General features: G+C 63.1%; 56 protein-coding genes and 1 pseudogene (2 of these 57 cut by a window edge). 27 read left to right on the forward strand and 30 right to left on the reverse strand.

Translation table 11 applies throughout. From position 1 onward, the window contains the following. Positions 1-450: the 3' portion of a hypothetical protein gene (locus GGQ90_RS11355; protein ID WP_188082269.1), read on the forward strand. It extends 138 nt beyond the left edge of the window; the window shows 450 of its 588 coding nt (coding positions 139-588); its start codon lies off the left edge, out of view; its stop codon occupies positions 448-450. Then, positions 447-638, forward strand: coding sequence for a helix-turn-helix transcriptional regulator (locus tag GGQ90_RS11360; RefSeq protein ID WP_188082270.1), 192 nt, complete (start codon positions 447-449; stop codon positions 636-638). Before GGQ90_RS11355 ends, GGQ90_RS11360 begins: the two co-directional genes overlap by 4 nt. A 1-nt stretch (position 639) precedes the next feature. Here the strand turns inward: GGQ90_RS11360 and GGQ90_RS11365 are convergent, their stop codons facing one another. Genes GGQ90_RS11365 through GGQ90_RS11395 form a run of 7 tightly spaced genes read right to left on the reverse strand, consistent with a single transcriptional unit; the run spans position 640 to position 6,170 of the window. After that, a complete protein-coding gene (locus tag GGQ90_RS11365; protein ID WP_188082271.1) occupies positions 640-1,005 on the reverse strand; it encodes a DsrE family protein in 366 nt (121 codons plus the stop codon). Continuing rightward, positions 993-1,760 (reverse strand): molybdopterin-synthase adenylyltransferase MoeB, encoded by a 768-nt coding sequence (locus GGQ90_RS11370; RefSeq protein WP_188082272.1) that lies wholly within the window; start codon positions 1,758-1,760, stop codon positions 993-995. The genes GGQ90_RS11365 and GGQ90_RS11370 overlap by 13 nt, the downstream gene beginning before the upstream one ends. Further along, positions 1,757-2,161, reverse strand: coding sequence for a hypothetical protein (locus GGQ90_RS11375; RefSeq protein ID WP_188082273.1), 405 nt, complete (start codon positions 2,159-2,161; stop codon positions 1,757-1,759). Before GGQ90_RS11375 ends, GGQ90_RS11370 begins: the two co-directional genes overlap by 4 nt. Positions 2,162-2,165: 4 nt before the next feature. Beyond that, positions 2,166-2,621 (reverse strand): dUTP diphosphatase, encoded by a 456-nt coding sequence (dut, locus tag GGQ90_RS11380; protein ID WP_188082274.1) that lies wholly within the window; start codon positions 2,619-2,621, stop codon positions 2,166-2,168. Continuing rightward, positions 2,596-3,840 (reverse strand): bifunctional phosphopantothenoylcysteine decarboxylase/phosphopantothenate--cysteine ligase CoaBC, encoded by a 1,245-nt coding sequence (coaBC, locus tag GGQ90_RS11385; RefSeq protein WP_188082275.1) that lies wholly within the window; start codon positions 3,838-3,840, stop codon positions 2,596-2,598. Before coaBC ends, dut begins: the two co-directional genes overlap by 26 nt. A gap of 49 nt (positions 3,841-3,889) precedes the next feature. After that, positions 3,890-5,431 (reverse strand): 2-polyprenylphenol 6-hydroxylase, encoded by a 1,542-nt coding sequence (ubiB, locus tag GGQ90_RS11390; protein WP_188082276.1) that lies wholly within the window; start codon positions 5,429-5,431, stop codon positions 3,890-3,892. A gap of 7 nt (positions 5,432-5,438) precedes the next feature. Next, positions 5,439-6,170, reverse strand: coding sequence for a class I SAM-dependent methyltransferase (locus tag GGQ90_RS11395; protein WP_125997215.1), 732 nt, complete (start codon positions 6,168-6,170; stop codon positions 5,439-5,441). Positions 6,171-6,350: 180 nt separating this feature from the next. Here GGQ90_RS11395 and mutM point away from each other — a divergent pair, with 180 nt between their 5' ends. From mutM to GGQ90_RS11415, 4 genes are all read left to right on the forward strand, one after another. After that, entirely contained in the window at positions 6,351-7,163 is an 813-nt protein-coding gene (mutM, locus tag GGQ90_RS11400) for a bifunctional DNA-formamidopyrimidine glycosylase/DNA-(apurinic or apyrimidinic site) lyase (RefSeq protein WP_188082277.1), read from the forward strand. 117 nt (positions 7,164-7,280) lie between these two features. Continuing rightward, entirely contained in the window at positions 7,281-7,544 is a 264-nt protein-coding gene (rpsT, locus tag GGQ90_RS11405; protein ID WP_010335635.1) for a 30S ribosomal protein S20, read from the forward strand. A gap of 430 nt (positions 7,545-7,974) precedes the next feature. After that, positions 7,975-9,393 (forward strand): chromosomal replication initiator protein DnaA, encoded by a 1,419-nt coding sequence (dnaA, locus tag GGQ90_RS11410; protein WP_188082278.1) that lies wholly within the window; start codon positions 7,975-7,977, stop codon positions 9,391-9,393. Positions 9,394-9,460: 67 nt separating this feature from the next. After that, positions 9,461-10,066: a peptidylprolyl isomerase gene (locus GGQ90_RS11415; protein WP_188082279.1), complete on the forward strand. Its 606-nt coding sequence runs from the start codon at positions 9,461-9,463 to the stop codon at positions 10,064-10,066. A gap of 10 nt (positions 10,067-10,076) precedes the next feature. On the opposite strand, the gene GGQ90_RS11420 is transcribed toward GGQ90_RS11415, so the two are convergent. From GGQ90_RS11420 to GGQ90_RS11435, 4 genes are all read right to left on the reverse strand, one after another. Next, positions 10,077-11,771: a putative bifunctional diguanylate cyclase/phosphodiesterase gene (locus GGQ90_RS11420; RefSeq protein ID WP_188082280.1), complete on the reverse strand. Its 1,695-nt coding sequence runs from the start codon at positions 11,769-11,771 to the stop codon at positions 10,077-10,079. Positions 11,772-11,874: 103 nt separating this feature from the next. Then, positions 11,875-12,408 (reverse strand): Smr/MutS family protein, encoded by a 534-nt coding sequence (locus GGQ90_RS11425; RefSeq protein ID WP_188082281.1) that lies wholly within the window; start codon positions 12,406-12,408, stop codon positions 11,875-11,877. Positions 12,409-12,417: 9 nt separating this feature from the next. Next, positions 12,418-13,683 carry an MltA domain-containing protein gene (mltA, locus tag GGQ90_RS11430; RefSeq protein WP_188082282.1) on the reverse strand — a complete coding sequence of 422 codons (1,266 nt, stop codon included), beginning with the start codon at positions 13,681-13,683 and terminating at the stop codon, positions 12,418-12,420. Continuing rightward, a complete protein-coding gene (locus tag GGQ90_RS11435; protein ID WP_188082283.1) occupies positions 13,680-14,336 on the reverse strand; it encodes a Tim44/TimA family putative adaptor protein in 657 nt (218 codons plus the stop codon). The genes mltA and GGQ90_RS11435 overlap by 4 nt, the downstream gene beginning before the upstream one ends. Before the next feature lie 220 nt (positions 14,337-14,556). On the opposite strand from GGQ90_RS11435, the gene secB reads away from it, so the two are divergent. The 5 genes from secB to GGQ90_RS11460 all read left to right on the forward strand — a co-directional run bounded on the left by secB (position 14,557) and on the right by GGQ90_RS11460 (position 20,014). Next, positions 14,557-15,060, forward strand: a complete 504-nt coding sequence (gene secB, locus GGQ90_RS11440) for a protein-export chaperone SecB (RefSeq protein ID WP_188082284.1) — start codon at positions 14,557-14,559, stop codon at positions 15,058-15,060. A gap of 70 nt (positions 15,061-15,130) precedes the next feature. Then, positions 15,131-16,723, forward strand: coding sequence for a murein biosynthesis integral membrane protein MurJ (gene murJ, locus GGQ90_RS11445; RefSeq protein ID WP_188082285.1), 1,593 nt, complete (start codon positions 15,131-15,133; stop codon positions 16,721-16,723). Between the two features lie 6 nt (positions 16,724-16,729). Then, on the forward strand, positions 16,730-17,776 hold the full coding sequence (trpS, locus tag GGQ90_RS11450) for a tryptophan--tRNA ligase (protein ID WP_188082286.1): 1,047 nt from the start codon (positions 16,730-16,732) through the stop codon (positions 17,774-17,776). Between the two features lie 210 nt (positions 17,777-17,986). Beyond that, positions 17,987-18,634: a DUF4136 domain-containing protein gene (locus GGQ90_RS11455; RefSeq protein WP_188082287.1), complete on the forward strand. Its 648-nt coding sequence runs from the start codon at positions 17,987-17,989 to the stop codon at positions 18,632-18,634. 138 nt (positions 18,635-18,772) lie between these two features. After that, positions 18,773-20,014: a dicarboxylate/amino acid:cation symporter gene (locus tag GGQ90_RS11460; protein ID WP_188082288.1), complete on the forward strand. Its 1,242-nt coding sequence runs from the start codon at positions 18,773-18,775 to the stop codon at positions 20,012-20,014. A gap of 343 nt (positions 20,015-20,357) precedes the next feature. Here the strand turns inward: GGQ90_RS11460 and dapE are convergent, their stop codons facing one another. After that, complete coding sequence (gene dapE / locus GGQ90_RS11465) at positions 20,358-21,500, reverse strand: succinyl-diaminopimelate desuccinylase (RefSeq protein WP_188082289.1); 1,143 nt, start codon at positions 21,498-21,500, stop codon at positions 20,358-20,360. Between the two features lie 53 nt (positions 21,501-21,553). On the opposite strand from dapE, the gene GGQ90_RS11470 reads away from it, so the two are divergent. Both GGQ90_RS11470 and GGQ90_RS11475 read left to right on the forward strand, forming a co-directional pair. Further along, positions 21,554-22,000, forward strand: a complete 447-nt coding sequence (locus tag GGQ90_RS11470) for a cupin domain-containing protein (protein WP_188082290.1) — start codon at positions 21,554-21,556, stop codon at positions 21,998-22,000. Beyond that, entirely contained in the window at positions 21,997-23,040 is a 1,044-nt protein-coding gene (locus tag GGQ90_RS11475; RefSeq protein ID WP_188082291.1) for a S66 peptidase family protein, read from the forward strand. Before GGQ90_RS11470 ends, GGQ90_RS11475 begins: the two co-directional genes overlap by 4 nt. A 58-nt stretch (positions 23,041-23,098) precedes the next feature. Here GGQ90_RS11475 and GGQ90_RS11480 read toward each other — a convergent pair whose 3' ends face one another. From GGQ90_RS11480 to GGQ90_RS11495, 4 genes are all read right to left on the reverse strand, one after another. After that, a complete protein-coding gene (locus GGQ90_RS11480; RefSeq protein ID WP_188082338.1) occupies positions 23,099-24,400 on the reverse strand; it encodes a dipeptidase in 1,302 nt (433 codons plus the stop codon). Positions 24,401-24,589: 189 nt separating this feature from the next. Then, positions 24,590-25,975, reverse strand: coding sequence for an HAD-IIIC family phosphatase (locus GGQ90_RS11485; RefSeq protein WP_188082292.1), 1,386 nt, complete (start codon positions 25,973-25,975; stop codon positions 24,590-24,592). After that, the gene (locus GGQ90_RS11490) at positions 25,911-26,546 is read right to left on the reverse strand and encodes a hypothetical protein (protein ID WP_188082293.1); all 636 of its coding nucleotides are present in this window, start codon (positions 26,544-26,546) and stop codon (positions 25,911-25,913) included. Before GGQ90_RS11490 ends, GGQ90_RS11485 begins: the two co-directional genes overlap by 65 nt. Before the next feature lie 221 nt (positions 26,547-26,767). Next, on the reverse strand, positions 26,768-28,039 hold the full coding sequence (locus GGQ90_RS11495; protein ID WP_188082294.1) for a radical SAM protein: 1,272 nt from the start codon (positions 28,037-28,039) through the stop codon (positions 26,768-26,770). A gap of 344 nt (positions 28,040-28,383) precedes the next feature. Here GGQ90_RS11495 and aat point away from each other — a divergent pair, with 344 nt between their 5' ends. Beyond that, positions 28,384-29,133: a leucyl/phenylalanyl-tRNA--protein transferase gene (gene aat, locus GGQ90_RS11500; RefSeq protein ID WP_188082295.1), complete on the forward strand. Its 750-nt coding sequence runs from the start codon at positions 28,384-28,386 to the stop codon at positions 29,131-29,133. 35 nt (positions 29,134-29,168) lie between these two features. On the opposite strand, the pseudogene GGQ90_RS29825 reads toward aat, so the two are convergent. From GGQ90_RS29825 to GGQ90_RS11520, 4 genes and pseudogenes are all read right to left on the reverse strand, one after another. Then, a pseudogene (locus GGQ90_RS29825) lies at positions 29,169-29,603 on the reverse strand (DUF2155 domain-containing protein); the annotation flags it as partial. Next, positions 29,582-29,980 carry an NADH:ubiquinone oxidoreductase subunit NDUFA12 gene (locus GGQ90_RS11510; RefSeq protein WP_004210347.1) on the reverse strand — a complete coding sequence of 133 codons (399 nt, stop codon included), beginning with the start codon at positions 29,978-29,980 and terminating at the stop codon, positions 29,582-29,584. The pseudogene GGQ90_RS29825 and the gene GGQ90_RS11510, both read right to left, overlap by 22 nt. Positions 29,981-30,030: 50 nt before the next feature. Then, positions 30,031-30,576, reverse strand: coding sequence for a DUF192 domain-containing protein (locus GGQ90_RS11515; RefSeq protein ID WP_188082296.1), 546 nt, complete (start codon positions 30,574-30,576; stop codon positions 30,031-30,033). A 48-nt stretch (positions 30,577-30,624) separates the two neighbouring features. Beyond that, positions 30,625-31,149, reverse strand: coding sequence for a regulatory protein RecX (locus GGQ90_RS11520; RefSeq protein ID WP_188082297.1), 525 nt, complete (start codon positions 31,147-31,149; stop codon positions 30,625-30,627). Between the two features lie 163 nt (positions 31,150-31,312). On the opposite strand from GGQ90_RS11520, the gene GGQ90_RS11525 reads away from it, so the two are divergent. Continuing rightward, positions 31,313-33,073, forward strand: a complete 1,761-nt coding sequence (locus GGQ90_RS11525; protein WP_188082298.1) for a fatty acyl-AMP ligase — start codon at positions 31,313-31,315, stop codon at positions 33,071-33,073. Positions 33,074-33,181: 108 nt separating this feature from the next. Then, positions 33,182-35,485 carry an EAL domain-containing protein gene (locus GGQ90_RS11530; RefSeq protein WP_188082299.1) on the forward strand — a complete coding sequence of 768 codons (2,304 nt, stop codon included), beginning with the start codon at positions 33,182-33,184 and terminating at the stop codon, positions 35,483-35,485. Between the two features lie 4 nt (positions 35,486-35,489). Here GGQ90_RS11530 and GGQ90_RS11535 read toward each other — a convergent pair whose 3' ends face one another. The 5 genes from GGQ90_RS11535 to aroQ form a co-directional block, all read right to left on the reverse strand. Continuing rightward, positions 35,490-36,236 carry a ParA family protein gene (locus tag GGQ90_RS11535; RefSeq protein WP_188082300.1) on the reverse strand — a complete coding sequence of 249 codons (747 nt, stop codon included), beginning with the start codon at positions 36,234-36,236 and terminating at the stop codon, positions 35,490-35,492. 84 nt (positions 36,237-36,320) lie between these two features. After that, positions 36,321-36,665: an arsenate reductase (glutaredoxin) gene (arsC, locus tag GGQ90_RS11540; RefSeq protein ID WP_188082301.1), complete on the reverse strand. Its 345-nt coding sequence runs from the start codon at positions 36,663-36,665 to the stop codon at positions 36,321-36,323. Continuing rightward, the gene (gene accC, locus GGQ90_RS11545) at positions 36,662-38,014 is read right to left on the reverse strand and encodes an acetyl-CoA carboxylase biotin carboxylase subunit (RefSeq protein WP_188082302.1); all 1,353 of its coding nucleotides are present in this window, start codon (positions 38,012-38,014) and stop codon (positions 36,662-36,664) included. Before accC ends, arsC begins: the two co-directional genes overlap by 4 nt. Positions 38,015-38,026: 12 nt before the next feature. After that, complete coding sequence (gene accB, locus GGQ90_RS11550; protein WP_188082303.1) at positions 38,027-38,509, reverse strand: acetyl-CoA carboxylase biotin carboxyl carrier protein; 483 nt, start codon at positions 38,507-38,509, stop codon at positions 38,027-38,029. A gap of 83 nt (positions 38,510-38,592) precedes the next feature. Further along, positions 38,593-39,033 (reverse strand): type II 3-dehydroquinate dehydratase, encoded by a 441-nt coding sequence (aroQ, locus tag GGQ90_RS11555; RefSeq protein WP_004210356.1) that lies wholly within the window; start codon positions 39,031-39,033, stop codon positions 38,593-38,595. A gap of 131 nt (positions 39,034-39,164) precedes the next feature. Between aroQ and thiS the strand changes: the two genes are divergently transcribed. Beyond that, positions 39,165-40,193: a sulfur carrier protein ThiS gene (gene thiS, locus GGQ90_RS11560; protein ID WP_188082304.1), complete on the forward strand. Its 1,029-nt coding sequence runs from the start codon at positions 39,165-39,167 to the stop codon at positions 40,191-40,193. A gap of 465 nt (positions 40,194-40,658) precedes the next feature. Here the strand turns inward: thiS and GGQ90_RS11565 are convergent, their stop codons facing one another. After that, positions 40,659-41,543 carry a LysR family transcriptional regulator gene (locus GGQ90_RS11565; RefSeq protein ID WP_188082305.1) on the reverse strand — a complete coding sequence of 295 codons (885 nt, stop codon included), beginning with the start codon at positions 41,541-41,543 and terminating at the stop codon, positions 40,659-40,661. A gap of 89 nt (positions 41,544-41,632) precedes the next feature. Between GGQ90_RS11565 and GGQ90_RS11570 the strand changes: the two genes are divergently transcribed. From GGQ90_RS11570 to GGQ90_RS11605, 8 genes are all read left to right on the forward strand, one after another. Continuing rightward, on the forward strand, positions 41,633-42,343 hold the full coding sequence (locus GGQ90_RS11570; RefSeq protein ID WP_048936425.1) for a CoA transferase subunit A: 711 nt from the start codon (positions 41,633-41,635) through the stop codon (positions 42,341-42,343). Then, the gene (locus GGQ90_RS11575) at positions 42,343-43,239 is read left to right on the forward strand and encodes an HAD family acid phosphatase (protein WP_188082306.1); all 897 of its coding nucleotides are present in this window, start codon (positions 42,343-42,345) and stop codon (positions 43,237-43,239) included. The genes GGQ90_RS11570 and GGQ90_RS11575 overlap by 1 nt, the downstream gene beginning before the upstream one ends. 2 nt (positions 43,240-43,241) lie before the next feature. After that, on the forward strand, positions 43,242-43,877 hold the full coding sequence (locus tag GGQ90_RS11580) for a CoA transferase subunit B (RefSeq protein WP_188082307.1): 636 nt from the start codon (positions 43,242-43,244) through the stop codon (positions 43,875-43,877). A 9-nt stretch (positions 43,878-43,886) separates the two neighbouring features. Next, on the forward strand, positions 43,887-44,327 hold the full coding sequence (locus GGQ90_RS11585; protein WP_188082308.1) for an HIT family protein: 441 nt from the start codon (positions 43,887-43,889) through the stop codon (positions 44,325-44,327). Between the two features lies 1 nt (position 44,328). Beyond that, positions 44,329-45,624 (forward strand): glycosyltransferase, encoded by a 1,296-nt coding sequence (locus tag GGQ90_RS11590; RefSeq protein ID WP_188082309.1) that lies wholly within the window; start codon positions 44,329-44,331, stop codon positions 45,622-45,624. A 93-nt stretch (positions 45,625-45,717) separates the two neighbouring features. After that, a complete protein-coding gene (locus GGQ90_RS11595) occupies positions 45,718-47,403 on the forward strand; it encodes a capsular polysaccharide export protein, LipB/KpsS family (RefSeq protein ID WP_188082310.1) in 1,686 nt (561 codons plus the stop codon). Beyond that, positions 47,396-48,676, forward strand: a complete 1,281-nt coding sequence (locus tag GGQ90_RS11600; protein WP_246428219.1) for a capsule biosynthesis protein — start codon at positions 47,396-47,398, stop codon at positions 48,674-48,676. Before GGQ90_RS11595 ends, GGQ90_RS11600 begins: the two co-directional genes overlap by 8 nt. Positions 48,677-48,764: 88 nt before the next feature. Then, the gene (locus GGQ90_RS11605) at positions 48,765-49,847 is read left to right on the forward strand and encodes a mannose-1-phosphate guanylyltransferase/mannose-6-phosphate isomerase (protein WP_188082311.1); all 1,083 of its coding nucleotides are present in this window, start codon (positions 48,765-48,767) and stop codon (positions 49,845-49,847) included. A gap of 126 nt (positions 49,848-49,973) precedes the next feature. On the opposite strand, the gene GGQ90_RS11610 is transcribed toward GGQ90_RS11605, so the two are convergent. Genes GGQ90_RS11610 through GGQ90_RS11625 form a run of 4 tightly spaced genes read right to left on the reverse strand, consistent with a single transcriptional unit; the run spans position 49,974 to position 54,575 of the window. Next, positions 49,974-51,290, reverse strand: coding sequence for a polysaccharide biosynthesis/export family protein (locus tag GGQ90_RS11610; protein WP_246428220.1), 1,317 nt, complete (start codon positions 51,288-51,290; stop codon positions 49,974-49,976). Continuing rightward, on the reverse strand, positions 51,283-52,188 hold the full coding sequence (locus tag GGQ90_RS11615; RefSeq protein WP_188082312.1) for an NAD-dependent epimerase/dehydratase family protein: 906 nt from the start codon (positions 52,186-52,188) through the stop codon (positions 51,283-51,285). The genes GGQ90_RS11610 and GGQ90_RS11615 overlap by 8 nt, the downstream gene beginning before the upstream one ends. Before the next feature lie 9 nt (positions 52,189-52,197). Continuing rightward, positions 52,198-53,232, reverse strand: a complete 1,035-nt coding sequence (gmd, locus tag GGQ90_RS11620; protein ID WP_188082313.1) for a GDP-mannose 4,6-dehydratase — start codon at positions 53,230-53,232, stop codon at positions 52,198-52,200. 32 nt (positions 53,233-53,264) lie between these two features. Beyond that, positions 53,265-54,575: a UDP-glucose dehydrogenase family protein gene (locus GGQ90_RS11625; protein ID WP_188082314.1), complete on the reverse strand. Its 1,311-nt coding sequence runs from the start codon at positions 54,573-54,575 to the stop codon at positions 53,265-53,267. Between the two features lie 183 nt (positions 54,576-54,758). Between GGQ90_RS11625 and GGQ90_RS11630 the strand changes: the two genes are divergently transcribed. Both GGQ90_RS11630 and GGQ90_RS11635 read left to right on the forward strand, forming a co-directional pair. Continuing rightward, complete coding sequence (locus GGQ90_RS11630; RefSeq protein WP_188082315.1) at positions 54,759-55,862, forward strand: KpsE/RkpR family capsule polysaccharide export protein; 1,104 nt, start codon at positions 54,759-54,761, stop codon at positions 55,860-55,862. Beyond that, a protein-coding gene (locus GGQ90_RS11635; protein ID WP_188082316.1) for an ABC transporter permease crosses the window boundary here: on the forward strand, positions 55,862-56,024 show its 5' portion. 641 nt of this gene lie beyond the right edge of the window; only the first 163 of its 804 coding nucleotides appear in the window; the start codon lies at positions 55,862-55,864; its stop codon lies off the right edge, out of view. Before GGQ90_RS11630 ends, GGQ90_RS11635 begins: the two co-directional genes overlap by 1 nt.

Genomic DNA, 56,024 nt, shown 5'->3' on the forward strand with positions numbered 1-56,024 from the left:
GTACCGGGCCTGCTGGCGCTGGGCTGGCTGATCTGGGAAGCGATGCGGCTGGCGCGTGCCGTGCCGGGATCGGCGATCGCCCGCTATATCGGTCGGGTCGTGCCGCTGATGATCGCCAATGTCGTCACCGTGGTCGCGGCCATCACTATCCAGCGCGAATGGCATCCGGCAGGAGTGTGGGCCGTGCTCGTCGCCTTGCTGCCGGCGCCGCCGCTGATCGGCTTCATCTGGGCGATGGGCCGGCTGCTGGTGGAGGAGAGCGACGAATATCTGCGCATGGTCCATGCCCGGCGCGCGCTGATCGCGGCCGGTTTCATGCTGGTGATCACAACCGTCTGGGGCCTGCTCGAAGGTTCCGGCCTTGCCCCCCATGCGCCCGCCTATGCCGCCTTCATCCTGTGGAATCTGGGCCTGTTGCTGGCGCCGATCCTGCCCGGTGGCCGCGCATGAAGAACCGGCTCAAGGTCTTGCGGGCGGAGCGCGACTGGAACCAGAGCGATCTCGCCGCCCAGCTCGGCATTTCGCGCCAGAGCGTCAACGCGATCGAGACCGGCAAATATGACCCCTCGCTCCCGCTCGCCTTCCGCATCGCCGACCTGTTCGGCCTCCGTATCGAGGATATCTTCCGGCGCGACTGACTCAGGCGATCAGCAGCCGGGCGGCGTCGTCGGTCTGTTGCAGGAAGGAGAGTGGGCCGCCGATCTCGACCCCTGCGGGCAGGGCGTCGGCGGACAGGCCCGACAGGGCAAGGCCGCTCTGGCAGGCGATCAGGGCCACCCCCATGTCCAGCGCCTCGGCCAGCAATTCGGCGAGCGTCGGCAGGCCCGCCGCCTGATGCGTCTCGTCTTCCGGCGCGGCGAGCGGCGACGTCAGCAGCGCCACGGCATTCAGTTGCAGGAATAGGCTGGCGTCGCCGCCCAGGGCTGCGTGCGCCGTCGCCATGACCAATGCGCCGCGCAGCCGCTCCGCATCGGCCGTCAGGACGATGATTCTCAGCCCGCGCATAGTTCCGCCGCGCAGCCGGGGCAGGCCGGATCCTTGGGCACGCCCAGCGTGCGGAACCGCATCGCCAGCAGGTCCGCGATCAGCAACTGCCCCGCCATGTCGGTGCCGAAGGGCACCAGCGCGCGGATCACCTCCAGTGCGGCCAGGCTGCCAATCACCCCGGTCAGCGCGCCGATCACACCGGTTTCCGAACAATTGCGCTCGGGCGCATCGACCGGGCTGCCGACCAGGCAGCGATAGCAGGGCTTGTCCTTCTCCCAGCCGCGATAGGTGGCGAGCTGCCCCTCGAAGGGACCGACCGCCGCCGACACCAGCGGCATGCGCAGCGCTTGCGCGGCGTCGGCCACCACCAGCCGGGTGGCGAAACTGTCGCACCCGTCCAGCACGACATCGGCCTCGCGCAGCAGCATGGCGGCATTGTCCGCATCGATCCGGGCGTTGATCGGGATCAGCTTGATGTCGGGATTGATCCGGGCAATCGCCGCCATTGCCGCTTCGGCCTTGGGCGTGCCGATCTCGGCGGTGCCGAACAATATCTGTCGTTGCAGATTGGACAGGGCGACGGCGTCATCGTCGATCACCCGGATCGTGCCGACGCCGGCGGCCGCCAGATAGAGGATGGCGGGACTGCCGATGCCGCCCGCGCCGATCACCGCCACATCGGCCGACAGCAGCCGCACCTGACCCGCGCCGCCAATTTCCTTGAGCACGATATGGCGGGCATAGCGCTCCAGTTGATCGTCGGTCAGCGTCACGATGCGTCCGACCAGAGGAAGCGCACCTGCGAGCGCATCCACACCGGTTCGTCGGTGCCGGACTTGGGGAAGCTGCCCTTGAGCGTGCCGAGGATTCGCTTGCTCACAAATGTTTCGACTTCGGGGCAGCGAACATTGACCGGCGCGATCTTCAGCGGTCGGCCCTGACCATCGAGCAGGAACAGCACATCCAGTTCCAGCAGTTGCGAACCTTCATAATTGACCGCGCCGCTGCACGATGCCTTGCGGTAGAGGGTGTGAACATTCTCCGACCATTTTGGTGACACCTTGCGACCCTGCCAGCCTTCGATCACCGGCACTTCGCTCAGATTCTGGGGCATGGTGGGAAGCGCCTGTGGGGCGGCGGCGGCAAGCGTCAGCGAAAGCAGCGGGGTCATCATGATGTCACACTCCCGTAGAACCGAAGCCGCCCTGTCCCCGGGCAGTATCGTCGAGCATATCCACCTCGACGAAGCTGGCAAGCTGAACCGGCGCGACCACCAGTTGCGCGATGCGATCGCCCCGCTTGATCGGGAAGGGATCGGCGCCATGGTTGATCAGCAGTATCTTCAGTTCGCCGCGATAATCGGCATCGATCGTGCCGGGGGCGTTGGGCAGGGTGATGCCATGCTTGAGCGCCAGGCCGGAACGCGGCCGCACCTGAATTTCGTAGCCCTCGGGGATCGCCAGTGCGAAGCCGGTAGCGACCGGATGACGATCGCCGGGATTGAGGATGATCTCCTCGGCCGACACCACATCCATGCCAGCGGCATGCGCCGTGGCATAGGCGGGAACGGGCAGCCCGTCACCATTGGGCAGGCGCATGAGTTGGATATTAATCGGCGACAGCGGAGATGGCATTGGCAACCTTTTCAATGAGTTTTGTGGCGACATCGCTCTTGGCCATGGCGGCCCAGCTTTCGATGCCGGCGGATGTGACGATCTGGACGCTGTTGCTGTCGCCGCCCATGACGTCACCGGACACGTCATTGGCGACGATCCAGTCGGCGCCCTTGCGCACCAGCTTGGCCTGCGCATGTTCGGCGATATTTTGCGTTTCGGCCGCAAAGCCGATCAGCAGGCTGGGGCGGCGGGCATGATGGCCCAGTGTCGCCAATATGTCGGGATTTTCGACCAGGCTAAGCGGCGCGGGCTGGCCGGAGCCGTCCTTCTTCAGCTTCTGCTCGGCCGCGTCGGCGGTGCGCCAGTCGGCGACGGCGGCGACCATGATCGCGGCATCGGCGGGCAGCGCGCCCTCCACCGCCGCCAGCATCTCGCGCGCGGTCTCGACATCGATGCGGTCGACCCCCGCGGGCGTTGGAAGATGCACGGGGCCGGCCACCAGAGTCACCTTTGCCCCGGCGCGCGCAGCGGCGGCGGCGATGGCGAAGCCCTGCTTGCCCGAGGAGCGATTGGCGATGTAGCGCACCGGATCGATCGGCTCATGGGTCGGCCCGGCCGTCACCAATATATGCCGTCCGGCCAGCTGCTCATCCGCGCCCGCGAAATCCGGCTGACCCGCCAGCGGATCGGGCAGGACAGGGGCGGCCAGCAGGCGCCCAATCTCCGCCGCGATCGCTTCCGGCTCGGGCAGGCGGCCCTTGCCATATTCGCCGCAGGCCATCTCGCCATCGTCGGGCGTCATGATGTGGACGCCATCGGCATGGAGCTGCGCCAGGTTCCGCTGCGTCGCCTTGTGGTGCCACATGCGCACATTCATCGCCGGCACCGCCAGCACCGGCTTGTCGGTGGCGAGCAGGATGGTGGTGGCGAGGTCATCGGCGATGCCCGCCGCCATCTTGGCCAGGATGTTGGCGGTGGCGGGCGCGACGACGATCAGGTCCGCCTGGCGCGACAGCTGGATATGGCCGATCTCGCGCTCTTCCTTGAGGTCGAACATGTCGCCATAGACATGATCCTCGGTCAGCACGCCCAGGCTCAGCGGCGTGACGAACTGCTGGGCGCTTTCGGTGAGAACCGCGCGCACGGCGATGCCGCGCTTGCGCAACTGGCGCACCAGTTCCAGCGACTTATAGGCCGCAATGCCGCCGGAGACGATGAGAAGGACACGCTGGGTCATGGCCAACATTTGGTCGTGCGACCGGAACTTGTCCAGCCCGGTCGCCGACTTAGAAGAAGGTCGTGGCCGCGGCCATCGCCCCGGCGCCGATCGCCGCCGCCAGCAGCGCGACCAGCCCATAGCGCCAGCCACCGCCCACCTGGATCAGCTTCACGTCGCCCAGCGGTAGCGGTGGCGGGGCGCCGCCCTTTTCCGGGAAGGCATCCTCGATGCGGCGGACCAGTGCCGGCAGCCGCTGAATCAGGCGCCAATTCTCGATCAGCGCGTCGGCCGCCTTGGCCTCCGGCCCCAATTCGGTGCGCAGCCATTCCTTCACATAGGGGCCGCTCGTTTCCCACATGTTGATTTCGGGATCGAGCTGATGGGCGACGCCCTCGACCATCACCATCGTCTTCTGCAGCAGCAGCAGATGCGGCTGGGTCTGCATGTCGAAATCGCGGGTGATGGCGAACAGACCGTCCAGCATCCCGCCAACCGACAACTCGCTCGCCGGCTTGCCGCGCATCGGCTCGCCCACGGCGCGCAGCGCGGTGGCGAATTCCTCGACATTATGATGGCCGGGCACATATTGCGCCTCGAAATGAATCTCGGCGACGCGCTTGTAGTTGCCGGTGATCAGGCCATAGAGAATCTCGGCCAGCCACATGCGCGCGCGCCGATCGATCCGGCCCATGATGCCGAAATCGATCGCGACGATGTCGCCATTGCCCTTCACGAACAAATTGCCCTGATGCATGTCCGCGTGGAAGAAACCCTCGGCGATCGCCTGGCGCAGGAAAGCGTTGACGAGGCGGGCGGCGATGTCTTTGAGGTCATGGCCGGCGGCGATCAGCGCATCGCGATCGGAGATCTTGATGCCGTCGATCCATTCCATCGTCATGACCTTGCCGGTCGTGCGATCCCAGTCGATGGCGGGAATGCGATAGCCCGGCATCGCCTCCATCGCCTCGGCCAGTTCCGAAGCCGACGCCGCCTCGCGCCGCAGATCCAGCTCGCGCGCGGTCCAGCGCTTCATATTGGCGATCACCAGGCGCGGACGCAGGCGGGCCACTTCGCCACCCAGCATCTCGATATGGGCGGCGGCCCATTCATAGGTCTGGATGTCGCGGTTGAACTGGTCGATCACGCCGGGGCGGATCACCTTCACCGCGACCTCGCGTCCATCATTGGTAACGGCGCGATGCACCTGTGCGATCGATGCGGCGCCGACGGGCTGCTCGTCGAAACGGACATAGACCTGTTCCAGCGGCCGGCCGAAACTCTGCTCGATCTGCGCGCGGATCGTCTCGAACGGGACCGGGGGCAGGGCGTCCTGCAGGCGCAACAGATCGTTTGCCGCTTCCTCGCCCACCAGGTCGGGGCGGGTCGCCAGCGTCTGGCCCAGCTTGATCGCGGCGGGGCCGATCGACTGGAACGCATCGGCATAGCGTGGCTGCTTGGGAACGCGCGCGCCGAAGCGAGCCAGGCGTACCAGCCGGCGCACCGGCGTCGGCGTCAGCGGATCGCGTTCAATGCCAGTGAGGGCGCCATGGCGTGCGAGTGTCCGGCTCCATTTCAGGAGCCGCCAGATATGAGTCGCGTGGGTGGTCATGCGGGCGTCAGATCTTCCAGCCCGAATGGATCGCCACCAGTCCGCCCAGGATCGGCTCGACCTTGGTATTCACGAAGCCGGCATCGCGGATCATGCCCTCGAACTTGGGCATGGGCGGGAAGCGGCGGATCGATTCGATCAGATAGCGATAGCTGTCGGCATCATTGGCGAACAGCTTGCCCAGCTGTGGCACCAGCTTGTGCGAATAGCTGTCATAGACGTCGGAAAAGCCCGGCCAGGTGGTGGTCGAAAATTCCAGGCAGAAGAAGCGCCCGCCGAACTTCAGAACGCGGTGCGCTTCGCGCAGCGCCATGTCGATATGGGTGACGTTGCGGATGCCAAAGGCGATCGTATAGGCGTCGAACTCGCGATCGCCGAACGTCAGCGTCTCGGCATTCTGTTCCGACCAGATCAGGCCGTCATAGCCTTTCTTCTGCGCGCGCTCTACGCCCACCGCCAGCATCTCGGGATTGATGTCGGACACGGTGATGTGCGCGCCCAGCTTGTGCATGCGAAAGGCGATGTCGCCGGTGCCGCCGGCCATGTCCAATATCTGCTCGCCCGGCTGCGGCTTCACTCGCTTGACGAACTGATCCTTCCACAACCGATGCGCGCCGCCCGACATGGCGTCGTTCATCAGATCATATTTGGCGGCGACATTGGAGAATACGGCGCGGACCATGCCGGCCTTCTCGGCGGCATCGACGTCGCGATAGCCAAAGGATGCTGTTTCGCTCATGCGGTTCGCTCTAGAGCCTGATCGTGCCAGATGGAAGCGCTATGCGCGCTCACGCGATGCGGTGAATCGCGCCCTTGTGTGATTGTGCAGTGCCCGCGCCATTTCGACGCGAAGGCATGGGTTGGGAGTTGGGCGTAAACGCCCCTGTCGCTGCGCTCTCCGGCATCCTACATAGGAGCCATGCCAGAGCTTCCCGAAGTCGAAACCACCGTTTCCGGCCTGCGATCCGTCCTGCAGGGGGCGACCCTCACACGGGTCGAGCCACGCCGTGCCGATCTGCGCTTCCCGATTCCAGTAGACCTGCGTCAGCGTATGACCGGCGCCACTGTAACGGGGCTGTCGCGCCGGGCCAAATATGGCCTCATCGAAACCGATCGCGGCGACATGATGATCTTCCATCTCGGCATGTCGGGGCGATGGCGAATCGATCCGGCGGAAATCGGGGCGCATGATCATCTGTTGCTGGAGACGGGCAGCGGTCATCTTCTCTCGCTCAACGACCCGCGCCGTTTCGGTTCGCTGGATCTGGTGCGCAGTGATGCCTGGCAGGGCTATGCTCCCTTCACCCGCATGGGGCCGGAACCCTTGGGGCCGGATTTCGACGCGGCCTATCTGGCGCAGGCGCTGGATGGCAAGGCAACATCGATCAAGGCGGCGCTGCTCGACCAGCGCATCGTCGCGGGGCTGGGCAATATCTATGTATGCGAAGCGCTGAACATGGCGGGCATCGCCCCGACTCGAGCGGCGGGGCGCATATCGAAGCCCCGACTCACTTTACTGGTAGAAGCGATTCGTATGGTTCTGTCCGCCGCCATCGTCGCCGGCGGCTCCACCCTGCGCGATTATGCGCGGCCGGATGGCGAATTGGGCTATTTCTCCAACCAATGGCGAGTCTATGGGCGCGAAGGGCAGATTTGTCCCTGTGGCGGCACCGTGCAACGCCGAGTCGATGGGGGGCGATCGACCTTCTATTGCCCCAAATGCCAGAAATAGCGGGGGCCTCGCTGGTTGACGACACTCCGGAACAGCTGTAAGGGGCGCACCTTCACGAGGCTGGTTGGCGAATCCGACGGGCCTCTTCCCGAGATTTGATGAGAACCGAGGAATAGAATGGCCAATACGCCGCAAGCCAAGAAGCGCATCCGTCGCAATGAGCGTCGCGCCGCGATCAATGGCGCCCGCATCAGCCGGATCCGCACCCTGGTGAAGAAGGTGGAAGCCGCCATCCTCGCCGGTGACAAGGATGCTGCTGCTACCGCGCTTCAGACTGTCCAGCCCGAACTGGCCCGCGGCGTTGCCCGTGGCGTTCTGCACAAGAACACGGCCGCTCGTAAGTTCGGTCGCCTGACCAAGGCTGTCGGCGCGATCGCCTAAGCCTTACGTTAAGCTACCCGCTTATCTGAAAAGCCCGCTCCGGATCGCCGGAGCGGGCTTTTTCTGCTGGAGTCACGGATCGGTCATTTTGGCGACCCGCCAATTTCCCACGATTCGAGCGCTCCTGGCAAAATTTCTGTCTCATAATATACTGAAAAACAGTCATAATTTGTGAATCTGCGGTTTTCCGCCGGATTCCCGAGTCAACGTCTTTATTTCAGTTTTTTGAAGCGGCGCGCCCTTGATCCGGTGAAGCGCCCCTGTCTATTTTGATCCTCCGGCCGCTGATCGAATCACTTCCTGGCGGTCGTCATAATGTCAGTTGATGTATCAGACTCGGAAAGGCGGGGGCGCTTTTTCGAACCATCTTGTTGCGTCCGATAGTCGTGCCCATGGGGCATTTTTGTTGGTTTTTTGGGGGCAGCATTCAATGAAGGATAATGCGGCGGTGCTTGGAATTCAGGACGGAGAGGCAGTGGCAGATATGGCCCGCCTGGAATCCGCCTGGACGACCATTCGCACCGGTCTGCGCCGCGACATCGGCGCGCGCATGTTCGACCAATGGTTGAAGCCTGCGCGCCTGGGGGACTATTGCCCCGATTCGCAGACGCTGGATCTCCATTTTGCGTCGGATTTCAGCGCGAATTTCGTTTCCGGCCAGTTTGGCGATCGCCTGCGCATGGCCTGGCGCTGCTCGGGTGCCGGCGTGCGCGAAGTGCGTCTGCGGCGCGCGCCCGACTCGTCGGGGCCGCGTCTGCTGGAGGTGAAGCGCGACGTGGCTGCTGCCGTGACGGCGCCGGCGATCGTTGCCGCTGCGCCGACCGTCGCCTGCAATTTCCAGCCGCGCCACGCCTTCGACCAGTTCGTGCCCGGCGAAACCAACCAGCTTGCCTATTCGGCCGCGCTGGCGATGGCGGGCGAGGCTGAACCGCGCTTCACGCCGCTCTTCATCCATGGCGGCACCGGCCAGGGCAAGACGCACCTGCTGCACTCGATTGCGCGGGCTTTCTCGGCCCATTCGCCCAGTGCGCCGGTGCTCTATATGTCGGCCGAACGCTTCATGGTCGAATTCGTCAACGCGATGCGCGCGAATGAGACGATGGCGTTCAAGGCGCGCCTGCGCGCCGCACGCCTGCTGCTGATCGACGACATTCAGTTCATCGCCGGCAAGGGCTCGACCCAGGAAGAATTTCTCCACACGATCAACGACCTGATTGACACCGGTGCCCGGATCGTCGTGACCGCTGACCGGGCGCCGCAGATGCTGGACGGCATTGATCCGCGCATCCTGTCGCGTCTGGCGGGCGGCCTGGTGGCCGATATCCGTCCGGCCGGTCTCGACCTGCGCCTTGCCATATTGGAGGGGCGCCGCGCCCATGCCGGCGATCCGCCGGTGCCCGACGCAGTGATCGACTTCCTGGCCCGTTCGATCCGCTCGAACGTGCGCGAACTGGAAGGCGCGTTCAACAAGCTGGTTGCCTATGGCCAACTGACCGGTCGTTCGATCGATCTGGAATTTGCCCAGACCATGCTTGCCGATGCGGTGCGCGCCAATGTGCGTCGCCTGACCATCGACGAGATCCAGAAGGCCTGTGCCGCGCATTTCAAGATCGATCTGTCGGAAATGAAGTCGAAGCGCCGTGCGCGCGCGGTCGCCCGTCCGCGTCAGGTGGCGATGTACATCTCGAAGAAGATGACGCCGCGTTCGCTGCCGGAAATCGGCCGCACCTTTGGCGGACGCGATCATAGCACGGTGATTCACGCGGTGCGCACGATCGAGAAGCTGCGCGAAAGCCATCCCGACATGGACGCCGACGTCCGCGCCCTGATGCGCCAGTTGGAAGGCTGATAACGGCCTCACCATGGGCTGATACTATGGGCTGACAGGGCAGGGTGGTTGGACTAGGCTTGATGCCATGATCCGCACCCTGGCCTTGTTCCTCCTCGCCGCGCTGGCCTCCGGCCCGCTGTTGGCCCAGTCTCCAACGTCCTTTGCCTCAAGCGATGTGCGGGTGGCGCTCGATACCAGTGCCGGGCGTATCGTTGTGGCGCTTCATCCCGACAAGGCGCCGGTCACGGCCGGCAATTTCCTGCGCTATGTCGATCAGAAGCGGTTCGACGGCACCGTCTTCTACCGCGCCGTCGGCGGCCCGGACTACGGCTTCATCCAGGGCGGGACGCAGAATGACCCCAAGCGCGTCCTGCCGCCGATCAAGCATGAGCCGACCAGCCAGACGGGCTTCACCCATGATGATGGGGCGCTGTCCATGGCCCGTTATGCGCCGGGCAGCGCGACCGGCGATTTCTTCATCGTGCTCGGCAAGATGCCGGCGATGGATGCCCATCCCGAATCAACCGGTGACAATCAGGGCTTTGCCGTCTTCGCGCATGTAGTCGAGGGGCTGGATATCGTGAAGGCCATCCAGGCCGGTCCCAAATCACCCACCGCCGGCAATGGCGTGATGAAGGGGCAGATGCTGGAGCCCGTGGTGAAGATCCTGTCGGCCCGTCGCCTGCCCTGAACCGTCCGGCTTAGAGGCTGCGTCGTTCCGTCGGTTCGACGGTGGGCGCGGCTGCATATCGATCCAGATATTGGGCCTCGCCCATCGGCCGGGCGAGGTGATAGCCCTGGAACAGGGTGCAGCCGATGACGCGCAGCATGTCCATCTGCGCCTGTGTCTCGACCCCTTCGATCACCACTTCCATGCCCAGCCCCTGGATCAGGCCGACGACCGCGCTGCAGATCGTCCGCGCCTCCGCGGAGGTGGCGATGTCGCGCACCAGGCTGCGGTCGATCTTCACCCGGTCGACCGGCAGCTCGCGCAGCCGGGCCAAATTGGAATAGCCGGTGCCGAAATCGTCTATCGCGATTCGCACGCCTTCCTGCCGCAGCGCGCGGATCTGGCCCAGCACGCGTTCGTCCATGTCCATCGCCAGCGATTCGGTGATCTCCAGCTCCAGCATGGGCGGCGGCGTCTGGTGCGTGGCCATCGCATGGCGCAGGCGCAGGAAGAAATCGGCCTGCGCGAGTTCGCGGGTCGAGATGTTGATCGCGATTCGCTGATGCACGCCCGATCGCGCCCAGCGCGCAGCGGTCTCGCATACCCGGCTCATGACCCAGTCGCCCAGCGCGACGATCATGCCGCTTTCCTCGGCAACGGGCACGAACGCGCCGGGCATGATGAGCGCGCGTTCGGGATGGACCCAGCGCACGAGCGCCTCAGCCGTGACCGCCTGCGCCACGCCGCCATGGCTCATTTCGATCTGCGGCTGGAATTCCAGCAGAAATTCGTCACGCTCCAGCCCTAGCAGCAGGTCGCGTTCCAGTTCGGCGCGATCCGCCGCCTCTAGCGCCAGTTCGGCGGTGAACATCTCGGCGCGGCCCCGCCCCTCATGCTTGGCATGATACATGGCGATGTCAGCCGATCGCAGCAGCGCGGACAGGCTGTCGCCATGGTCGGGATAGCAGGCGATACCGATCGACGCGCCCAGGTCGACATGCTGGCTACCCAGTTCAAATCGCTCTCCCAGCGCGAACTGGATGGCGCGGGCGATGCGTGAAGCCGCATCGCGGCTCGGCAGGACAGGGAAGAACATGGTGAACTCGTCGCCGGCCAAGCGGCCGATCACGGCGTCGCCCAGACCAGCGCTGACCTGCGCCATCACCACTTCGCGCAGCCGGCCCGCCACGCGCGCGAGCAACTGGTCGCCGGCCGCATGACCCAGCGTGTCGTTGACCGCCTTGAATCCGTCCAGATCTATGAAGAACAAAGCTGCCGGTCCCGCGCCACAGCGTTCGGCGAGCAAGCGTTCGACCTGACGGCAAAAGCTGGTGCGGTTGGCAAGGCCGGTCACTTGGTCGAACAGCGCCAGTGTCTGGACATGGTCCAGATTGGTGCGGACCTGGCTGAACAGGCTCTCCATCGCCACCGACAGGTCGGGCAGTTCCAGACCGATTTCGGCCGGGACATGCGAATGAAGATCGCCATGGGCGGCGGCCAGTAGCCGCTCCGTCGCGGTGTCGATGGCGCTCGCGGTGGCGGCGATGGTGCGCTGGGCTGAAGCCCAGCTCATCGTGCCGCACAATATAGCGATGATGAGGGATCGGCCGACATCGACCAGATCGTCACCTGCGCCATGGCCCAATAGCAGTGACAGGATGAAGACCAGCGCACCGGCCGCACAGGCGAAGGCAGCAGCGCGGCTTTTCACTGTCACGCCCTGCATGTGCCTCCCTGCCCTGCTCAAAGCCCCCGATAATCGGTGCTGCTGGATCAGATGGATATGAAGGACGGTGGTTAAGAAAAGGTCAGTGGCTGCGCAAAATACGTCATTTTTTGCGGCGCAGGATCAGGTAGATGGCGCCATCGCCGCCATGGCGGGGATGGGCGATGCGCACGCTGGCGATGCGATCGGCATAGGGGCTGGTCTCCAGCCAATGGCCGATCTCGCCGCGGATCGCGCCGCGCCGGCTCGAATCCCCGTGGCTGCTGGCTTTTGGCGGCTTGCCGGTCACGACCAGCAGGACCCGCACATCACGGGCCAGGGCCGTTGCCAGCGCCTGGTTAAGCCTGACGTGGGCGCCAGCCAGATTATGGCCGTGCAGGTCGATCGACATATCGGGGGCGATGTTGCCGCTACGGATCCGCTTCTCCCAACCATTGTCGAGTACGGCAGCGGGCGTCCGCGCCGGGGTAATCGGCACCGCCTTTGGGGGCTGGGGCGTTAACCGTGTTTCCGGGATCGGGACTGGCGCGGCAGCGGGCAGGGACGGGCGCATCAGTCCCGGTCGAAGCGGCCGGACCGAGCGCGTCAATGCGCCCCAGAGCGCCTGCTCTTCAGAAGATAGGGTCCGGCGTCGCATGGCGTGCGATCACGGGCGCGCCAGCCGCGCGGCGGACCCGATCGGCAGCAATATCAATGCACTGCCACGGGCGGACATGCCGCCGGCAATGCCCCGCGCGCGGGCGCCTGCACCCCAGAAACTGTCGAACCGGTTAGCGCCCTTGATCGCTCCGCCCGTGTCCTGGGCAATCCAGATGCCATTGGGCTCGGCCCGGTCGAGCGACAAAAGGACAGGGGCGCCAAGCGGAATATATTTGGGATCGGCCGCCACCGTCGCCTCGGCCGTTACCGGCACGCCCAGCGCGCCGATCGGCCCTGCGCCAGTCAGTTCGCGGAAGAAGACGAAGCTCTTATTCTCGTTCATGATCGCGGCGCCCTCGGCTGGGTGGGCGCGCAGATATTGCATGATGTCCTGCATCGACCCGGCCTGGATCAGACCGCGATCCTTCATCAGCTTGCCGATGCCGGTATAGTCGCGCCCATTCTGCCCGTCATAGCCGATGCGCATCACGGCGCCGTCGGGCAGGGTGAGGCGGCCGCTGCCCTGGACCTGCAGGAAGAAGAACTCGACCGGGTCGGCCGCCCAGGCCAGTTCCAGTCCGCGCCCGGCAAGCGATCCCTCGACGATCTGCGATCGCTCGTCGAACGGCACGAAATTGCTGCCTTGCACCTTGCCGCGGATGGTGCGGCCCTTCAGGCTGTCGCTGAACAGGCCGAGGTTGACGTCGATCAGTTCGGCCGGGCGGCGGTAGATCGGCACCTGATAGCCGGGCTGGCGGGTGCGCGATCCGGCGATTTCCGGTTCATAATAGCCGGTGACGAAGGCGGCGCCGTCGCTCACCTGCACCGCCTCGAAATAGCGGGAGAAAAACTCGGCGGCGGTAGCTTCGGGCCAGCTCGACGCCGCGCTGCATGCGCTGTTCCAATCCGATCCACGCGTCAGGCCGCTCTGGTCGGTGCGTTTCATCAGCGTCGGACAGGAAATGCGGAAGGCCTGCAAAGCGGCGCGCGCGCGCTCGCCGGACGGGATCAGGCTGGCGATGTCGGGGCCGGGCGTGACGCCCAGGCCAGCGGCATTGGCCTGGTCCGTGGGCAGGTCGCTGGGTGACACGGTCGGCAATTTCGGCGGCAGGGTGGGGCGGGGCGTGGCCGGAACCGGCCGGGTCGCCCCATCGCTGCCACTGTTCGGCCGGCTTGGCGCAGGGCCGCTGGCCGATGGCGGAATGACGCCGCCCGCGCAAGCGGACAGCATCAGCGCCGCAAGCAGCGCGCCCCCCGAATGACGCAGACTCACGCCGCCTCGTCGGTTTCGCTGAGCTTCCAATTGGGGTCTGCACTCCGCAGGTCGCGGGTGAAGGTCCAGATATCGTTGGTGCCCACGGCATCGGTCAGCGAGCCGGCGACGACATTGCCATCCTTGTCGCGGGTGACGGCGGCGATATCTGCCTCGAACCGCAGCGAGACTTCGGCGATACGGCCGTTGACGCTGGCATCCACGATCTGCGCCTTCTCGATCCGCACCAGGCGGTTGTCGAGCACATGGCCCTCGGCTTCACGCGCTGCGATGGCTTCCTCGAAGGATGCCAGCACATCGGCATCGCACAGCCAGGCCAGTTCATCGCGATCGCCGCGCCAGAAAGCTTCCAGTACCATCTTGTAGGCGCTCTTGGCGCCTTCCACGAATTGGGGCACGTCAAAGCTGCGATCGGCGCTGATCAGCGCGCGCACGCCCGCTTCGCCCGCCGGGGTAATCAGCCCTTCGGCCAGGCGAACCGAATCGCCCGTCATTTCGGGCATCTGTCGCGGCTGCATCACGCCAATTTTGGCGCGTTCCTCGGCCGGACGCGGGGCAGGCTCCTGCTCATGCCCGGTCCGCTTTCCAAGAACGGAATAGAGCCGCAGTGCCAGAAAGCCGGCAATCATGGCGAGGATGACGATCACGTACACGGAGGCAAATACCCTTTGTTCGGGATGATGTTCCATCAACATAGGCATGTTTGCACGATACTTCAAATATCGGCTTGCCGCCCCGGGCCGGCGATCGGCGCATCATGCTCCATATCGGGCGCCATTGCCCTGATCTTTCGCCACTGCTAAGCGCGCGGATCGATATCGGGGGCTGTTCCGGCCCTTTGAGCAACGAACGATCAGCAAGGATTTGAGGACAATGGCCGACGAAGCCGACACCATCCAGACCAATGTGACCGGCAATGGCGCCGACACCGCGCCGCAGATCGCGCTGATCAGCCAATATGTGAAGGATCTGTCGTTCGAAAACCCGAACGCCCCCGGGGTCTATCAGTGGCAGGATCAGCCTCAGATCGACGTCCAGTTCAACATCGGTGCCGACCGCGTCGGTGATGAAGTGCTGGAAATCGCGCTGAAGATCGAGGTCAAGGCCGTGGCGCCACAGGGCACCGCCTTTGCCGCCGAACTGGTCTATGCGGCGCTGTTCGGCATGCGCAACGTGCCCGAGGATCAGATCCAGCCCTTCATGCTGGCCGAAGCGCCGCGCCTGGTCTTCCCCTTCGCCCGCCGCGTGCTGGCCGACGCGATCCGCGACGGTGGCTTCCCGCCGCTGCTGCTCGATCCGATCGATTTCGGCGCGCTCTATCTGCAGCAGGCGGAACAGATGCAGGTGACGACAGGCGAGCCGGCCGGTCACGCCTGAACCCTGCAATGACCTCTATGTCCGTTCGGGCTGAGCCTGTCGAAGCCCGAACGGCATGGAGGGCAGGCGCATGAAACTGATCAAGGCCCTTGGCTCGGTCGGCGGATTGACGCTCGCCAGCCGGGTGCTGGCGCTGGTGCGCGATTCGCTCGCCGCCCGCTATGTCGGCGCCGGTTTCGCATCGGACGCCTTCAACGGCGTCGCTTTCCGCCTGCCCAACATGTTCCGTGCCCTCTTTGCCGAGGGCGCCTTCTCCGCCGCCTTCATCCCGCTCTTCAACAGGAAGGCGGCCGGACCGGGGGGCATGGCCGAGGGCTATCATTTCGCCGAGCGCGCCCTCGCCGTGCTGCTGCCGGTCCTCATCCTCTTCACGATCGTCCTGCTGGCGGCGGCCTGGCCGATCACCTGGGCGCTGTCCGGCGGCTTTTCCCGCCAGAATCCGACGCCGGACCAGTTTGCCTTCGCCGTCACCCTGTCGCGCATCACCATTCCCTATCTGGCGCTGATCAGCCTCGCCTCGCTGCTGGGCGGCATCTTGAACTCGCTCGACAAATTCTGGGTGAATGCCGCCGCGCCGATCCTGCTCAATGTCGCGATGATCGCGGGCCTGTGGTTCTTCCACGGCGCCGACGAATATGAAACAGCGCGGGTGCAGGCCATGTCGGTCACGGTCGGCGGCGCGCTGCAACTGCTCTGGCTGATCTGGGCCTGCAAGCGGGCGGGCGTCTCGATGAAGCTCAAGCGCCCTCGCCTCGACGCCGATGTGCGCGAGCTGCTGCGCCTGATCGTGCCGGCCGCCGCCGGCGCCGGCGCCTCGCAGATCAACCTGCTGATCTCGACTGCGCTCTCGGGGTGGCTGCTCGCCTCGGGCTCGATCACCTATATCTATTATGCCGACCGGCTGAATCAGCTTCCCCTGGGCCTGATCGGCATAGGTCTGGGCACCATCCTCCTCCCCACCATCTCGCGCATGCTCTCTAAGGGCGAGGATCAGGCGGCGATGGAGACGCAGAACCGGGGCATCGAACTGGCCCTGTTCCTGACCCTGCCTGCAACCGTCGCCTTCATTACCGTGGCCGAACCGATCGTGCGCGGCCTGTTCCAATATGGCCGCTTCAGCGCGGAGGACGCGATGCGCTGCGGCTGGGCGCTGTCCGCCTTCTCGATCGGCCTGCCCAGCTATGTGCTCGTGAAGGTGCTGACGCCGGGCTATTATGCGCGCGGCGATACCAGGACGCCGGTACGCTATGCGATGCTGTCGATCGCCATCAACATCGTCGGTAATCTCGCGATGATCCCGACCCTGGGCCATATCGGCCCGCCGCTCGCGACCGCGCTCTCTTCGACCGTCAATGTCGCGATGCTCTATCGCACCTTGGTCGCGCGCGGCCATTTCACCGCCGACCCGCAACTGCGCCGCCGTATCCCACGTCTTGCCGTGGCGGCCATCGTCATGGGGCTGGCGCTCTGGGCGGGCGAGGGCGTGCTCGACCCGATGCTCTCGGGGCCGATGGTCGGCCGCTATATCGGCTTGGCCCTGCTTGTCGGCGCGGGCGTCGCGCTGTACGGGCTGGCATGCTTCGTCACCGGCGCCTATCGGCTGTCCGACCTCAAGGCGCTGCTGCGCCGGCGAGGCACCACTACCAACCAACAGAATGGATAGAGAGTAATGCGCGTCCTTTCCGGCATCCAGCCCACCGGCAATCTGCACCTTGGCAACTACCTTGGCGCGATCCGCAACTGGGTGAAGATGCAGGACGAGATGCCCGCCATGGCCGCGCAAGCGGGTATGGCAAACAACGGCAAAAACGCGGATTCGCAATGCTTCTTCTTCCTCGCCGACATGCACTCGATCACCGTGCATGAAGGGCGCGAGCAGCGCATCCGCAACGTGCGCGACATGGCCGCCGCGCTGGTCGCATCGGGCATCGATCCGGACCGCTCGGTTCTCTTCAACCAGGCGCGCGTGCCGGCCCATGCCGAGCTTGCCTGGCTGCTGAACGGCACCGCACGTATCGGCTGGCTCAACCGCATGACCCAGTTCAAGGATAAGGCGGGCAAGGATCGCGAGGGCGCCTCGGTCGGCCTGTTCGTCTACCCGGTGCTGCAGGCGGCCGACATCCTGCTCTATCAGGCGACCCATGTCCCCGTGGGAGAGGACCAGAAGCAGCATCTGGAGCTGTCGCGTGACATCGCCACCAAGTTCAATACCGATTTCGGCGCCGATATCTTCACCCTGCCGGCACCGATCATCCCCAAGGAATCTGCGCGCATCATGTCTTTGCGCGATGGCACGGCGAAGATGTCCAAATCGGACCCGTCGGACCTGAGCCGCATCAACCTCACCGACGAGGACGATGCGATCATGACCAAGGTGAAGAAGGCGAAGACCGATCCGGAACCGCTGCCCGAAACGGCTGAGGGCCTGGCCGGTCGTCCGGAGGCGAACAACCTCGTCGGCATCTACGCGACCCTGTCGAACAGCACGCCGGATACGGTCTGTGCCGAGTTCGCGGGCAAGGGCTTTGGAGCGTTCAAGCCGGCGCTGGGCGAATTGCTGGTCGAAACGCTGCGGCCGATGCGCCAGCGCTTTCTGGAACTGCGCACCGACGATGCCGCGCTCGACGCAATCCTCGACAAGGGCGCGGCCAAGGCCACGGCGGCGGCCGAACCGACCTTGCGCGCGGCCTATGACGCCATGGGCCTGATGCGCTGACTGATGCCACAATGTCACAGGAAGCGGGCAAAGAGCCGGCTTCCTGTGGCCGGCATACGGAATGGGCCTGGCCGCTCCGTCCCTTGAATGACCGGACATGGCATGCGTCCAATCGACGGGTTGGTGCGTTCAAGCGATGTTCAGTTGCGTTTTGCTATCGCCGGGCGCAAGAAGAGTAACAGGCATCTGCCTGATTCAGGACGTGAAAACATGAAAGCTTTCCGTAAGATCGGTCTTTTTGCAGCGCCCGTGCTGGCGCTGGTTGGGCTGTCCGGCTGCGCCACGTCGTTCAAGGCGGACGTCGCCCGTTTCCAGCAGCTTCCCGCGCCTGCGGGGCAGAGCTACACGATCGTTGCCGACGATCCCAAGCTCGCCGGTGGGCTCGAATTTTCCCATTATGCACAGATGGTCGGTCAGCGTCTGGCCCAGACCGGCTATGTCGCTGCCAACGATCCGGCCAAGGCTGACCTGATCGTGCGTGTCGCCTATGATGTCGACAATGGCCGTGAGCGCGTGCGTTCGACCGGCGGCTTCGGTCCGAGCCCCTATTTCGGCGGTGGGTGGGGCTATGGCCGCTGGGGACGCCCCTGGGGCTATGGCTTCTATGATCCCTGGTTGTTCGGCGGTGCCGGCTTCAACGATGTGTCGAGCTACACCGTCTATACCAGCGACCTCAGCATGAAGATCGACCGCGCGGCCGACAATCTGCGCCTGTTCGAGGGCAAGGCCAGCGCCCAGTCGCTGTCCAATAAGCTGACCTATCTGGTGCCCAACCTGATCGACGCTATGTTCACCAATTTCCCCGGCCAGAATGGCGAGGATGTGAAGATCACCCTGCCGCCCGAAAAGAAGGGCTGAGCAGCAGAGATACGGTCGGCTCCCAGCCAGACCATTTTGGCCCGGCGGTCCGTCAGATCGCCGGGCTTTCTTTTTGCCTGCAAGCTTTTAGGTTGGCCGGCAGGGAAGTGATGCCGTCACGCATCAGGGGGAATGGGCATGTCGTTGACGGTCAGAATATTGATTGCGCTGGTCGTGGGACTTGCGTGCGGTATCGCCCTGTCGGAATGTGGTGGCGCACTGGATGCGACGGTGGTCGATATCGCCCAGCCGATCGGCAAGGCCTGGCTGAACGGGCTTCAGATGCCCTTGATCCCGATGATCTTCGCGTTGCTGGTGACAGGCATCGCCTCGGCAGCGACCACGGCGAGGAGCAGCGGCACCGCGACTCGGACGCTGATCCTCTTTGCGCTGCTGCTCACGGCCTCTGCGGCTGTCGCGGCGCTGCTGGGGCCGTTGCTGCTGCAACTTTGGCCCGTGCCGGCTGGCGCAGTGGGGGCGCTCACCGGGGCTAGTGCGGCAAGCGAGGTGCCCGGCGTCCGTCCGTCCGCCGAATGGCTGCTGGGCTTCATTCCTGCCAACCCGATCCGCAGCGCGGCCGAGGGGCAGGTGGTTGCCGTCGTCCTCTTCGCCCTCGTCTTCGGTTTTGCCGTGACACGCGTGGCGGAGGAGCGGCGCACCGCGCTGACGGGCTTTCTTGCCGCGCTGGTCGATACCCTGCTCATCGTCGTCGGCTGGGTGCTCTGGCTGGCCCCGATCGGCGTCTTCGCGCTGGCACTGGTCGCCGGCAGTCGCTCCGGCCTCGCCACCGCCGGGGCGCTGCTCCATTATATCGGCTTCATAGTCCTGATCTGTCTGGCCGTAACGGCGCTGGTCTATCCGCTGGTGATCCTGCTGGGGCGGATCGCGCCCCGTCGCTTCGCCCGTGCGGCCTTGCCGGCGCAGCTCATCGCCTTCTCGACGCAAAGCTCGATCGCCTCGTTGCCGGCGATGATCGCGGCGAGCGACGGCCCGCTGGCGGTGCGCGAAAGCACCCGCTCCATCGTCCTGCCGCTCGCCATTTCGCTGTTCCGCATCACCAGCCCACCGGCTAATCTCGGCGTCGCCCTCTATGTGGCGGCAATGAACGGGGTGGCGCTGGGGCCGGTGCAGATCATCCTGGGCGTGGCGGTCGCCGCGATCGTCAGCCTGGCGGCGGTCGGCCTGCCCAGCCAGATCACCTTCTTCACCACCACTGGTCCCATCTGTCTCGCCATGGGCGTCCCGGTGGAGGCACTGCCGCTGCTGCTGGCCGTGGAAACAGTGCCCGACATTTTCCGCACCGTCGGCAATGTCACCGCCGACATGGGCGTCACCCGCATCATCGACCGCCTGGGCGGTGGTAATGAAGCAAAGGATTGATGGCAGGAAGCGACCATAAGCGGACGGTTCCCCCTCCCGCAGGCGGGAGCGGAATGGCAGGAAACCACCCCATCATGACATCGGGCGGCCTGTCCTACTGCGGGCTTTTATGATCTATCCTGTCGGATGCAGAGGCTAACGCTCCCCGATCCGGCATGGGCCGATGCGCTATCGGCGCATGGCTGTCGCTTCACTGTCGTTTCAATGGCGCGTCAGGGTGATCCTGATATCGCGTCGGTGTCGCACAACTGTCGCGTTACACGCGCGTGCCAGTGACTTTTTCGGCGCAAATGGCCCAAAACAGCCTCACGACACTATGAACTTCGCACTGTCGCGTCGCATTTCACCCGCGCAGCGCCCGTTCCGTGATCAGCGTATAGATGCGGGTCAGGTCGTGCAGGTCGGCGACCGCGACCGCTTCGTCCAGCTTGTGCATCGTCGCATTGTTGAGGCCGAATTCGGCGACCGGGCAGATGCGCGAGAGGAAGCGCGCGTCCGACGTGCCGCCTGTTGTCGACAATTCGGTCTCCAGGCCGGTCACGTCGCGGATCGCATCGCCGATCAGCGTCGACAGCGTCCCCGGCTGGGTCAGGAATGGCTCGCCGCTGATCTTGGCCTCTACGCTGCCGCCCTCGCTTGCCGCGATCGCGCTGATCCGCTCGATCAGCGACGCACCGCTATGCTGGTCATTGAAGCGGATCGAGATGCGCGCAGTGGCTGCGGCCGGGATGACATTATGGGCCGGATTGCCGACTTCCAGATCGGTGATCTCGATATTGCTGGGCTGGAACCAGTCGGTGCCCGCGTCCAGGACTTCCGCGTCGACCCTGGCGAGGATGCGGACCAGCGCCGGGATCGGATTGTCGGCCAGGTGCGGATAGGCGACATGGCCCTGCGTGCCCGCCACCTTGATCCACATGTTGACCGAGCCGCGCCGGCCGATCTTCACCACGTCGCCCAGTCGGGCCGAAGATGTCGGTTCGCCGACCAGGCACATGTCGGGGTGCAGGCCATGCGCGACCATCCGGTCCATCAGCGCCAGCGTGCCATAGGTGGCCGGCCCTTCCTCGTCGCCGGTGATGATCAGGCTGATCGTGCCGGGCAGGGCGTCGGGCAATTCGTGCAGCGCCGCGACGAAGGCGGCGATCGCGCCCTTCATGTCGACCGCACCACGGCCATAGAGCAGGTCGCCGCGCACCACCGGGGTGAAGGGATCGCTGGCCCAGCCATGGCCGGGCGGGACGACATCGAGATGGCCGGCAAAGGCGAAATGTGGGCCGGCGCCCGTGGTGCGCCAGGCGAGCAGATTTTCGACCGGGCCATCCGGTGCCTCGCCGCTGACGAAACGGTCTACGGTGAAACCCAGCGGGACCAGCATCGCTTCCAGCTCGGCGAAGACATCGCCGACGGCCGGGGTGACGGAGGGGCAGGCGAGCAGGCGCTCGGCCAGGGCCAGAGCGTCATGATTGGTGCTGGTCTTGGTCATGGCGCTGCGTTAGCGAAAGCCGCCTTTCTTGGCCAGCGCAGAGGAGAGGGGCCATGCCGAAGATCGATCTTGCTTCCATTCCGCAAAGCAATGCCACCGGCTATCCGGGCGACCATGCGCGGGCGGTGGCCGGCCGTCATTATCGCCGGCTTGGGCTGGCGACGGGCCTGGGCGACTTCGGTGTCAGCCATGTCGTGCTGAAACCCGGCGCGGCCTCCTCGCAACGCCACTGGCATGAGGGCGAGGACGAATTTGTCGTCATGCTGTCGGGCGAGGCGGTGCTGGTCGAGGAGGGCGGGCGCACGCCGATGGCACCGGGCGATATGGCGGCCTTCCCCAAGGGCGTGGCGGACGGCCATCATCTGCTCAACGAAAGCGATACGGAATGCATCTTTCTTGCCTTTGGCCGTCCGTCTGTCAGTGATTGCCATTATCCCGACATCGATCTGCACCTGTCCGGTGGGGTCTATCGCCACAAGGATGGGAGCGTTTTTACATGATGGATCGTCGTGGGTTGCTGGCCGGGATTAGTGGCGCTGTGGTCGCGGCGGGCGTTCCTTCGGCTTCGGCAGCGGCACCGGCGCCGGCCGGGCTGATCCGGCCGCCGCGCCTGCGTGAAGGGGATGTGGTCGGCCTGGTCGAGCCGGCGGGCTTTACCGATGACGCCTTCGACCTGGACCTGGTCAAGGACACGGTCCGGGCGATGGGGCTGAAGCCAAAGGCCGCGCCGCATCTGGTCGAGCGCTATGGCTATCTGGCGGGCAAGGATGCCGACCGCGCCGCCGACGTCAATGCCATGTATGCCGACCCGGAGGTGAAGGCGGTGTTCGCGGTGCGCGGCGGCTGGGGCTGCGCGCGCATGCTGCCCTATCTCGACTTCAAGACGATCCGCGCCAATCCCAAGCTGTTGACCGGCTTTTCCGACATCACGGCGCTGCACCTGGCCTTTGCGGCCCGTGCCGGCTTCACCACCATCCATGGCCCCAATGCCGCCAGCGGCTGGGGCAAGCTCAGCTGGGACAGCTTCCGCGCGGTGGCGTTCGACGGGGCGACGCCGACCTATGTCAATCCGGTGGGGACGGAGGACCGGCTGGTGCCGCGCAGCGGGCGCATCCGCACCTTTGGCGGCGGCAAGGCGAGCGGGCGGTTGCTGGGTGGCAATCTCACCGTGCTGACGGCGCTGATGGGTACGCCCTGGCTGCCGGATTTCACCGGCGCGATCCTGTTCGTGGAAGAAACCAACGAGGCGGAATATCGCATCGACCGGATGCTGACCCAATTGTCGCTGGCGGGCATATTGCCAAAGCTCGCCGGCTTCGTCTTCGGCCAATGCACCAGTTGCACGGCCACTGGCGTGTCCTATGGCGGCTTTACCCTGTCGGAAGTGCTGCAGCAGCATCTGGCGCCACTCGGCATCCCCGCTTTCCAGGGCGCGCTGTTCGGCCATATCGCCAACCAGTTCAGCCTGCCGGTCGGCGCCCGCGCCGAAATCGACGCGGACGCGGGCACGATCCGATTGCTGGAGCCGGCCGTCAGTTAGAGCCTGATCGTTTGAGGTGGAAGCGCTCCGCGCTTCCAGCGATGGCGTGAATCAGGCTCTATTCTTTTGCCGCCGGCTTGGCACCGTCCAGCGATGCGACGGTTCCATTGCCGATCGGCTCCGCCTTCATGCCATCGGCTACCTTTTCCGCGACGGCCATGACGCGCAGCACATTCTCGCCGGCCAGCTTGGCGATATCGGCATCGCTCCAGCCGCGGCGCATCAGTTCGGCCAGCAGCGCGGGATAGGTGGCGACGCTGCCCAGCCCCTGGGGCAGCGATCCCACGCCGTCGAAATCGCTGCCGATGCCGACATGGTCGACGCCGGCGACCTTGGCGATATGGTCGATATGGTCGGCGACCATCGACAGGGTGACGACCGGTTCGGGATTGGCCTTTTCCCATTCCGCCAGCGCCTTCTTCGCGCCTTCGGGATCGCCGATATAGAGGCCGCCAAAGGGCGGGGCGTTATAGCGGGACATTTCCGCGCTGCGCGCCGCGCTCCAGACCCGGCGGGCCTCCGACACATATTGCGGCGCGAAATTGACCATGACGACGCCGCCATTGGCCGCGACCTGCTTCAATATGATGTCGGACACATTGCGCGGCGTGTCGCATAGCGCGCGTGCGCTGGAATGGGAGAAGATGACCGGCGCCTTGCTGATCTTGAGTGCGTCCAGCATCACGCCTTCGCTGACATGGGCGAGGTCGACCAGCATGCCCAGGCGGTTGAGTTCATGCACTACCGCCCCGCCGAATGGGGTGAGGCCGTCATGCTGGGGATCGTCGGTGGCGCTGTCGGCCCAGGCGATGGTCCGGCTGTGGGTCAGTGTCAGATAGCCGGCGCCAAGGTCGTGATAGGCGCGCAGCACGGCCAGGCTGCCGTCGATCTGGCCGCCGCCCTCGACCCCGATCATCGACGCGATCCGCCCGGCCTTGTGCGCGGCGCGGACCTGAGCAGCGGTGGTGGCGAGGGTGAAGTCCTGCGGATAGCGGCGGGCGAGGCTGTGGACCAGTTCGATCTGCTCGACCGTGTCCTTCACCTGCTGCAGTTCGGGCAGGTCGGCGGAGACCCAGACGGACCAGAATTGGCCGCCCATCTGCCCGGCGCGCAGGCGAGCGATGTCGGTATGATATTGGCTGGGATCGAGCCGATCGAGCGGCATGGTCCAGCGGGCGTTGCCGGCCTTGCCGGCCATCGCTTCGGGCCAGTCATTATGGCCGTCGATCAGCGGGGTGGCCTTCAGCACCTTGGCGATTCGTGCCGCATAGGGGTCGGATGCGGGCGCGGCCGAAGCGGCGAAAGGGAGGGCGGTGGCGGCGAGGAGTAGCGGCAGGGCCGCGAGGCGCAGGGATGTCATGGCGCGGGAGACTAGGGCGACGACGAGACGAGTCAATCGGATCATCGGCGAGTCATTGACGGCGTCAAAAACCCTTTTCTTCCTGGCGCTTCTCTACCCGTTCCCAAGGGGCTGGTCCAAATGTCGCCGAGCGCCTTCCCCTTCGTCGGAGGAAAGGGGAAGGCGCTCCTGCTTGAAATCAATTCATGCTTAGTTGGCGCGACCCGTCAGGCGAGACAGCAGACCCTTGGGGCGGTCTTCAAGCAGGGCATCACCTTGCGTGCCAAGGCCTTTCGGCGGGAGATCCTGGGCATCTTCCGTCGCGTGTCCGACCTCATTCGCGCTGGCCTGCGGTTCGGCTTCGCCATCCCAATAGATGGTGAGATGCTGCCCGGGCGTGCCGAGGGCTTCATTACCCAGCATGTAATGGCCATTGCCTTCGTTGGTGAAACCCGCCTTGTCATAGACGTCACGCGACACGATGTTGGCGTCGGTTTCGATGATCGAGGCGGTAATCGGCCCGGCTGTTCCCCATGCCCGCAGTCTTTCGACCAGCACCTTCAGCGCACTGGTTTCGATTTCCAGTCCGAGCACCCGACAACTCATGACAAACTGGACGATTTGGTTGCCGCGTATCAGGATGACACCTACCAGGCCGTAGGACGTATATTTATCCTGCACTTCGAAGGCTATAATCGTGCCCCCGTCATTGAAGTGATTATTCACATCTGCCGGTGTCCAGCGAACGCCGTTGGTGTTGAATTGGTTGGTTTTGTTGAGAAGTTCGAAAACCCGCGAGAATTTCTCATGGCTGGGGCTTTCGATGAGGAGCATCTTCAGGCGGCAGTTCAGATTCTGCAGGAACTGCTCGCGAGACATGGACTGGCGTTCATTTTCCCGCACCTTCTGGCGTCGGATCATCGCATCGCGCATCGCGGATTCGCTGGTCACGATCCGGGTCTGCGTTTCGGCCGATTGCAGCAGGATGTTGCGTGTCAGCAGAGGGTTTTTCCCCATGACGCGAATGCCGGGATAGGCTGTAAGCACCGCTTCTCGCTCCACCGGATTGTCATCGACGAACACGACATTGCGGGGGGTCAAGCTGACATCAGATAGAATACGGCCAACCGCTTCGGCCTTGGGACCCCAGCTGATTTCAGCGCAGACGAAATCGTCGAGCGAAATCCATTCGCTGGGAATTGCGCGATTCCAGCGCGCTTTCACCAGTTCCGGGCTATTCTTGGAACAGATCGCCACGAGGATGCCGCGCGCCTTCAGATGATGGATCGCTTCATGCACGCCCATCGGCCACCCAATCGTCAGCGGGTGCTGCCCGTCGTCGCCATAATGTTCGCCAATAATGCCGCGCCACAGCGTGTCATCCAAATCGAATATGACAAGTTTGATGCTGTCGATCTGATTGATGACGCGGTAATTATATTCGATGGCACGCCAGATGGCATCGAAGAACTGGTTCAGGTGATTGGGTGAAATTGTTTCGATTGGCGGAACGGTTTCAATTCGGCCGCCTTCAAAAATGTGCCAGTCGTCGAAGAAAAATCCGCCATGGGTAAAAAAATGTGTAGGTGTCGTCAAAGAAATATCGTTTCCCCATGGACGATGCGATCATCTCTGCATCAACGACATAGGCATTGCTATATTCGCTGACGATCTCGTTGATCATCTCATTCAGGGATTGGGTGATAGCGCGCAGGTCGAAATTGCTGCCACGCGCGGCAAGTCCCGCAACTACTGGTGTCTGGGGCACGATAAAATTCTGGACGAAGGTCAGGAGGCTATGCTCCCGATTATATTTCAGTGCGCTTTCAAGCATCAATCTCAGGGCATTACGCCCATTTTCGATGATGTCCTTGTTCGTTTCCGGGTTCGAGAACTTGGAAAAGTCGACAACGATGTCGCCGATGATGTGGCGCAACGGAACCTGGACGAACTGAAAATCATATTCGGATATTGGCCGAGGTGGTGAATTCGGCATGTCGGCTACATTGTTGAAAATCACATAATCGATGTTCGTGTCGGGCTTATTCTCACGGAATTTCTTGACGTAAGATTCCGTCATGCACGATCCGATGAACAAGGCGTTTTTTATATCGACAGGATTTACTTCTAAATCATCCGGAAATAGAAATTTGCCGATCTCAATCATTTTAGAAATACCTCGAATTGTGCGATATATTCTATATATCTATTTGGATGATTTAATATGGAACGCTTTCGGAGATTATCGGTGCGAATGCTGAAAAGCAAGCGCGCTCGTCCGGGCTTTTCACCCGTTCCCCGACGAACCGGGGCGCGCGGCGGCATGACCGGTGCTGGCGAAAGCGGGCGGTGTGAACGGATTGGCGGTGGCAGGTTGTTTGCCGACTTCTAATGCTGTGCCGAGAAGTTGAGGGTGGCTGAGAAAATGTCTTTTTGTTCCCCGGCTGCGATGGCGAAGTGCAATGAGCGGGGAATGAAATTCTCTTCGAGCGGCAATTTGAAGATGAAGCCCGAATCCGGTCCCTGAGCATGTGGGCGATTGCGCTCCACATCCCGCCGCCGTTCCCGCATGCGTGCGGATCCCAGCAGGGTCGGGCCATGATAGCATTCGATCCTATCGACATATCGGCCATCGTTCTGCAGGCACCAGCCACGCAATTCCAGCAGATTGCTGGTGGTAATATGGGCCTGATCCAGAAAGAAGGAAAATTTCTCCCCGTCACCCAATGATGAGTATTCCGGCGCGACAATTCCAGTCTGTTTGATTGTCAAAAGGCTCGCTGCCGGGGAGATGTGGGCACGATCATATCGGAATGGAAAATCCTTTATCTTGTCGATAGTGAAGCGCCGTGAAGCTTTTTTTGAATTTGTTACGATATATAGTAGAGAGTCTACATTAAATTTTTCGGCCAATTCCTGTGAAAGGCGAATTTCGTCTTCACTGTCGTTGTGTTCGAATAGAATGTATTTCCATTCCACTACAGGCCGATCTCTCAACGTGGAAAGATGTTCAAAAAGGGCGAAGACTTGGTCAAGTGCGCCGGAGCGTCTGTATTTGACGTAGGATTCCGGGCGGGCGCCATCGCAGGAGATGGTCAGTTTGTCGATATCGACCCGGTCCATCACGGTAGGGTCGGGAATGCTGCCGCTTGTGGTTATTTCTTGCAGGCAATCAGGATGCCATTTGCGCGCCAGTCGGGTGAGAGTGCCTATTTCGCTATAAAGCAGCGGTTCGCCCCATCCCAAATACTGGATTTCTTCAATCGCGATGTCGTTCTTCGCGCAACTGCGCAGGAAGGTTTCAAAAATCTTGGGATCGAGATCCCAGTCACCCGAACGTGTTTTACCTTCGCGCACGCGCATGCAGGATGGGCAACGGAGGTTGCAGGCGAGGGTCGGTTCGACCATTACGCGAATACGGCTGTCCAGCGTGTCGTTTGCGATGCCACCGGGCGAGAAGGTATGGCAAGTTTCGCAAATGCCCGGCCAAGGGGGACGCTCTTCTTGGAAGGAACGGCGGACATGCCGATAAACTGGGCCGTCGATGACTTGCCTGATATTCCAGTTTGGTGCGGAACTGACTTCGCCCAGAATGATGCCATAGCCGCTGCTGTCGTCGCAAACGATGTGCCCATTGCTCTTCAGTGTGATCAGGCGCAATATCCTACAATCCACAGTCCTACCTCTTATCATCATTGATCTTGGGATTTAGCGGGGGAGCGAGATGGCGTCCATGCTGCGGCTTTCGTTTCGGTAGGGTTCGGCATGTGTTGCCCTTTCTTTTTCTTTGTGTTCCAATAGGATGGTGTCCATCGGTCGAAAGTGGCAGGAGGCAATCGATCATGAGCAATCCGGACAAGCCGGATTTTAGCTTTCTCGCGTTCGCGTTGATGATTGCGATGTTGGGGCTTGGATTGATGTTGTTCGGAACCTGAACGGAGTGCTCGGGAATGGGTGCGCGGGCTGGCAAGGAGGCTGGTCATCCTAAGGATATACCGGAGAGCATGATCGATCCGCTTTTGCTGCTGCAGGCCTATGCCATCGGCGTGTTCCCGATGTCCGATGACCGGCAGGCAGACGATGTCTATTGGGTCGAGCCCAAAAGGCGTGCGATCCTGCCGCTCCATGGCCTTCACCTGTCACGTTCGCTGTCAAAGACGATTCGGCAGAACAGGTTCCGCGTCACCGCCAATCAGGTGTTCGCCGGCATCGTTGCCCTATGTGCGGAAGCGGCGCCTGATCGTCCGTCGACCTGGATCAACGGCCCGATCGAGCGGGCTTATCGCCATCTGCACGAACTGGGCTTTGCCCATTCGATCGAATGCTGGGACGGGGATGAACTGGTCGGCGGCCTCTATGGCGTGGCACTGGGTGGCGCCTTTTTCGGCGAATCCATGGTGTCGCGCCGCACCGATGCGTCAAAGGTGGCGCTGGCCTGGCTGGTGGCGCGGATGCGCTTTGGCGGCTTCAGCCTGCTCGACTGCCAGTTCATGACCGATCATCTGCGCAGCATGGGCGCGCAGGAAATCAGCCAGCGCGACTATCTTCAGTTGTTGGGCGTTGCCGTCGGCGACGTGCCGCTGGGAGCGGGTGACGCGGTGCTATCGGCCGGTTCGGGCGCGGCGGCCGAACTGGCGTTTGCGCCGCTGGCCGGCGATGCTGTGGCAGGCACCTTGCCCTTGTCGCCCAGCTTGACCGTGGCAGGGCCGCTTTCGGGCCATTCCATCGTACAGCTCTTGACCCAGACGTCATAGACCGGGTGCTGGACGACATTGCGGTCGGGCCGTTCGCGAAACAGCCAGCCGGAAAAATTGCGGCGCCACTTGCCGTCGGAACTGCTGCGCACGTCCAACTGCACGAAGGCGCCGGTTTCCTGCACATTTTCCCAGGGGGCGGTGGTCTCGCATGCCTGCAGGCGGACGATGGCGTCGCCGACGCGCAGCGCCTCGCCGGGCTTCATGCTGAGGTCGCGGGTCAGGCCGTTGCGCTTGTTGAGCAGGCCGATGACGGCGGTGCGCTCGGCCATCGGCGTGCCCGACAGGCTGGCTTCGTCCGCGTTGCGGATCGGTTGGCCCTCGATCTTCACCGGGCCGCTCTGATTCGCCTCCGGCGCATCATTGCGACCGCAGGCCGCCAGCAGCGCGCACCCCAGAAGCGGCGCGCCAAGCAGGATCGGCGGGAATCCCCCCGCCGGACGCCGAATCATGCCGCGTCGGGGCTCCATGCCTCGTAATCGCCGGTCGCCTTCTGGCGCTGGCCGCCCTTTTCGAGCGCGCCCGACGGACGATAGGCGTTTGCGGTGCCGGTCGCGTTGGGGGTGAATTCCTTTTCCCAGATGCGCGGCGGCGGCAGGAAGCTTTCGGGCGTGCCCTCGATCGAGTGATGCAGCCAGCCATGCCATTCGGCCGGAACGCGACTCGAATCATTGGCGCCGTTATACATCACCCAGCGGCGCGTCAGGCCGTTCGGATCGACGCCGCCTTCATAATAGACATTGCCCTGATGGTCCTCGCCCACTTTCGTGCCCTTGCGGGCCGTGAAGAGCCAGGTGCCAAAGGTGGCGCCATTCCACCAGGTGAAGATGTTTGCCAGGATACCCATGGCCGATGCGCTTAGCCGCTGGGATTGACGTGGGCAAGGACGATATGGCGCTAACGAGCGGCTGTCGGGCAGAAATCGAGGTCGATCGCGCTCTTGCCGTCGGTTGTTGCGCATTTGCCCCAGGCTACGCGGTCGCCTTCCTTGATGCCCAGTTCCGCGGCGCGGCCGCTGCGCAGTTCCAGCACCGCCACCACCGGCACGCCGGCGGACACCGGCTCGCGCGAATAGGGAGCGACATTGGCGCCGATGAAGGCGATCGTGCCGTCGGTATGGATGAACAGCATGTCGAGCGGGATGATCGTGTTCTTCATCCAGAAGCTGGCTGTGCGCGGCGGCTCCATCGGGAACAGCATGCCCTTGTCGGCATCCAGTGCCTTGCGGAACATCAGCCCCTGTTCCTGCTCCGCCTCGGTGCGGGCGACTTCCACATCGAAGCGATGTTCGCCCTTCGCGGTGCGGATGACGAGGGGGAGCAGTGCGCCCTGCGGCGCGGCTGCCTGGACATTGCTGCCTTCATTGCCGGCGTCGGGCTTGGCGGAGCAGGCGAGAAGCAGCGTGGGCAGGGCGGCGGCGAGAAGCAGTCGGGTAAGGATCATGCGATCCTGCCTAGCGGGTTTCGGGGAGGTGCGGGAGAGGGTTAACCCTCAATCCTCCGCTTCGGGGACGTCACCGGGTGCTGCATCGACCCAGCGCCGCGCCAGGGCATAATCATGGCCGGCGCGCAGGAAGGCGGCGATCGCCTTTTCCCGGCCCTTGGGATCGGGCGCCTGCATCGCATAGGGGCCGATCCGCTTGCGTCGGGCGAATCGGTCGGCCGCCGCCCAGCGATCGGCCTGTGCCTGGGCATCGGCGGCGCCACGATCGGCCTCCTCTATGCCGGCGGCGCGCAATGTTTCGGTGATACGGCGGGCGCCATAGCCGCGTCGGCCGAGCGCCGCGCTCTTCATCAGGGCAAAGCCGCTGTCGTCGACATAACCAAGCTCCGCGAAGCGGGCGACCAGCGCTTCGGGATCGGCCGGCGCTTCCCCGCTCCAGCCGCGTTCACGCAATTTGCGCGCGAGATAGGCGAGCAGCTTGCCGCGACTGGTCGCGAACCGACCGACATAGCGCAGCGCCAATTCGCGCAATAGGTCTTCGTCCAGGGGTGGGGGCGGGCGTTTGCTGGTCATGACCGGTCGTGCATTGCACGCTATCATGCGCTAAGCGCCATCTTTATGCCACAGTCGGGCCGGAATTTTACCGCGCCTTGTGGTCTACAAGCACAAGCTGGATTGAAACTATCCGGTGCAAGTCGACGTCAAAACTGATAGCGGCCGCCGGAATATGACAGATATGACATTGGGTGACACCAATATGACGGGTTCGCAGATTATGATGGCACCTACGCCGACCAACGATGTTCTTCCGCGCCGCTTCTCCGATTTCGAGACGTTGGGCGAAGCGTTGGACTATGCGGCGCAGGGCAAGCGCGGCCTCAATTTCCATGATGCGCGCGGCAATCTGGCGCGGCCCTATCCGTTCAGCGAACTGCGCGAGGACGCGATTGCCTGTGCCCATCGCCTGATCGCCCATGGCGTGAAGCCCGAGGACCGCGTCGCTCTGGTCGCTGAAACCGGCGCCGACTTCGCCATGCTGTTCTTCGGCATCGTTTATGCCGGCGCCTGGCCTGTGCCGCTGCCGCTGCCGACCAGCTTTGGCGGCAAGGAAAGCTATATCGACCAACTCAACGTCCAGCTCTCCAGCTGCGACCCGATGCTGTTCCTCTTCCCCAAGGAACTGGAGGATATGGCGGGTGAGTCCGGTCGCCAGAAGTCGGTCGAGAGCATCGCCTTTGAGGATTTCATCGCTCGCGAGGCGGTCCCCTGCGCTCTGCCGCAGGCGCAGGGCGAGGAAATCGCCTATCTGCAATATTCGAGCGGCTCGACCCGTTTCCCCCATGGCGTCGCGGTGACGCATCATGCGCTGCTGTCCAACCTGTCGGCGCACAGCCATGGCATGGAAGTGCAGGAAAGCGATCGCTGCATCAGTTGGCTGCCCTGGTATCATGACATGGGTTTGGTCGGCTGCTTCCTGTCGGTCGTCGCCAACCAGGTGTCGACCGATTACATGAAGACCGAGGATTTCGCCCGCCGGCCGCTGGCCTGGCTGGACCTCATCAGCCGCAACGAGGGCACCTCGATCAGCTATTCGCCGACCTTCGGCTACGACATTTGCGCGCGCCGCATGTCGAGCCAGACCAAGGCGGCCGACCGTTTCGACCTGTCACGCTGGCGCCTTGCCGGCAACGGCGCCGACATGATCCGTCCCGACGTGATGCAGAGCTTCGTTGACGCTTTCGGTGATGCGGGCTTCAGCCCCAAGGCCTTCCTGCCGAGCTATGGCCTGGCCGAAGCGACCCTGGCCGTCACCATCATGCCGCCGGGCGAGGGCATCATCGTCGAACTGGTCGAGGAAACCGACCTGTCGGGCGGCACCGCGCCGGAAGGCCGCCCGCAGCGTTTCCGCTCGATCGTCAATTGCGGCAAGCCGGCCAAGGACATGATCGTCGAGATCAGGGACGAGGATGGCGGCCTGATGAACGAGCGTCAGATCGGCAAGGTGTGGACCACCGGCCCCTCGCTGATGGTCGGCTATTTCCGCGATCCCGAAGCGACCGAGGCCTGCATGGCTGATGGCTGGCTGGATACGGGCGACATGGGTTATCTGTCCGACGGCTATCTCTACATTGTCGGCCGCGCCAAGGACATGATCATCATCAACGGCAAGAATCACTGGCCCCAGGATATTGAATGGGCCGTGGAGCAGCTGCCGGGCTTCAAGCAGGGCGACATTGCCGCCTTCGCGATCACCACGCCGGGTGGCGAGGAAGCGCCGGCGGTGCTGGTCCATTGCCGCACCTCCGACAATGAGGAGCGTTCGCGCCTGCGCGACCAGATTCGTGAGCGGGTTCGCGCCATCACTGGCATGAACTGCGTCGTCGAACTAGTGCCGCCGCGCACCCTGCCGCGTACCAGCTCCGGCAAGCTCAGCCGGTCCAAGGCGCGCAACCTCTATCTGACCGGCGAGATTCGTCCTTACGATATCGCCGCCTGATCGGGCGGCGCATACCGATTGATAACCATTGCCTGCTAGACCGGGCATGTGGGTATCGAGCAAGGGCAATCCGAAACCGACCGACAGGGACGGGGCTCGCTAAGGGCGATGATGGGGCTCGCACGCCTCGTCGATGAAGCTGACATGCGCGTCCTGACTGCCCAGTTGCAGTCGGCAGACAGCGTCGCGCTGCTGCGCCTGGCGATGAACGTGTTCGGTCTGCTGTTCCTCTGGCGCGTTTTCGGCAGTCATGTTTCGGCGACGGTCATGATCGGCTGGAGCATCGCCTTGATCGGCGCCGTTACCATCAGCGCCTTATTGATCCATCGCCGCAAGATCGGCATCAGCGGTGCTCCGCAGGCCCGCGACCTGCGCCGTCATGCGCTGACAGGGCTGCTGCACGGCCTGGTCTGGGCTGCCTGCATGACTCTTTTTTCGAGGGGAGAGGGGGCCGAGCATCTGGTGGCGCTATGGACCCTCATCAGCTGCATCATGGTGTGTGGCGCAATCAGCTATGCGGCGACGCCGTTGGCCGCCATCGCCTTTCTCATGCCTTGCATCGCTGGCCTGTCGGCGATGTTCGACGGCGGCACCCTGTTGCCGCTGCGGGCACTCGCTACCAGCTATGCGCTGTCGCTACTGGTCGGCTGCCTCATCTATGCCCGCACATTCGCGCGCCAGCACAGCACTACGGTCCAGCTAGCCGAGCAGACCGAAGTCGTCAGTCTGCTGCTGCGTGAATATGAACAGGGGGCATCCGACTGGTTGTGGCAAACCGATGCGCTGCGCCGCATCAGCGGCGTGTCCCAGCGTTTCGCCGAAAGCGTGGGAAGGACGCCGCAGGCGCTGGAGGGCGCGCCGCTGGTCCAGATCCTGGCCGGTGCTGGCTGGGAAAGCGGGCGATTTGCATCGAGCCTGCACAGCCTGGCCGATCATCTCAAGCGGCGCGAAAGCTTCAGCAATCTGGCGCTGCCGGTCGAAGTCCAGGGCAAGACCCGATGGCTAGAACTTTCGGCATCGCCCCGCTATGACGATAATGGTAATTTCCAGGGCTTTCGTGGCGTCGGATCCGACATCACCGTTCAGCGCGAATCGGCCGACAAGATCGCCCAACTGGCGCGTTTCGACACGTTGACGGGCCTACCCAACCGAGCACATCTGCGCGATGCGCTGGATCATGCCATGGCGGAGACAGGCAATCGACGGCCCGGCTGCGCTTTCCTTATGCTTGATCTAGATCGCTTCAAGGCGATCAATGACAGCCTGGGCCATCAGGTTGGCGACCAGTTGCTCAGCCAGGTCGCACAGCGCCTGCGCCATGTCTGTGGTGGGATTGGCTTTTGCGGCCGTATCGGCGGTGACGAATTTGGCGTGGTGATCGCGCGGATCGATGATGATCGGGCGGTTGCCCGCCTGTCGATCGCGATCATCGACGCACTGTCTGCGCCCTATCAGATCGACCAGCATGTCCTCCATGTCGGCGCTTCGGTCGGTTCGGCTGTTTCGCCGATCGATGGGCATCAGTCCGAAGCGATTATCCGTAGTGCCGACCTGGCGCTTTATCGCGCCAAGGATGAGGGGGGAGGCGTCCATTGTCCCTATGAACCGCACTTGCATGCCAAGGCAGAGGAGCGGCAGCGGCTGGAACAGGCTCTGCGCGATGCACTGGAGAAGGATCAGCTGCATCTTGTCTATCAGCCTGTCGTCGATGCGACATCGGGTGTCATAACGGGATTCGAGACTCTTGCGCGCTGGACTCATCCGGACCTGGGGCCGATTCCACCGTCGAAATTCGTGCCTGTGGCAGAAGAGGCCCGGCTGATCGGACCGATTGGCGAATGGGTGCTGCGCACGGCGTGCCGTGAGGCGATGCGGTGGCCCGCGCATATCCGCGTGGCCGTCAATGTCTCCGCCGAGCAGTTGCACCAGTCAAATTTCGTGTCGGCGGTGGTGAATGCACTGGCCCAGAGCGGGCTGGACGCCCGTCGGCTGGAGCTGGAAGTGACCGAAAGCGTCTTCCTGCACGAGGATGACAGCGCGCTGCGCGTGCTGGATCAGTTGCAGGGACTGGGCGTGCAATTGTCGCTCGACGATTTCGGCACCGGCTATAGTTCGCTCGGCTACCTCAGCCGCACCCGTTTCAACACGATCAAGATCGATCGCAGCTTCGTCGTCGGCGCGGCGCACAACACGCCGGAAAATCTGGCGATCATCCGGGCGGTGGTGACGCTGGCGGAAAGCCTGGGCATGTCGACCACGGCCGAAGGCGTGGAAACCGCCGCCGAGCTGGACATGGTACGCCGACTGGGCTGCAAGAAGGTGCAGGGCTATTATTATGGCCGGCCGATGCTGCCACAGGATGCGATGCGGCTGTTCCCGGAACCGCCGGCACAGGCCTGTGGCAACGGCTAGACGATCAGGCCTGAATCTGTCTTTCGACCATCGTCCATAGCGCGCCGAAGGCCTGAGCCGGGGGCGAGGCAGGGGCGAAGGCGCCGAGCGGCTTGCGCCGTACCGTCATCTGCTCGATCGTGCTGGCCATCGGGATCGCGCCCCAACCCGGCTGTTCGTCCAGCGCCTTGCGATGCAGGCTGCGGCGGCGGTCGACCATCGAATAGACCGGCAGGATCGGCGCATGATTGCCGCCGCGCTGCACCAGATAACGGGCCACCTCGCCCATCGCACGCTGCGACAGGGGGGAGGGGATGACGGGAATGACGATCAGGTCCGCGGCGCGCAGCACCTGCTCGCTGGTTTCGGTGAGGCCCGGCGGGCAATCGAGGATGATGCGGTCATAATCCTTGCCCAGGCTGTCGATCAGCTTGGCGAGCCGCTTCTTCTTGTCCATCTCACGGAACAGATGGTCGAGGCTGCGCAGCGAGGTATCGGCGGCGATCAGGTCCAGGCCCGGCACGGTCGTGGGCTGGATCAGCTTGCGGACCTCGACATCCTTGCTGAAGATCGCGTGCGCAGCATCGCGGCTTTCAAGATCGGTGGAGAGGAGCCAGCTCGACGCGGCCTGCGGGTCGAGATCCCAGAGCAGGGTCCGCCGCTTCGATATGCTCGCCGACGCCCAGGCGAGGTTGACCGAAAAGGTGGTTTTGCCAACGCCCCCCTTGAGGCTGTAGACGGCGATGGTCGCCAATGCCGGTTCCTTTGCCATGGGAGAGGAAGCTACGGCTTCCCCCCGTCAAAGCAAGGGCTCAAATCAGCCGCTTGTTACATGTGCGTGACAAGCGGCTGATATTCAGAGGATTTCGCGTGCCTTTTCGGGCGGGCGGGCGACGACGGCGCCCTTGTCGGTGATGACGATCGGGCGTTCGATCAGGATCGGATGCGCCGCCATGGCGTCCAGCACGGCGGCATCGTCGCTAGTGTTGAGGCCGATTTCCTTCACCACGGCCTCGCCCTTGCGGACGGCCTGCGAAGGGACGACGCCGGCCTTGTCCAGCACTGCCGCGATGTCGGCTCGGCTGGGCGGGGTCTTGAGATATTCAAGAACCGCGATCTCCAGGCCGGGCGTCTCTTCCAGGATGTCCAGCGCAGCCCGCGACTTGGAACAGCGCGGATTGTGCCAGATCACCGCCTTCACTGGGCGTCTTCCCGCGCCAGCCACTCTTCGAGCCACTTGATCGTATAGTCGCCGTTGAGGAATTCGGGATCCTTCAGCAGCGCCTGGTGCAGCGGGATGGTGGTCTTCATCCCCTCGATCACATATTCCTCCAGCGCGCGGCGCAGACGCATGATCGCGCCCTCGCGGGTGCGGCCATAGACGATCAGCTTGCCGATCATGGAGTCGTAGTAAGGCGGCACCTTATAGCCTTGATACAGGCCACTATCGACGCGGACGTGCATGCCGCCCGGAACATGATAGCTGGTGACGGTGCCCGGCGACGGGGCGAAGGTCTTGGGGTCTTCCGCGTTGATGCGGCATTCGATCGCATGGCCGGTGAAGCGGATATCTTCCTGGTTTACCGACAGCGGCTTGCCTTCGGCAACGCGGATCTGTTCGCGCACCAGGTCGAGGCCGGTGATCATCTCGGTCACCGGATGCTCCACCTGCAGGCGGGTGTTCATCTCGATGAAGTAGAATTCACCATTTTCCCACAAAAACTCGATCGTGCCCGCGCCGCGATAACCCATGTCGGCCATCGCCTTGGCACAGATGCCGCCGATCCGTTCGCGCTCGGCTTGGCTCAGGACGGGCGAGGGGGCCTCTTCCAGCACCTTCTGGTGACGGCGCTGCAGCGAGCAGTCGCGTTCGCCAAGGTGGATGGCGTTGCCATTGCCGTCGCCGAACACCTGGATCTCGATGTGGCGCGGATTACCGAGATATTTTTCGATATAGACGGTGGCGTCGCCGAACGCGGCCTTCGCTTCCGACCCGGCCTGCTGCATCAGCGTTTCCAGATCGTCAGGCGAGGTGCAGACCTTCATGCCGCGACCGCCGCCACCCGATGCCGCCTTGATGATCACCGGATAGCCGGCGGCTTCGGCGATGATCTTGGCTTCCTCGACATCGCTGACCGCGCCGTCCGAACCCGGAACCAGCGGCAGGCCGAGCGCGCCAGCGGTGCGCTTCGCCTCGATCTTGTCACCCATGGTGCGGATATGTTCGGGCTTGGGGCCGACAAAGGCCAGGCCATGGGCCTCGACGATTTCGGCGAACTTGGCGTTTTCGCTCAGGAAGCCATAGCCCGGATGGATCGCGTCGGCGCCGCTGATCTCCGCCGCCGAGATGATCGCGGCGATGTTGAGATAGCTGTCCCTGGCAGCTGGCGGCCCGATGCAGATCGCCTCGTCGGCGAGGCGCACATGCATGGCATCGGCGTCGGCGGTCGAATGGACCGCCACCGTCTTGATGCCCATTTCATGGCAGGCGCGGTGGATGCGGAGCGCGATCTCGCCGCGATTGGCGATCAGCAGTTTTTCGATGGCCATGGAATCGCGGCCTTATTCGATGACGATCAGCGGCTGGTCATATTCAACCGGCTGGCCGTTATCGACCAGCACGGCCTTGACCGTACCGGCGACGGGCGCGGTGATCGCGTTCATCACCTTCATGGCTTCGACGATCAGCACGGTTTCACCGGCCTTCACCTGCGAACCGACGCGCGCGAAGGGCGCGGCGCCCGGCTCGGCCGACAGATAGGCGGTGCCGACGATCGGCGACTTCACCACATTGCCGGCGGGCAGGGCTGGTTCGGCGGCGGGGGTAGCGGCCGGTGCCGCAGCCGGGGCAGCAACGGGTGCCGCTACGGCAGCGGGCGCTGCGAAGATTGGGGCACCGCCACCGATCTTGCGCGCCACGCGAATCTTGCGGTCGCCGTCTTCAACCTCGATCTCGGTCAGGTTGGTGTCGTCCAGCAAAGCTGCCAGTTCGCGTACCAGGGTGACGTCCACCTGCATCGCGCCCTTGTCATGCTTGTCGTTCATGCTTGACCCTTGTCGTCTTTCAAAATGCGTTCTGGCGGCCAGCGCCTATGCTCATTTGCGCCAAAGCGCAACTTTTGTGCGTTCTACAGTTCCAGGGCTGCTTCGAGCGCCAGCATGTAGGACATGGCGCCAAAGCCCGCGATCGTGCCCTTGGCGGCCATGCCGACATAGGATTTGTGGCGGAAGGCCTCGCGCGTGTGCGGATTGGACAGGTGGATCTCGATCACCGGTACGGTGATGCTCTTGATCGCATCATGCAGCGCGATGGAGGTGTGGGTATAGGCGCCGGGATTCATGATGATGGCATGGGCGCCCTCGCGATGCGCCTCCTGCACCCAGTCGACCAGATGGCCTTCATGATTGGACTGGCGGAAATCGATCTCGACATGGGCGCGGTGGGCGGCGTCCTCCATCCGCTCGGCAATGTCGTCCAGCGTGTCATAGCCGTAGATTTCCGGTTCGCGGGTGCCGAGCATGTTGAGGTTCGGGCCGTTGAGAACATAGATTTTGCGTGTGTCCGCCATGGCGATCCCCCATTCGGTCGAGACTTGTCTGTTGCGGGCGCGGCGTCGCCGCCCCTATATGCGCGCTGATCTTTAGCCCTTCGTGTCGCGCCAAGTCGAGACACGTTTCCAGCCACGAACGGGATAATGTAGTGAGCATCGACGGCACCATCTCCATCCATATCAATGGCGAGCATCGCCGCATCCGCGACGGCCTGACCCTGGCTGAGCTGGCGAGCGAGCTGGGCTTCGCGCCGGAGAAGGTGGCGGTGGAGCGCAATCTGGAAGTGGTGCCGCGTTCGACCCTGGCCGATGTGAAGGTCGAAGATGGTGACGAGCTGGAGATCGTGCATTTCGTTGGCGGTGGCGACCATCCGGTCGCGGGCGGCGGCGGCGATGTGTCCCCGGTGGATGACGATAGCTGGACGGTGGCCGGCAAGACCTTTCGCTCGCGCCTGATCGTGGGCACCGGCAAGTACAAGAATTTCGAGCAGAATGCCGCCGCGCTGGTCGCGTCGGGCGCGGAGATCGTCACCGTGGCGGTGCGCCGCGTCAATGTGTCTGATCCCAACGCGCCGATGCTGACCGACTATATCGACCCGAAGAAGGTCACCTATCTGCCCAACACCGCCGGCTGCTTCACCGGCGAGGAGGCGATCCGCACCCTGCGCCTGGCGCGCGAGGCGGGCGGCTGGGAACTGGTGAAGCTGGAAGTGCTGGGCGAGGCGCGGACGCTCTACCCGGACATGGTGGAAACGCTGCGCGCGACCGAGGTGCTGGCCAAGGAAGGCTTCAAGCCGATGGTCTATTGCGTCGATGATCCGATCGCGGCCAAGCGGCTGGAGGATGCCGGCGCGGTCGCGATCATGCCGCTGGGCGCGCCGATCGGTTCGGGCCTGGGCATCCAGAACAAGGTGACGATCCGCCTGATCGTGGAAGGTACCAAGCTGCCTGTGCTGGTCGATGCGGGCGTGGGCACGGCGTCGGAAGCGGCGCAGGCGATGGAGCTGGGCTGCACCGGCGTGCTGATGAACACCGCCATTGCCGAGGCGAAGGATCCGGTGCTGATGGCGGCGGCGATGAAGGCGGGCGTCGAGGCCGGCCGCATGGCCTATCGCGCCGGCCGCATGGGCAAGCGCATGTATGCCGACCCGTCGAGCCCGCTGGCCGGCCTGATCTGATTCCAGGGCGTCGCGGCGCGAGATTCGACGCGACAGTCGAAGTTCACAGTGTCGTGGGGGTGATTCCGGGCCAATGCGCCGGGAACGCGCCCGCGACGCGACAGCGAAGCGACAGTCGCGCGACAATCGGGTCATGATCGCGCGCGTTCGACGCGACACGGAGGCGACACTGGGGCGACAGTGAAGCGACGCCTGGGCGGTGCATGACCGATTGCTTGGGGGCGGATGTCCCATCCCCAAAGTAAATCAGAATGGGGGCGTGTAGGACAGCACGGTTGGGGGGGGCAGAAGCTGTCGCTAACAGCATCGTCACCCTGAACTTGTTTCAGGGGCCATTTGTCCCAGCAGACCAATGGGCTATTGGGCCGGATGGATGCTGAAACAAGTTCAGCATGACGTTGTGAGGGAGGGCCGGAAGCCCATTATTTAACCGATCAGGTTGACCGCGATCCTATCCCTCGTTCTTCACTCTTCACCCCGCAACTCCAGCCGGCTGGCCCGGTCGAAGATGGTGAGTACCAGCGGGTCGGCTTCGGCGGCGCGGACGGCGACGTGGAAGTCGACCGGCGGCATGAGCGGGGCGCCGGGCACCGGGACCAATCGACCGTCGGCCAGTTGCTGGCGGGCCATCGGCCGGGGGAAGATGCCGATGCCGCCGCCTTCCAGCACGATGTCGATCATGGTGCGGACATTGTTGCACAGGTTGAGCGGGCAGTCGGCCAGGCCCGAGGCGGCGATCGCGTCCTTCATGATGCGATAGAGCGGCGAGAGGTTGGTGAGCGACCAGATCGGTGGGCGAACATCCGCCATCGTTGCGACGGTCGCGGGGTTGGCGAGCCAGAGCAGGTCGACGCTGCCGATCGGCGCGGTGCGCAGCATCGGATGGGCGATCCGCCCGGCGGCGAAGGCGAGGTCGGCATGGCCCGAGGCGAGCTGCTGGATCAGGTCGGCGGTGAGCGCGATGTTGACCTCCAGGCTGACATGCGGCAGGTCGCGGCCAAGCTGGGCCACGAAGCCGGGCAGGCAACTGGCCGCCGCGATCTCGCCCGCGCCGATGCGGATGATGCCGGTCGCGCCGGATATGTCGCTGCAGCCCATCAGCACGCCCTGGAATCGTGCCCAGAGCGGTTCGCTCTCGCGCACCAGCTCGCGCCCGGCGGGGGTAAGCGCCATCGTCCGTCCTTCACGGCGGAAGAGGGCAGTGCCCAGATGGCTTTCCAGTTCGCGCACCCGCGCGGAAATGGCCGGCTGGGTGGTGTTGAGGCGCGCCGCCGCCGCCGCGAAGGTGCTCAGCCGCGCGATCCAGAGCAGGGTTTCGAGATGGTAGAAGGCGATGCGATTGATAGACATTGTTTGGGTTTAACCGAAAAAACAAATCATTGGTATTGATCGGTCGGCCTGCCTAGTCTGCGCGCAAATCTGACAAAGGATGGATGCCGATGGCCAAGAAGCTCTACCCCGATGCCGCCGCCGCGCTGGAGGGGCTGCTGTTCGACGGCATGCATCTGTGCGCGGGCGGCTTTGGCCTGTGCGGCATTCCCGAGCGGCTGATCGACGCGATCCGCGATTCGGGGGTCAAAGATCTGACCATCGCCAGCAACAATGCCGGCATCGACGGCGAGGGGCTGGGCAAGCTGCTGCGCACGCGCCAGGTCAAGAAGATGATCTCCTCCTATGTCGGCGAGAACAAGGAGTTCGAGCGGCAATATCTGGCCGGCGAGCTGGAGGTGGAATTCTGTCCGCAGGGGACGCTGGCCGAGCGTTGCCGCGCGGGCGGGGCGGGCATTCCCGGCTTCTACACCAAGACCGGCGTCGGCACTGCGGTCGCCGAGGGCAAGGAAGTCAAGAATTTCGACGGCCAGGACTATATATTGGAGCGCGGCATCTTTGCCGATGTCGCGATCATCAAGGGCTGGAAGGCGGACGAGAGCGGCAACCTGATTTTCCGCAAGACCGCGCGCAATTTCAACGCGCCGATGGCGACGGCGGCGAAGATCTGTATCGCCGAGGTGGAGGAAGTGGTGCCGGTCGGCAGCCTGGACCCCGATGCGATCCATCTGCCCGGCATCTACGTCAAGCGGATGATCGTCGGCGCGCCCTATGACAAGAAGATCGAGTTTCGCACCGTGCGCCAGAGGGACGCCGCCTGATGGCGACGATGATGCGGCTTGCGTCGGCGCTGTTGCTGGCGCCGCTGGCGGCCTGCGCGACGACCACCGCGACGACAAGTGCGACTGACCCGGCGCCGGTGCTTCCGACCGGACCGGCGGTGCCGCCGGCCGGCATGCAATATCTCTATGGATCGGGCGAGGCGGCGGCTTTGTCGCGCCAGGCCTGGACCGCTTTGGTCGCCCATGCCGCCGCTGTCGTGAAGGCGCGGCCGGCCGATTCTGTCGTGCTGGCCGAAGGCGCGAGCCTGGATGCGCCCAAGTTCGTGCCGTGTGGCAACCGGCCGTTCGCCGCGGTGTTCGACGTTGACGAGACGGTAATGCTGAACACCGGCTTCGAATATCATGATGCGAAGACCGGCAAGGGTTATGATGCGGCTGACTGGGACGCGTGGGAAAAAACCGGCGAAGGCGCAGTCGGCCCGGTGCCGGGTGCGGATAGCGGCCTCAACGCGCTGCGGGCGATGGGCGTGACCGTGATCTTCAACACCAACCGTTCGGCCGCCAATGCCGACGCGACGGCGCGTGCGATCAAGGCGGCGGGGCTGGGCGAGGCGGTGCATGGCCAGACGCTGTATCTGGCCGGCGACGACGCGATGGGGTCGCGCAAGGACGGCCGGCGCTGGACGATCTCGCGCAGCTATTGCGTGATCGCGCTGGGTGGCGACCAGCTCGGCGATTTCACCGATCTGTTCAATGCCGGGCAGAGCGTGCCGGTGCGCCGCGCCGCGACCGAAGGGGCTGCGATCGCGAAACTCTGGGGCGCGGGCTGGTTCGTCCTGCCGAACCCGGTTTATGGCAGCGGCCTCAAGGGCGGCTTCGACGATGTTTTTCCTGCCGACAAGAGGTGGGCGCCGCCCGCCCAAGGGGAGAAGTGATAATGCCCTGGACCCGTGACGAGATGGCCGCGCGTGCGGCGAAGGAGCTGGAGGACGGCTTCTATGTGAATCTGGGCATCGGCATTCCGACGCTGGTGGCGAACCATATTCCCGATGGCGTCGAAGTGACGCTTCAAAGCGAGAATGGCATGCTGGGCATCGGTCCCTTCCCCTATGAGGGCGAGGAAGATGCGGACCTGATCAACGCCGGCAAGCAGACGATCAGCGAGCTGCCGCAATCGGCCTATTTCAGTTCGTCCGACAGTTTCGCGATGATCCGCGGCGGGCATATCGACCTGACCGTCCTTGGTGCGATGGAAGTGGCCGAGAATGGCGACATCGCCAACTGGATGATCCCCGGCAAGATGATCAAGGGCATGGGCGGCGCGATGGACCTGGTCGCCGGCGTCAAGAAGATCATCGTGGTGATGGAGCATACGTCCAAGAATGGCGATCCCAAGTTCATTCCCGCCTGCACCCTGCCGCTGACCGGCAAGAATGTGGTCGACATGATCGTCACCGACCTCTGCGTCTTCCAGCGCCCCGACCATGACAGCCCGTTCAAGCTCGTTGAGCTGGCGCCGGGCGTGACCGCCGAGGAAGTCGCTGCTAAGACGACCGCCCATTATCTCAGCTAAGGGCGTTTCATGAGCCTCGACGGCACCTATGACGAAGCCAATATCTTTGCCCTGATCCTGCAGGGCAAGATCCCGTCGACCAAGCTGTACGAGGACGAGAATACGTTCGCCTTCCTCGACATCATGCCGCAGACGCGGGGCCATGCGCTGGTGATTTCCAAATGGTCGAAGGCGCGCAACCTGCTGGAGATGGAGGATGAGGCGCTGGCACAGGTGATGGCGACCACCAAGAAGGTCGCCACCGCCATCCGCAAGGCGCTGAACCCCGACGGCATCCAGATCGCCCAGTTCAACGGCGCGCCGGCGGGGCAGACGATCTTCCACCTGCACGTCCATATCCTGCCGCGCTGGGAGGGCGACCCCAAGGGCTTCGCCGCCCATGGCGCCGGCGCGCAGGCGGACAAGGATGCGCTGGCGGCGCTGGCCGAAGAGATTCGCGCGCAGTTCTGACGTGGCGCTCAAACCCTTCAAGGCGCCGGGCGCGCGGCTGGCGCTGCGGTCCAAGTCGGCCAACAGTTATCAGACCGGCGACCGGGGCGGGGCCGAGGTGATCCTCGACGTGTCTCGGTTGCTTTCCAGGGCTTTTCACCCGACACCGACCGGCATCGATCGGGTCGAATATGTCTATGCCCGCGAATTGCTGGAGCGGATGCCCGACCGGCTGGCCTTTGCCGCCGTCCATCCCGCCGGCGGCTATTATGGGCGCCTGAACCATGCCGCAGTGCGCCAGTTCCTGGCCTTCACCGCAGCGAAATGGCGTAATGTGGATTCGCCCGGCGAGCGCAAGGAGCGGGCGGCGGTAATCCGCCATATGTTCGCGACGCGTCCGCGCCCGGTGCCCAAGGCCAAGGGGCCGCGCATCTATCTGCAGGCATCGCCCCATCATCTGGACGATGCGGCGCAGGTGGGGGCGATCCTGCGGGCAGAGGGCGCGAAGTTCGTCACGCTGGTGCATGATGTCATTCCGCTGAGCCATCCCGAATTCGCCCGCCCGCAAGGGGCGGACGAGCATCGCCGCCGGCTGCGCAGCATCGACCTTTATGCAACCGGCATCATCGGCAACAGCCAGGCGACGCTGGACGCGCTGGAACCGCATCTGTCGAACGGCCTGGTCGATCGCCAGACATGCGTCGCCCATTTCGGCGCCGATCCGCCCGATGTGTTTGGCGGGTCCGGCACGACGATCCCGCAGCGGCCTTATTTCGTCTATCTGTCGACGATCGAGCCGCGGAAGAATCATCTGCTGCTGCTCAATATCTGGCGGCGGATGGTGGACGAACTGGGCGATGCGGCGCCGATGCTGGTGCTGATCGGCCGGCGCGGCTGGGAAAATGAGAATGTCATCGACATGCTGGAGCGGGGCGAGGCGCTGCGCGGCCATGTGGTCGAGGCGGGCGAGCTGCCCGACAACCAGATGCAGGATCTGGTCGCGGGCGCGCGGGCGATGCTGATGCCGTCCTTTGCCGAAGGCTTTGGCATGCCGGTGGTCGAGGCGCTGTGCGCCGGCGTCCCGGTGATCTGCAGCGACATTTCGGCCCATCGCGAGGTAGGCGGCGATGCGCCCGACTATATCGATCCACTCGATGGCATGGGCTGGATGCGGATGATCCATGCCTATGCCGCAGCGGATTCGCCGCAGCGCGCGGCGCAGCTCGCGCGGATCGGCGGATGGCATGCGCCGACCTGGCGTGACTATTTCGACATAGTGGCGCAGCTATTGGAACAAGTGACAGCTTCTGTTCCTTGACCTGGAATTTTCAGGCGATCATGGAATGGGTTGAATGCAATTCCCCTCCTTGGCGCTGGTCGGCTTGGGGGATGTGGTCGGGGGTAGGTGGACATGGCGGAAATGGCCGACGCGGGAGTCGGAACCTGCCGTCGTGCAGACCGCGTTCCGTTCCTGCGGTCGCCGCCTTTCCCCGGCATCGATCCGGCCGTTGCGGCCATCAGTCATGCTGAACAGGACGGTTTCTCAGCGCCCATATCCGACGCGTTACTGGATGCGTTGCGGCTTGCACGGGTGGGCGGTGATTTCTGGGGGCATCGGCCAAAAGGTTTGCTGCTGGTCGCGCGCGAAGGTGTGCGCATCGACCCGTCCGTCTGCGCCGGCCTTGTTTTCGGGCAGATCGGGATTCTGCCCGCTGATGCCAGCGCAAAGCGGGCCGCAACGCCAGCAATCGGGCATTGGCTGCCTTCGGTCTGCGATCCCTGGGCCTTGCTGGCCGATGCGCGCGCCGTCCATGCCGAAGCGGACGATGACCTGGCCATCGTCGCAGGCTTGTTGGGTATAGCGGTCTTTGGGCCGGATGGCGCGGCATTGACCGCAGAGCGGTTGAAGGACGCCGCGCGTAATCGACTGGCACAAGCGCGCTATCGCGATTGCTTCAGTGGCGAGATGGTCGATGCCGCACATGCGGTTGCGCAACTGGCCGATTGGCGACGGCATGTGGACGGCAACAGAGGGATTGCGGCTGCAAGCGGCATGGCGTTCTGGAAGCGGGAAGCCATGCGTCATTTCCTGTGGGATGGAGTGCGCGCACCGCCGTTCCTGCCCCCGGCACGCGGTCTGGCGCGGGCACGGCGGGAAGCGGGGGCGCTGGCGATCTGGCCATCGCGGGTGCCCGTCACCATTACAGCGGATGCGGCTGCCGTCGGCGTCGCCCTGGCACGGGTCGAGGACGGGTTTCTGCGTTCACGGGGGTTGGGCGCGGCGCTGCATCCGCCCGGATCGGTGGTGATCGATCGATGCGGTATCTATTATAATGCGCGCGCGGCAAGCGATCTGGAACGCTTGCTCGCCACGCATGACTTTTCGCCGGATCTGGTCGAACGTGCGCGGCTGTTGCGCGCGCGCGTCTGCGATGCCGGCGTTACCAAATATGGCGCCGAGGCGGGGCGGATGATCGACTTGCCGCCGGGCCGGCGCACGGTGCTGGCGGTGGGGCAGGTCGATGACGACATGTCGGTGCAACTGGGCGGAGCCGGGGTCGATGGCAATCTCGACTTTCTGGCGCGGGTGCGCCGCGCAGAACCGAACGCCTGGATCATCTATCGCCCCCATCCCGATGTGCAGGCCGGGCATCGCAAGGGGCATTTGAGCGACGCCGTCGTGTTGGAACATGCCGACGCGATCGACAGCGGCGCGCCGTTGATGGAATTGGTGCAGGCGGTGGACGATGTGCATGTCCTGTCATCGCTGACAGGCTTCGAGGCGTTGATGCGAGGCTGCTCCGTTACGGTTCATGGCATGCCTTTCTACGCGGGGTGGGGGCTGACACGGGATCTCGCCAAATCCTCTCCGCGAAGGGGGCGTCAACTCGACGTGGATCGACTTGTCGCGGCTGCACTCATTCTCTATCCTCGCTATATTGATCCCGTGACGCGCTTGCCTTGTGGCCCCGAACTGATGGTGGACCGCCTGGCGAGTGGATCGACGCCGCCGATGACATGGCTCATTCGGTTGCGGGCGCTACAGGGGAAGCTACGAAGATTTATGACATTGTCCGCTGAGTTCCTTCATGGCTGAACCTTCGTCCAAAACATTTTTGTTCCTGCAGGGGCCGCATGGTCCCTATTTCTCGATGCTGGCCAACGCGCTTCGTGCGCGCGGGCAGGCTGCGCTGCGGATCAATATCAATGGCGGCGACAAGGTGGACTGGCCAGGCGAGGCGACCGATTATCGCGGGACATTTCGCAACTGGCCGCTCTTCTTTGACGATTTTGTCGTCAACCATGGCGTGACGGATCTTGTCCTCTATGGTGATTGCCGCCCCTACCATACCTCTGCGCATGGCATGGCCCGACTGCGCAACCTGCGCGTCCATGTGGTCGAGGAAGGTTATATTCGGCCCGATTTCCTGACTTTGCAGGATGATGGCGTGAACGGCAATTCGACGCTGCCGCTCGACCCGCAATGGTATCTGGATCAGGCGCGCAGCTTGCCCGATTATGACGCCGCGCTGCCGCAGGTGCCTTCGACTTTCCGCGCACGGGCGCGCAACACGATGCGCAATGGCCTGGCCTCTGCCTTCATGCGCCCCTATTTCCCCTTTTACCGGACCCATCGCCCGCACAGTTTTCTGATGGAATCGGTTGCCTGGTGCCGTAAATTGGTGATGCGCAACGGCGATGCCCACCGCTCGCTGGCCGCATGGGAAAGCGTCAAGGACAGGCCCTATTTCACCCTGCCGTTGCAGTTAAATTCAGATTACCAGATTCGGGTTCATTCGCCGTTCGGCAATATGCGCGCCGCGCTGCGCTTTGTTATCAAGAGTTTTGCCCAGCACGCGCCCGCCCATGTCTCGCTGGTGATCAAGCGGCATCCGCTCGATCCCGGACTGGTGCCATGGCACCGGCTGACCCGTCGGCTGGCGGCGCATTATGGGGTCCAGGACCGAGTGGTCTACCTCGCCGACTGGGACATCGCCGAGGTCGTGCGGAAATCGCTTGGCGTGGTCACGATCAACAGCACCGTCGGAACGCTGGCACTGAACAGTGGCAAGCCGGTCGTGGTATTGGGGCATGCGGTCTACAAGGTGCCCGGGGTGGTCTATCGTGCCAGCTTGGACGATTTCTGGCAGGCCCCGCGTCAACCCGACATGAAGCTTTATTCCGCCTTCCGCCGGGTATTGATCGATCGGTGCCTGATCCGGGGTGGACTGCTGAGCGAGGAAGGGCTGCAGATGCTGGTCGACAATGCGGTCGAACGGTTGCTGCGCGATCGGGGGCGCCTGCCGGTGGCAAAGGTGATCGCCCATCCCGTGAGATCATCGCCATCGCCGGGATACGCATCGCGATAACAATCCTGTGTAATGCACGAATCTCCGATTTCAGTTCATCGGTTCGCAAAGGCGGGTCGAACCGAAACGTCACTCTTTAGGATCAAGCATGCAAATCCATCCCGTAATCCTGATCGGCGGTTCCGGAACACGGCTCTGGCCTCTTTCCAGACCGGCGCGTCCCAAACAATTCTTGCCGCTGGTCAGCGATCGCTCAATGCTGGACGAAACGATTCAGCGCGTCGCCGATCGAGAAGGATTTGCGGCACCGGTCCTGGTTTCGGGGCAGCAGCATCTGTCCGTCGTGCAGGATCTGCTGTCACAGAGCGGTGACGAACAGACCACGCTATTGATAGAGCCGGAGGGACGCAATACTGCGCCGGCAATCGCCATGGCGGCGCACTGGATCGTCCAGACGCAGGGCGATGGCCTGATGCTGGTCATGCCGTCCGATCATGTCATCACCGACGTCGAAACCTTCCACCGCCATCTGGATCATGCCCGGCCGGTAGCGGAGGCGGGGCATTTGGTGACTTTCGGGATCAAGCCAGATCATCCTGCGACAGGTTATGGCTATATCGAGAAGGGGCAGCCGATCAACGAAGGCCATTCCGTTTTTCATGTCAGCAAGTTCGTCGAAAAGCCGCCACTGGCGGTTGCCGAGCAATATCTTGCAGATGGACGTTATGACTGGAATGCCGGTATTTTCCTGTTCACGGCTCAATCTTTCCTGAAGGAACTCGCGCAGCATGCGCCGAGCGTGGCGGAGCCGGTTGCCCGTGCGATGGCGAATCCGATCCAGGAGGCAGGCATAGTGCGGCCCGAGGCGGAGCATTTCCTTGCCTGTGCCAATGACTCGATCGATTATGCCGTGCTGGAGAAGACCGATCGGGCCGCTGTCGTTGCCATTGATGTCGGCTGGTCGGACGTTGGCACCTGGGATGCACTGTGGGCAGTGCGCGCCCGGGATGAAAATGAAAACAGCATTCAGGGAACCGCCGTCACGCTGGACAGCTCGGGTAATTTGCTACTGGCTGCGGGAGGTCCGCCGATCGCCGTGCTCGGGGTGACGGACTCGATCGTGATTTCCACGTCGGATGTCGTGATGGTGCTGCCACGCGATCGATCGCAAGATGTGAAAGCGCTGGTCGATATATTCGACAAGGCGGCGGCGGGCGTGAAGAGTGTCTGATCGCCCGCGTGGGCTGGCCAATCGAGAAGCGACCAGTCTTCGGATAGGGATATTCGATCATAACCTGACACACGTCATCGGGGGAAGCGCGAAGCATGACGCGCGTCCCCCGATGACGAGGAGTTTTTAGTTGCCCTGGATCGCGTTGTTGACCGACATCAGGGGCAGCACAGTCGACGCGATGATACCGACGAAGCGCTGGAACTCGGCCGTCGTACTATTGGCGATGTAGACCACATCCCGGTTGCGGATAGGGAAGTTCTGCATGGCGAAATAGGTGCCGGGATCCTTCATGTTGACACGGTAGATGACCGGGATGCGGCCATCCGGTCCGACGCCCGCATCGGCGGTGCGATTGGCGATGAATGCAGGATCCTCCCATCGGAAGATGAAGACGCCCTTCGGATCGGCGCGGGCATCCTGAAGGCCACCCAGCCTGCCGAGTGCCTGGGCAAGGGTCAGCCCAGTGGCTTCGAAATTGACTTCCTCATTCTTGCCCGCTGCACCCAGGGCCGTGAAGCTGTAAGGCTGGTAGAAAGCCGTCACAACGTCGCCCGACGCCAGCACGATATTCTGCTTGGGATCGCGAATGACGCTTTCCAGCGGCATGCTGTGGACCTTGCCATCGCGCGTAAGCTGAATGGTCATCTTGTTGACGGGCTGGCGTGTTCCTCCGGCGGCGGCGAGCGCATCCAGGATGGTCTCGCCCTTTGGCGTGAGCGGCATGCGGACGCTTTGTTCGACTTCACCAACGACCGAGGCATTGGCCGAGGCATTGCGGGATATGCGGACATTGACCTGTGGGATATGCGCTTTCTTGACAAGGCGCGCGGTAATGTCGCGCTCAATATCTTCCGGGGTTCGCCCGGCGACCGGCACGACGCCGGCGAACGGGACCGAGATACTGCCGGATGATCCGACCAGATAATCCGGCAGACTGGTGCCGCGGCTGGTATCGGGGCCGGCAGCAGAGGCATAAGCGCTCACCGCTGTGGAGGGGTTAGGAAAGAGCACGGCGGGAGGCGCTTCCCAGATGCTGACCTGAACAACGTCGCCAACGCCGACAAATTGCCCCACCGCACGCCCGGTACCCAATGTCGCCGCGAAACCGGGTTCCGCTGGAACAACATAGTGATTTGCCGTCAGGGGATCGAGCGTTACGATCTGAATGCCCTGAAGCGAGCTATTTTCTGCCGCATCGAGTACATGACCGGTACGCGGGCCCACCGAGGTGCAAGCCGAGGTCGAAAGCAGCAAAAGGGAGAGCGCCGCCGCGCCAAACCGCTCCTTCGTCACTGCGCGACAGGACAGAATTTTCATGAAATTTCCAATTTTCAATGGGTTAGGCATTCTTGCTTTGGCTTCTAGCTGCTCATCAACAACAGGCCGGATATAGTTGCAAGCCCAATATTGGGGAGCCCAATGTGGGGTCTGCTTAGCCATTGTGTTGAAGCATCCATTTCAACGAGTCGGCCAGCGGAACGGGCGTCAGTGGACCGATGACGGACTCAAGGAGGGCGGGAGTGCCACAAAGCGAGATGACTTCGTTCGGGCGAACAAGATCCGGGTCGATACGGACCGCGAAGCGACCTCCGGCAAACGTTTCGATCATCGCCAATATTTCTTCCAGCGCGACCGCCCGGCCCGAGCAAATCTGGAATGTCCCGCCAGCAGCGCGGGGGTGTTGCAGCAGTCGGCAATAGGCATCAACCACCGTTCGAACATCCGAGAAATCGCGTGCAATCGCGATATTGCCGAGTTGAATATCCCATTGTCCGCGCCGTGCATGATCGATGATCTTAGGAACAAGAAAGCGCGGCGACTGACCTGCCCCGGTATAGTTGAACGGTCGGGTGACAATCATGGGCAGCGTATCGGCGTAGATACGGCATATCATCTCCACCGCAGCCTTGCTCACGCCATAGTCATTGGCGGGCTGGACCGGTGATGTTTCGTCCAGAATACCTTCCGAGCGATTGCCGTAGATATTGGCACTGCTGGCGACGAGTACAGCCTCGGGGCGCGACGATGCTGCGGCCAAGGCGGCAAGGAGATTGCGGGTGCCGAGGATATTGGTCCGATACATTTCGGATGGATCGCTATGGGCGACAAAAGCAACCGCAGCGAGATGCACAACCCATTCCGGTCGGACGCTATCGACGACCCGATGGCAGGCATCGGCATCCGTGAGGTCGCAGGCATGAACAAAATGCGCGCCGTTTGTGCCCTGGCCATCGGCAGCCTGCACCAGCGCATGGACTTCATGTCCTGCTGCGGCGAGCGCCTTCACCATATAGTGGCCGGTAAAGCCGCTAGCACCGGTTATGAGAGCGCGGCGCATGTCAGACCCCTAGAAGCTGTAACCGGTTTTGTTGCGCCGGAGATCGGCTTCGACCATCATGGTGCATAATGTTTCAAGCGAGGTCTCCGGTTTCCAGCCGAGTTTCTCGCGCGCCAAGGCCGGATCACCGATCAGGTGATCGACTTCGGCCGGGCGATAGAAGCGCGGGTCGACCTTGAGGAGGGTCTTGCCCGTGCGGATGTCGACGGCAATCTCTTCCTCGCCATGGCCTTGGAACGCAACGTTGATGCCCGCCGCCGCGAAGGCGAGTTGGGCAAAGTTGCGCACCGAGACTGTCCGACCGGTGGCCAGTACATAGCTATCGGGTTCGTCGACCTGCAGCATTTGCCACATGCCGGCGACATATTCCCTGGCGAAGCCCCAGTCGCGTTCCGCGTCGAGATTGCCGACATGGACGCAATCCAATTGACCAAGCGCGATCCTGGCCACCGCATCGCTGATCTTGCGGGTGACGAATTCCTTGCCGCGCAACGGGCTTTCATGATTGAACAGAATGCCGCTGCATCCGAAGATGCCATAGCTTTCCCGATAATTGATGGTCGTCCAGTGCCCAAACAGCTTGGCTACCCCGTAGGGACTGCGCGGGTAGAACGGGGTGGTTTCTGTTTGGGGAGTGGCCTGAACCTTCCCGAACATTTCCGAGGTGCTCGCCTGATAGAAGCGGATCGCCGGATTAACGATCCGGATGGCCTCCAGCAGATTGAGAGCGCCAAGGCCGGTAATGTTGGCCGTGGCGATGGGCTGCTCGAATGAAACCCCCACAAAGCTCTGTGCAGCAAGATTATAGACTTCGGTTGCCCCGGTCTTCTGCAAGAGGCGAATTGAGGCCGACAAGTCGGTCACATCATGTTCGACCAAATGCAGCCGCTCATGACCTGCCAGGCCCAGTTCTTCTATACGCCAGAAATTGGCCGAACTGGTTCGACGAAAGCAGCCATAGACCACATAGCCTTTTTCGAGAAGCAACTCGGCCAGATATGCACCGTCCTGGCCTGTGATACCGGTAATGATCGCGTGGGGCATGATTGACATTCTATGATATTTGGCCCCGTGCTTTAGGCCAGGCTGCCGACACGCGAAAGAGTGAAACCGGCTGCCTGGGTTTCTGCTACCGGATAAATGTTCCGCAGATCCACCAGGGTTGGCGCATTCATGGAAGTGGCAAGGCGCTTCAAGTCCAGCGCACGGAATGCATCCCATTCGGTGACCAGCACCAGCGCATCGGCACCGGCGGCGGCCTCATAAGCGGAGTTCACCATGGTCACATTGCTCATCATCGGGGCGGCAATTTCCATGCCTTCCGGATCATAGGCGACGACCTTCGCGCCGGCATCTTCAAGCGCCTGGACGATCGCGAGACTGGGGGCGTCGCGCATGTCGTCGGTATTGGGTTTGAAAGTCAGGCCCAGCAATGCCACCGTCTTGCCCCGTGCATCACCGCCCAGAGCCTTGACGATCTTGCGTCCCATGGCCCGCTTGCGCAGGTCGTTGACCTGGACCACCGTCTCCACGATGCGGACCGGTGCATCGAAATCCTGACCGGTCTTGACCAGGGCCAGCGTGTCTTTCGGGAAGCAGGAGCCGCCATAGCCAGGGCCGGCATGGAGGAATTTCGAGCCGATGCGGTTGTCGAGACCGATGCCGCGCGAGACGTCCTGCACTTCGGCGCCAACGGCCTCGCAAAGATCCGCCATTTCGTTGATGAAGGTGATCTTGGTCGCCAGGAATGCGTTGGCGGCATATTTGATGAGTTCAGCCGTCCGGCGACCAGTGAACATCAGGGGGGCCTGATTGAGGTTCAGCGGACGATAGATCTGGCTCATGATGGCGATAGCGCGTTCACTGCCGGTCGTTCCCACGACGACGCGGTCCGGACGCTTGAAGTCGCCGATCGCGGCGCCTTCGCGCAAAAATTCGGGATTGGAAACGACCTGAATGTCGAGGTCCGGACGCAACTCACGCGCAATCCGCTCGACCTCGTCGCCGGTTCCGACAGGGACGGTCGACTTGGTGACGATTACCGCGGGTCCATCCAACGCTTCGACGATTTCGCGGGCTGCAGCATAGACATAGGAGAGATCTGCATGGCCGTCACCGCGGCGCGAGGGGGTGCCGACCGCGATGAAGATGGCATCGGCGCCCTTGACGCCTGCGGCGAGATCCGTGGTGAAGGACAGCCGGCCGGCCGCAGCATTGGTGCCGACCAGTTGATCGAGGCCCGGCTCGTAAATCGGCATGCGTCCGGCTTCGATCGCGGCGATCTTGGCGATATCCTTGTCTACGCAGACAATGTCATGGCCAAAGTCAGCAAAGCAGGCGCCAGAAACCAAGCCGACATAACCTGTGCCGATCATCGTAATCTTCATGTGCTGATAGCCCCAATGTTAAGCAGTTTGGATTTCCGTTGAGAGCGTGAATACAAGTCAACACAAGATTTTGACAAGCCTTATCAGGCAAAATTTCGCTGCGGTGCAGCAGCATCGCAAAGCGCTGGACATTGAACGGGGCACAGCTTACCAACCCAACAAACTGAGAGATTAAGATAGTTGATGATCCAAGTTCCTAAAAAGGTTGGCGGGCTCCCGGTGCTTTTTGTCGCTACGGTGCTCATCCCGACAGCCGTTTCAGCGATATATCTCTCCCTTCGATCGGACATGTATACGTCCGAAGCCCGCTTCGTCGTTCAAAGTTCTCAGAAGCAGCAAAGTACAGGCATCGGTGCCCTGTTCAAGGCCAGCGGTTTTTCAGCCGCTTCCGAGGAGGCCTTTGCTGCAAATGACTATATCACTTCGCGCGATGCGCTTCGGACACTGGATCGCGATGGTGCGGTAAGCCGCGCTTACACGCGCCCGGACGTGTTCATGCTTGATCGCTTCAATGCGTTCGGTTGGAACGACGGGAAGGATAAGCTGTTCAAATATTACGAGGACATGGTCAGCGTAAAATATGATACGGCGTCCGGTATCACGACGTTGGAAGTTAAGGCCTTCAATCCGGCCGATGCAAAAAAGCTCAACCAGCGTCTGCTGGATCAGGCGGAAGCGCTGGTCAACCGGATGAACGAAAGGGGTCGTGAGGACCTTGTGAGCTATGCCAATGCAGAGCTTGTCGAGGCCAAGGACCAGGCCAGGAAAGCCGCAGTCTCGCTCTCCACATTCCGCAACCGCGAAGGCATCGTAGATCCCGAGAAGCAGGCGGCTGTCCAGTTGCAGATGATTTCCAAGCTGCAGGATGAATTGATCTCGACCAAAACGCAGCTTGTGCAGTTGCGCAGCCTGACGCCGCAGAACCCGCAAATTCCGGTTCTGCAAACCCGCGTTGGCGAATTGGGCAAGGAAATCCAAATCCAGCTGGGGCAAATCGCGGGCGATCAGCGATCCCTGGCGGCTTCAACCGTACAGTTCCAGCGGCTTCAACTTGAAAGCACGTTGGCAGACAGGGAACTGGCGGCCGCCATTTCGTCTTTGCAGGAAGCGCGTAACGAAGCTCGGCGCAAGCGGGCCTATGTGGAGCGTATCGTCGAGCCTAATCTGCCAGACAGTCATTCCGACCCGAAGAGGGTGCGCGGTATCCTCAATGTGTTTGTGGTCGGATTGCTGTTCTGGGGCGTCCTGTCCATGGTGCTCGCCGGCGTGCGGGAGCATTCGGACTGATGGCGGACGAGAAGCCCCCAGAGACATCGTTGCTGCGGTCCTGGGCCATTCAACGGCGGATCGTATGGGCGCTGATCCTTCGTGAAATGCTCACCCGGTATGGGCGGCATAATATCGGCTTCCTGTGGTTGTTCGTCGAACCGATGATCTTCACTGTGGGTG

It is taken from the genome of Sphingobium scionense, from assembly GCF_014197035.1.
In the GTDB taxonomy this organism is placed as follows: Bacteria; Pseudomonadota; Alphaproteobacteria; order Sphingomonadales; family Sphingomonadaceae; genus Sphingobium; species Sphingobium scionense.

Bases quoted from the DNA above. Each gene is read 5' to 3' on its own strand.
- GGQ90_RS11535 (WP_188082300.1), bottom strand. From the start codon at position 36,236: ATGGCAAAGGAACCGGCATTGGCGACCATCGCCGTCTACAGCCTCAAG.
- murJ (WP_188082285.1), top strand. From the start codon at position 15,131: ATGAAACTGATCAAGGCCCTTGGCTCGGTCGGCGGATTGACGCTCGCC.
- GGQ90_RS11360 (WP_188082270.1), top strand. From the start codon at position 447: ATGAAGAACCGGCTCAAGGTCTTGCGGGCGGAGCGCGACTGGAACCAG.
- GGQ90_RS11525 (WP_188082298.1), top strand. From the start codon at position 31,313: ATGACATTGGGTGACACCAATATGACGGGTTCGCAGATTATGATGGCA.
- GGQ90_RS11600 (WP_246428219.1), top strand. From the start codon at position 47,396: ATGGCTGAACCTTCGTCCAAAACATTTTTGTTCCTGCAGGGGCCGCAT.
- coaBC (WP_188082275.1), bottom strand. From the start codon at position 3,840: ATGACCCAGCGTGTCCTTCTCATCGTCTCCGGCGGCATTGCGGCCTAT.
- mutM (WP_188082277.1), top strand. From the start codon at position 6,351: ATGCCAGAGCTTCCCGAAGTCGAAACCACCGTTTCCGGCCTGCGATCC.
- GGQ90_RS11415 (WP_188082279.1), top strand. From the start codon at position 9,461: ATGATCCGCACCCTGGCCTTGTTCCTCCTCGCCGCGCTGGCCTCCGGC.
- rpsT (WP_010335635.1), top strand. From the start codon at position 7,281: ATGGCCAATACGCCGCAAGCCAAGAAGCGCATCCGTCGCAATGAGCGT.
- GGQ90_RS11565 (WP_188082305.1), bottom strand. From the start codon at position 41,543: ATGTCTATCAATCGCATCGCCTTCTACCATCTCGAAACCCTGCTCTGG.
- GGQ90_RS11375 (WP_188082273.1), bottom strand. From the start codon at position 2,161: ATGATGACCCCGCTGCTTTCGCTGACGCTTGCCGCCGCCGCCCCACAG.
- GGQ90_RS11480 (WP_188082338.1), bottom strand. From the start codon at position 24,400: ATGACATCCCTGCGCCTCGCGGCCCTGCCGCTACTCCTCGCCGCCACC.
- GGQ90_RS11615 (WP_188082312.1), bottom strand. From the start codon at position 52,188: ATGCGCCGCGCTCTCATAACCGGTGCTAGCGGCTTTACCGGCCACTAT.
- accB (WP_188082303.1), bottom strand. From the start codon at position 38,509: ATGAACGACAAGCATGACAAGGGCGCGATGCAGGTGGACGTCACCCTG.
- dnaA (WP_188082278.1), top strand. From the start codon at position 7,975: ATGAAGGATAATGCGGCGGTGCTTGGAATTCAGGACGGAGAGGCAGTG.
- GGQ90_RS11605 (WP_188082311.1), top strand. From the start codon at position 48,765: ATGCAAATCCATCCCGTAATCCTGATCGGCGGTTCCGGAACACGGCTC.
- gmd (WP_188082313.1), bottom strand. From the start codon at position 53,232: ATGCCCCACGCGATCATTACCGGTATCACAGGCCAGGACGGTGCATAT.
- GGQ90_RS11455 (WP_188082287.1), top strand. From the start codon at position 17,987: ATGAAAGCTTTCCGTAAGATCGGTCTTTTTGCAGCGCCCGTGCTGGCG.
- GGQ90_RS11515 (WP_188082296.1), bottom strand. From the start codon at position 30,576: ATGATCCTTACCCGACTGCTTCTCGCCGCCGCCCTGCCCACGCTGCTT.
- GGQ90_RS11395 (WP_125997215.1), bottom strand. From the start codon at position 6,170: ATGAGCGAAACAGCATCCTTTGGCTATCGCGACGTCGATGCCGCCGAG.
- GGQ90_RS11585 (WP_188082308.1), top strand. From the start codon at position 43,887: ATGAGCCTCGACGGCACCTATGACGAAGCCAATATCTTTGCCCTGATC.
- GGQ90_RS11580 (WP_188082307.1), top strand. From the start codon at position 43,242: ATGCCCTGGACCCGTGACGAGATGGCCGCGCGTGCGGCGAAGGAGCTG.
- secB (WP_188082284.1), top strand. From the start codon at position 14,557: ATGGCCGACGAAGCCGACACCATCCAGACCAATGTGACCGGCAATGGC.
- GGQ90_RS11520 (WP_188082297.1), bottom strand. From the start codon at position 31,149: ATGACCAGCAAACGCCCGCCCCCACCCCTGGACGAAGACCTATTGCGC.
- GGQ90_RS11470 (WP_188082290.1), top strand. From the start codon at position 21,554: ATGCCGAAGATCGATCTTGCTTCCATTCCGCAAAGCAATGCCACCGGC.
- GGQ90_RS11625 (WP_188082314.1), bottom strand. From the start codon at position 54,575: ATGAAGATTACGATGATCGGCACAGGTTATGTCGGCTTGGTTTCTGGC.
- trpS (WP_188082286.1), top strand. From the start codon at position 16,730: ATGCGCGTCCTTTCCGGCATCCAGCCCACCGGCAATCTGCACCTTGGC.
- GGQ90_RS11575 (WP_188082306.1), top strand. From the start codon at position 42,343: ATGGCGACGATGATGCGGCTTGCGTCGGCGCTGTTGCTGGCGCCGCTG.
- GGQ90_RS11530 (WP_188082299.1), top strand. From the start codon at position 33,182: ATGATGGGGCTCGCACGCCTCGTCGATGAAGCTGACATGCGCGTCCTG.
- GGQ90_RS11490 (WP_188082293.1), bottom strand. From the start codon at position 26,546: ATGATTGAGATCGGCAAATTTCTATTTCCGGATGATTTAGAAGTAAAT.
- dut (WP_188082274.1), bottom strand. From the start codon at position 2,621: ATGCCATCTCCGCTGTCGCCGATTAATATCCAACTCATGCGCCTGCCC.
- GGQ90_RS11570 (WP_048936425.1), top strand. From the start codon at position 41,633: ATGGCCAAGAAGCTCTACCCCGATGCCGCCGCCGCGCTGGAGGGGCTG.
- accC (WP_188082302.1), bottom strand. From the start codon at position 38,014: ATGGCCATCGAAAAACTGCTGATCGCCAATCGCGGCGAGATCGCGCTC.
- dapE (WP_188082289.1), bottom strand. From the start codon at position 21,500: ATGACCAAGACCAGCACCAATCATGACGCTCTGGCCCTGGCCGAGCGC.
- GGQ90_RS11630 (WP_188082315.1), top strand. From the start codon at position 54,759: ATGATCCAAGTTCCTAAAAAGGTTGGCGGGCTCCCGGTGCTTTTTGTC.
- GGQ90_RS11510 (WP_004210347.1), bottom strand. From the start codon at position 29,980: ATGGGTATCCTGGCAAACATCTTCACCTGGTGGAATGGCGCCACCTTT.
- GGQ90_RS11365 (WP_188082271.1), bottom strand. From the start codon at position 1,005: ATGCGCGGGCTGAGAATCATCGTCCTGACGGCCGATGCGGAGCGGCTG.
- GGQ90_RS11595 (WP_188082310.1), top strand. From the start codon at position 45,718: ATGGCGGAAATGGCCGACGCGGGAGTCGGAACCTGCCGTCGTGCAGAC.
- aat (WP_188082295.1), top strand. From the start codon at position 28,384: ATGATCGATCCGCTTTTGCTGCTGCAGGCCTATGCCATCGGCGTGTTC.
- ubiB (WP_188082276.1), bottom strand. From the start codon at position 5,431: ATGACCACCCACGCGACTCATATCTGGCGGCTCCTGAAATGGAGCCGG.
- GGQ90_RS11475 (WP_188082291.1), top strand. From the start codon at position 21,997: ATGATGGATCGTCGTGGGTTGCTGGCCGGGATTAGTGGCGCTGTGGTC.
- GGQ90_RS11460 (WP_188082288.1), top strand. From the start codon at position 18,773: ATGTCGTTGACGGTCAGAATATTGATTGCGCTGGTCGTGGGACTTGCG.
- GGQ90_RS11420 (WP_188082280.1), bottom strand. From the start codon at position 11,771: ATGCAGGGCGTGACAGTGAAAAGCCGCGCTGCTGCCTTCGCCTGTGCG.
- aroQ (WP_004210356.1), bottom strand. From the start codon at position 39,033: ATGGCGGACACACGCAAAATCTATGTTCTCAACGGCCCGAACCTCAAC.
- GGQ90_RS11425 (WP_188082281.1), bottom strand. From the start codon at position 12,408: ATGCGACGCCGGACCCTATCTTCTGAAGAGCAGGCGCTCTGGGGCGCA.
- GGQ90_RS11610 (WP_246428220.1), bottom strand. From the start codon at position 51,290: ATGGCTAAGCAGACCCCACATTGGGCTCCCCAATATTGGGCTTGCAAC.